33 protein-coding genes (1 of these 33 only partly in view) are annotated in these 57671 nt (G+C 42.3%); 16 read left to right on the top strand and 17 right to left on the bottom strand.

The window, feature by feature from the left end; genetic code table 11:
• The 3 genes from B0X70_RS05170 to B0X70_RS05160 form a co-directional block, all read left to right on the top strand.
• Nucleotides 1-171, top strand: partial view of a SpvB/TcaC N-terminal domain-containing protein gene (locus B0X70_RS05170; RefSeq protein WP_217471046.1) — the end only. It extends 4293 nt beyond the left edge of the window; only the last 171 of its 4464 coding nucleotides appear in the window; its start codon lies off the left edge, out of view; its stop codon occupies nucleotides 169-171.
• 52 nt (nucleotides 172-223) lie between these two features.
• A complete protein-coding gene (locus B0X70_RS05165) occupies nucleotides 224-544 on the top strand; it encodes a phage holin family protein (protein WP_105396218.1) in 321 nt (106 codons plus the stop codon).
• A gap of 144 nt (nucleotides 545-688) precedes the next feature.
• On the top strand, nucleotides 689-3586 hold the full coding sequence (locus B0X70_RS05160; protein WP_246593436.1) for an RHS repeat protein: 2898 nt from the start codon (nucleotides 689-691) through the stop codon (nucleotides 3584-3586).
• A 237-nt stretch (nucleotides 3587-3823) separates the two neighbouring features.
• On the opposite strand, the gene B0X70_RS05155 is transcribed toward B0X70_RS05160, so the two are convergent.
• The 6 genes from B0X70_RS05155 to B0X70_RS05130 all read right to left on the bottom strand — a co-directional run bounded on the left by B0X70_RS05155 (nucleotide 3824) and on the right by B0X70_RS05130 (nucleotide 10550).
• Nucleotides 3824-4735 carry a LysR family transcriptional regulator gene (locus B0X70_RS05155; RefSeq protein WP_036780738.1) on the bottom strand — a complete coding sequence of 304 codons (912 nt, stop codon included), beginning with the start codon at nucleotides 4733-4735 and terminating at the stop codon, nucleotides 3824-3826.
• Nucleotides 4736-5171: 436 nt separating this feature from the next.
• Nucleotides 5172-5951, bottom strand: a complete 780-nt coding sequence (locus tag B0X70_RS05150; RefSeq protein ID WP_217471045.1) for a DUF4123 domain-containing protein — start codon at nucleotides 5949-5951, stop codon at nucleotides 5172-5174.
• A gap of 291 nt (nucleotides 5952-6242) precedes the next feature.
• Complete coding sequence (locus B0X70_RS05145) at nucleotides 6243-6983, bottom strand: hypothetical protein (protein ID WP_246593435.1); 741 nt, start codon at nucleotides 6981-6983, stop codon at nucleotides 6243-6245.
• A 74-nt stretch (nucleotides 6984-7057) separates the two neighbouring features.
• A complete protein-coding gene (locus B0X70_RS05140; protein ID WP_217471043.1) occupies nucleotides 7058-7807 on the bottom strand; it encodes a hypothetical protein in 750 nt (249 codons plus the stop codon).
• Nucleotides 7808-7881: 74 nt separating this feature from the next.
• Entirely contained in the window at nucleotides 7882-8634 is a 753-nt protein-coding gene (locus tag B0X70_RS05135; RefSeq protein WP_217471042.1) for a hypothetical protein, read from the bottom strand.
• Complete coding sequence (locus tag B0X70_RS05130) at nucleotides 8631-10550, bottom strand: Tle2 family T6SS lipase effector (protein WP_217471041.1); 1920 nt, start codon at nucleotides 10548-10550, stop codon at nucleotides 8631-8633. The genes B0X70_RS05135 and B0X70_RS05130 overlap by 4 nt, the downstream gene beginning before the upstream one ends.
• Before the next feature lie 720 nt (nucleotides 10551-11270).
• Between B0X70_RS05130 and B0X70_RS05125 the strand changes: the two genes are divergently transcribed.
• The gene (locus tag B0X70_RS05125; protein ID WP_217471040.1) at nucleotides 11271-18449 is read left to right on the top strand and encodes a Tc toxin subunit A-related protein; all 7179 of its coding nucleotides are present in this window, start codon (nucleotides 11271-11273) and stop codon (nucleotides 18447-18449) included.
• A 142-nt stretch (nucleotides 18450-18591) separates the two neighbouring features.
• Nucleotides 18592-21402, top strand: coding sequence for an RHS repeat protein (locus B0X70_RS05120; protein WP_217471039.1), 2811 nt, complete (start codon nucleotides 18592-18594; stop codon nucleotides 21400-21402).
• Between the two features lie 225 nt (nucleotides 21403-21627).
• Here the strand turns inward: B0X70_RS05120 and B0X70_RS05115 are convergent, their stop codons facing one another.
• On the bottom strand, nucleotides 21628-22539 hold the full coding sequence (locus B0X70_RS05115) for a LysR family transcriptional regulator (protein WP_256448185.1): 912 nt from the start codon (nucleotides 22537-22539) through the stop codon (nucleotides 21628-21630).
• Nucleotides 22540-23232: 693 nt separating this feature from the next.
• On the opposite strand from B0X70_RS05115, the gene B0X70_RS05110 reads away from it, so the two are divergent.
• From B0X70_RS05110 to B0X70_RS05100, 3 genes are all read left to right on the top strand, one after another.
• Nucleotides 23233-30792, top strand: a complete 7560-nt coding sequence (locus B0X70_RS05110; protein ID WP_217471037.1) for a Tc toxin subunit A-related protein — start codon at nucleotides 23233-23235, stop codon at nucleotides 30790-30792.
• 49 nt (nucleotides 30793-30841) lie between these two features.
• Nucleotides 30842-35272 carry a SpvB/TcaC N-terminal domain-containing protein gene (locus tag B0X70_RS05105; protein ID WP_217471036.1) on the top strand — a complete coding sequence of 1477 codons (4431 nt, stop codon included), beginning with the start codon at nucleotides 30842-30844 and terminating at the stop codon, nucleotides 35270-35272.
• 238 nt (nucleotides 35273-35510) lie between these two features.
• Nucleotides 35511-35888: a VOC family protein gene (locus B0X70_RS05100; RefSeq protein WP_217471035.1), complete on the top strand. Its 378-nt coding sequence runs from the start codon at nucleotides 35511-35513 to the stop codon at nucleotides 35886-35888.
• A 472-nt stretch (nucleotides 35889-36360) separates the two neighbouring features.
• Here B0X70_RS05100 and B0X70_RS05095 read toward each other — a convergent pair whose 3' ends face one another.
• From B0X70_RS05095 to B0X70_RS05070, 6 genes are all read right to left on the bottom strand, one after another.
• Nucleotides 36361-37113 (bottom strand): hypothetical protein, encoded by a 753-nt coding sequence (locus B0X70_RS05095; RefSeq protein ID WP_217471034.1) that lies wholly within the window; start codon nucleotides 37111-37113, stop codon nucleotides 36361-36363.
• Between the two features lie 101 nt (nucleotides 37114-37214).
• Complete coding sequence (locus tag B0X70_RS05090; protein ID WP_217471033.1) at nucleotides 37215-37970, bottom strand: hypothetical protein; 756 nt, start codon at nucleotides 37968-37970, stop codon at nucleotides 37215-37217.
• Between the two features lie 101 nt (nucleotides 37971-38071).
• A complete protein-coding gene (locus tag B0X70_RS05085; RefSeq protein WP_217471032.1) occupies nucleotides 38072-38827 on the bottom strand; it encodes a hypothetical protein in 756 nt (251 codons plus the stop codon).
• A 101-nt stretch (nucleotides 38828-38928) separates the two neighbouring features.
• Nucleotides 38929-39678 carry a hypothetical protein gene (locus tag B0X70_RS05080; protein ID WP_217471031.1) on the bottom strand — a complete coding sequence of 250 codons (750 nt, stop codon included), beginning with the start codon at nucleotides 39676-39678 and terminating at the stop codon, nucleotides 38929-38931.
• A 101-nt stretch (nucleotides 39679-39779) separates the two neighbouring features.
• Entirely contained in the window at nucleotides 39780-40526 is a 747-nt protein-coding gene (locus tag B0X70_RS05075) for a hypothetical protein (protein WP_217471030.1), read from the bottom strand.
• Nucleotides 40523-42442, bottom strand: coding sequence for a Tle2 family T6SS lipase effector (locus B0X70_RS05070; protein WP_217471029.1), 1920 nt, complete (start codon nucleotides 42440-42442; stop codon nucleotides 40523-40525). Before B0X70_RS05070 ends, B0X70_RS05075 begins: the two co-directional genes overlap by 4 nt.
• A 1121-nt stretch (nucleotides 42443-43563) precedes the next feature.
• Here B0X70_RS05070 and B0X70_RS05065 point away from each other — a divergent pair.
• The 3 genes from B0X70_RS05065 to B0X70_RS05055 all read left to right on the top strand — a co-directional run bounded on the left by B0X70_RS05065 (nucleotide 43564) and on the right by B0X70_RS05055 (nucleotide 47602).
• Complete coding sequence (locus tag B0X70_RS05065; protein ID WP_217471028.1) at nucleotides 43564-46311, top strand: RHS repeat protein; 2748 nt, start codon at nucleotides 43564-43566, stop codon at nucleotides 46309-46311.
• 504 nt (nucleotides 46312-46815) lie between these two features.
• Nucleotides 46816-47112, top strand: a complete 297-nt coding sequence (locus B0X70_RS05060) for a type II toxin-antitoxin system TacA family antitoxin (protein WP_036808074.1) — start codon at nucleotides 46816-46818, stop codon at nucleotides 47110-47112.
• Nucleotides 47090-47602, top strand: coding sequence for a GNAT family N-acetyltransferase (locus tag B0X70_RS05055; protein WP_036808078.1), 513 nt, complete (start codon nucleotides 47090-47092; stop codon nucleotides 47600-47602). Before B0X70_RS05060 ends, B0X70_RS05055 begins: the two co-directional genes overlap by 23 nt.
• Nucleotides 47603-47669: 67 nt before the next feature.
• Here the strand turns inward: B0X70_RS05055 and fbaA are convergent, their stop codons facing one another.
• From fbaA to epd, 3 genes are all read right to left on the bottom strand, one after another.
• A complete protein-coding gene (fbaA, locus tag B0X70_RS05050) occupies nucleotides 47670-48746 on the bottom strand; it encodes a class II fructose-bisphosphate aldolase (RefSeq protein WP_036808081.1) in 1077 nt (358 codons plus the stop codon).
• Between the two features lie 62 nt (nucleotides 48747-48808).
• Nucleotides 48809-49972: a phosphoglycerate kinase gene (pgk, locus tag B0X70_RS05045; protein WP_217471027.1), complete on the bottom strand. Its 1164-nt coding sequence runs from the start codon at nucleotides 49970-49972 to the stop codon at nucleotides 48809-48811.
• A gap of 81 nt (nucleotides 49973-50053) precedes the next feature.
• The gene (gene epd / locus B0X70_RS05040) at nucleotides 50054-51073 is read right to left on the bottom strand and encodes an erythrose-4-phosphate dehydrogenase (protein ID WP_040153422.1); all 1020 of its coding nucleotides are present in this window, start codon (nucleotides 51071-51073) and stop codon (nucleotides 50054-50056) included.
• 387 nt (nucleotides 51074-51460) lie between these two features.
• Here epd and B0X70_RS05035 point away from each other — a divergent pair, with 387 nt between their 5' ends.
• Together B0X70_RS05035 and B0X70_RS05030 are read left to right on the top strand one after the other, a co-directional pair.
• A complete protein-coding gene (locus tag B0X70_RS05035) occupies nucleotides 51461-51982 on the top strand; it encodes a MarR family winged helix-turn-helix transcriptional regulator (protein ID WP_051560803.1) in 522 nt (173 codons plus the stop codon).
• 157 nt (nucleotides 51983-52139) lie between these two features.
• On the top strand, nucleotides 52140-52511 hold the full coding sequence (locus B0X70_RS05030) for an antibiotic biosynthesis monooxygenase family protein (protein ID WP_036780450.1): 372 nt from the start codon (nucleotides 52140-52142) through the stop codon (nucleotides 52509-52511).
• Nucleotides 52512-52616: 105 nt separating this feature from the next.
• Here B0X70_RS05030 and tkt read toward each other — a convergent pair whose 3' ends face one another.
• Nucleotides 52617-54611 (bottom strand): transketolase, encoded by a 1995-nt coding sequence (gene tkt / locus B0X70_RS05025; RefSeq protein ID WP_217471026.1) that lies wholly within the window; start codon nucleotides 54609-54611, stop codon nucleotides 52617-52619.
• 641 nt (nucleotides 54612-55252) lie between these two features.
• Here tkt and B0X70_RS05020 point away from each other — a divergent pair.
• The 3 genes from B0X70_RS05020 to B0X70_RS05010 are packed head-to-tail and all read left to right on the top strand — an operon-like array spanning nucleotide 55253 to nucleotide 57372.
• Entirely contained in the window at nucleotides 55253-55942 is a 690-nt protein-coding gene (locus B0X70_RS05020; RefSeq protein WP_036808100.1) for a PAS domain-containing protein, read from the top strand.
• Nucleotides 55943-56002: 60 nt separating this feature from the next.
• The gene (locus B0X70_RS05015; protein ID WP_246593433.1) at nucleotides 56003-56686 is read left to right on the top strand and encodes a helix-turn-helix transcriptional regulator; all 684 of its coding nucleotides are present in this window, start codon (nucleotides 56003-56005) and stop codon (nucleotides 56684-56686) included.
• A 17-nt stretch (nucleotides 56687-56703) separates the two neighbouring features.
• Entirely contained in the window at nucleotides 56704-57372 is a 669-nt protein-coding gene (locus B0X70_RS05010; RefSeq protein WP_036808107.1) for a helix-turn-helix transcriptional regulator, read from the top strand.
• Nucleotides 57373-57671 lie beyond the last annotated feature (299 nt).

The raw sequence follows: 57671 nt of genomic DNA, 5'->3' as shown, positions 1-57671 counted from the left end.
CGGCAGGAAAAAGAAGCTTATGCAGATACCCATGTCTATGATCCCATAGGTCGAGAAATCAAGGTTATCACCGCAAAAGGTTGGTTCCGTCGAACCTTGTTCACTCCCTGGTTTACTGTCAATGAAGATGAAAATGACACAGCCGCTGAGGTGAAGAAGGTAAAGATGTAACGTGATCAATCCCGCCTGGCTGACAGGCGGGAAACATAGATAGAGGTGAAAGGTGTTGCTCATAATACCGTCAGACACTCAACTTATTATCTGGTTGATCATTGGTTTTATTGCGGCCTGGGGCGGACTCGTAAGGTACCTCATTGATATGCAAAACAAACAATATAAATGGAGTTGGATCAACGTATTCTGTCAACTCATCATCTCCTGTTTTACCGGTGTACTGGGAGGATTGCTGAGTTTTGAAAGTGGCGGCGGCATCTATATGACTTTTGCGATTGCAGGTCTATTCGGCACAACAGGCAGTACCGGATTGAACTGGCTTTGGCGCCGCCTCATTACGCATCATCAAGATCATGGAGGAAAGCAATAAAGCATTCCCATTGCCACAACAAACCATCTGTCTCCAGTTAAACTGGAAAATTATCCACTACACTATCGTAAGAAAACTAATATGCAGACAAAAATTGTGATTGCAGAAAGGATTACACACAACAACCCAACAACGAGGTAACTCATGAAAAACATTGATCCCAAACTTTATCAAAAAACCCCTACTGTCAGCGTTTACGATAACCGTGGTCTGATAATCCGTAACATCGATTTTCATCGTACTACCGCAAATGGTGATCCCGATACCCGTATTACCCGCCATCAATACGATATTCACGGATACCTAAATCAAAGCATCGATCCGCGCCTATATGAGGCCAAGAAAACCAACAATACGATCAAACCCAATTTTCTTTGGCAGTATGATTTGACCGGTAATCCCCTATGTACAGAGAGCATTGATGCAGGTCGCACTGTCACCTTGAATGATATTGAAGGCCGTCCGCTACTAACGGTGACTGCAACAGGGGTTATACAAACTCGACAATATGAAACTTCTTCCCTGCCCGGCCGTCTGTTATCTGTTACCGAACAAACACCCGAGGAAAAAACATCGCGTATCACCGAACGCCTGATTTGGGCTGGCAATACCGAAGCAGAGAAAAACCATAACCTTGCCGGCCAGTGCGTGCGTCACTATGACACGGCGGGAGTTACCCGGTTAGAGAGTTTATCACTGACCGGTACTGTTTTATCTCAATCCAGCCAACTATTGATCGACACCCAAGAAGCTAACTGGACAGGTGATAACGAAACCGTCTGGCAAAACATGCTGGCTGATGATATCTACACAACCCTGAGCACCTTCGATGCCACCGGCGCTTTACTGACTCAGACCGATGCCAAAGGAAACATTCAGAGGCTAGCTTACGATGTGGCCGGGCAGCTAAACGGGAGCTGGCTAACACTCAAAGGCCAGACGGAACAAGTGATTATCAAATCCCTGACCTACTCCGCCGCCGGACAAAAATTACTCGAAGAACACGGCAATGGTGTTATCACCGAATATAGTTATGAACCGGAAACCCAACGGCTGATCGGTATCAAAACCCGCCGTTCGTCAGATGCCAATCCGTCAGACACTAAAGTGCTGCAAGATCTGCGCTATGAATATGACCCGGTAGGCAATGTCATCAGTATCCGTAACGATGCGGAAGCTACCCGCTTTTGGCACAATCAGAAAGTGGCGCCGGAAAACACTTATACCTACGACTCCCTGTATCAGCTTATCAGCGCCACCGGGCGCGAAATGGCGAATATAGGTCAACAAAGTCACCAATTTCCCTCACCCGCTCTACCTTCTGATAACAACACCTATACCAACTATACCCGTACTTATACTTATGACCGTGGCGGCAATCTGACCAAAATCCAGCACAGTTCACCGGCTACGCAAAACAACTACACCACCAATATCACGGTTTCAAATCGCAGTAACCGCGCAGTACTCAGCACATTGACCGAAGATCCGGCACAAGTAGATGCTTTGTTTGATGCAGGCGGGCACCAGAACACTTTGATACCAGGACAAAACCTGAACTGGAATACACGCGGTGAGCTACAACAAGTAACATTGGTGAAACGGGACAAGAGCGCCAATGATGATCGGGAATGGTATCGTTATAGTGGCGACGGGAAACGGATATTAAAAGTCAATGAACAGCGGGCCAGCAACAACGTTCAAATACAGAGAATAACTTATTTGCCGAGCCTGGAACTCCGTTTAACACAAAACAACACGACCACAACCGAAGATTTGCAAGTTATCACCGTAGGAGAAGCAGGCCGGGCACAGGTACGAGTATTACATTGGGAGAGCGGTAAACCGGAAGATATCGACAATAACCAGTTGCGTTACAGCTACGATAATCTTATCGGTTCCAGTCAACTTGAATTAGATAGCGAAGGGCAGATTATCAGTGAAGAAGAGTACTATCCTTATGGCGGCACGGCATTATGGGCAGCCAGGAACAAAACAGAAGCCAGTTATAAAACCATCCGTTATTCCGGCAAAGAGCAGGATGCCACCGGGCTATATTACTACGGCTATCGGTATTACCAACCGTGGATAGGACGATGGTTAAGCTCCGATCCCGCGGGAACAATCGATGGGCTGAATTTATATCGAATGGTGAGGAATAATCCAGTTACCCTGCTTGATCCTGATGGATTAATGCCAACAATTGCAGAACGCATAGCAGCACTAAAAAAAAATAAAGTAACAGACTCAGCGCCTTCGCCAGCAAATGCCACAAACGTAGCGATAAACATCCGCCCGCCTGTAGCACCAAAACCTAGCTTACCGAAAGCATCAACGAGTAGCCAACCAACCACACACCCTATCGGAGCTGCAAACATAAAACCAACGACGTCTGGGTCATCTATTGTTGCTCCATTGAGTCCAGTAGGAAATAAATCTACTTCTGAAATCTCTCTGCCAGAAAGCGCTCAAAGCAGTTCTTCAAGCACTACCTCGACAAATCTACAGAAAAAATCATTTACTTTATATAGAGCAGATAACAGATCCTTTGAAGAAATGCAAAGTAAATTCCCTGAAGGATTTAAAGCCTGGACTCCTCTAGACACTAAGATGGCAAGGCAATTTGCTAGTATCTTTATTGGTCAGAAAGATACATCTAATTTACCTAAAGAAACAGTCAAGAACATAAGCACATGGGGAGCAAAGCCAAAACTAAAAGATCTCTCAAATTACATAAAATATACCAAGGACAAATCTACAGTATGGGTTTCTACTGCAATTAATACTGAAGCAGGTGGACAAAGCTCAGGGGCTCCACTCCATAAAATTGATATGGATCTCTACGAGTTTGCCATTGATGGACAAAAACTAAATCCACTACCGGAGGGTAGAACTAAAAACATGGTACCTTCCCTTTTACTCGACACCCCACAAATAGAGACATCATCCATCATTGCACTTAATCATGGACCGGTAAATGATGCAGAAATTTCATTTCTGACAACAATTCCGCTTAAAAATGTAAAACCTCATAAGAGATAACGAAAATTTAATATTCTTTATCTATTTTTAATCTCCCCCCTTGAATTTACATTCAAGGGGGAAAACTAATAAGAAACCATCTTTAATAATAAGCCATAAGAAAATATTTATCTCATGGCTTATTTATTTTTTATATCACATTTGAAAATATTAAGACATTTTAATTTTAGTGTTAATGTAAAACAATCAAGATCATATTTTATCAAAAACATATAACCCATTAATTTACATCCAACTCTAAAATATCAAATCAGAAATTAATGAATTTAATGGCTCTTTATATTTATTTCTGAGCGCATAAGCACAATACCTTACCGATGGTGCTGGACGTGATTCAAAATTCAGAAACGCTATACTTTTATCAATATGGGCAGAATAGCGCATTTCATTAGGTGTCATTAAACTTATCGCAATACCCGCTTTTACCAAATCCAATCTATTAGTAAAATCAGGGACCGTCAGTAATGCTAAATTCTGGTATTCAGGCAGATAATTCAATGGCATGAAATTATCGCACTGTTTTAAAAAGGCACTATTATGCTGAACCAAAGGAAAACTATATATTACTTCATCCGCATGACTTTCTGCTTCCAAAATATCATTGGATACGGCAAGAGACAGCTTTTGATAAGCACCATCTATCCTGATAATATCATCATTATCTGGATAACATTCCGTAGTCACATAAACCGTTATATCCCCTTTTATTAAGGAAGAAAATACCGCGTCTTGCCTTATTAAATCATCAATGAGAAAATTGTTGATTATACAAATATCGCGGTAATGATAGCGTTGCACCGCTCTTTTTACGACTGTAGATATCTTATTAACATATTCTCCACTTGTACCAATAACCAGTTTGTCTCTGTTTGATAATTTATAATTTCGACGACAATTCCAGTTATCTTCAACTTTCTGAATCCTTTCATAACATGGCAACAACTCCTGATATAATGCCTTACCCTCTTCTGTGAGCTTGGTTTTTCCCGGTAATCGCTCAAATAATTGGCAACCTACACGCTGTTCCAGTTGATATACGAGCCTGCTAAGCGGAGAGGGGGTAATACAAAGCGTATCCGCTGCTAACGTGAATGACTCTTTCTTAGCTGACTCCATAAAATATTTTAGTTGCTTTGAACAAAATATCATCACATACCCTCTTGTTTTCATTCCAGAAATAGAATATTAACCATAGAACATGACAACTATGTTTCTACTTTGCATTCTTTTACATTAGGACATGCGTTAATTGACATTGGATTTCACCACTTTAATTCTTAATATTTATTTAATAATTACATTATATTTATAAAATAAATATAATTTACCACTATGTTGGAATAATGATTTTAATGAAAACCAAGATCATTTCATTGAATATAAATATATCTTATCATGATTCATATTTTATATTTCAATTTATTACAAAAATATTTCCATTAAACAAACCAAAATATAACATCAAATAATTTACATCAACCACAACTTATTAATATTTCACAAGAAGAAACTAACCACATTTCTTCTTGTTTAAAATCGCCATAATGATAGGTTTATAAATTCGTAAAATATTGACTATTACTCGCTAATTAATGCCCGTATATTGTTCATCGAGCGTCTGTAAATAATCCGCACTGGTCAGGTGACTAATATTACATCCACTTTCTAAACGCGATTTCAGCCAATCAATAATCCGCTCCTGTAATTTCCCTGCTGGCTCATCCAGCTTATCAGCCAATTCACCGTGGTTTTCCCATAAATCGCTAATAAGTGCGAATACCTGACCTTGAAAAGCATAATCAGAATGTAACCAAGCCTCAATTAAATGGTCGCCCAAGACAAAGGTTTGTTCACTCCCACCGTGACCACAATTTTCAGGCCGATAATAAATCTGCGGCTCGGGCATATCGATCATCAGCTCACTTACCGGTGTCAAAAATGCCGACCAATCGCTGACGATCATTGCCGGTAATAACTGACCGAGGATACGCGCATCCATACTGCGTAAGAGCACCTGTTTCTCCTGTAATATCACCTGCTGGCGTGAACGCCAATGATTAAGCTGTCGCGCCCATAAATCCTCACTGCGATAAGCCCAACCCCAACTGTTATCGCTCAGAGTTTGGCTATCAAGCAGATGACCGATTACTGACAGACCACCTGACTTAGGCTGAATCAGCCAGGGACTTTGCGCCAGCAGGTGATCCATTGGTGTATTGCTGTATAGCGGAAAAGCCTGCTCTACCCAGTCATTACGATAAAAAAGCTCCACCGGGTTAGGTTCCGCCAGTGAATTGAGCATAAAGAAAACAGGTGGCTTATTAGGCGTAGTCAGCCATTGTTTCCAGTTCATAGAAGTGTTCATACATCCTCCTGGTTATCGATAATCAAGTTAGCTTCCAATTGAGCCTGCACAGCACAAAGCGGTCTGGCAGGATACTTAAGGCGCGACGCCTTACCGTGATCAACTATTTCTCCTCGTCAGGTGAAAAAGGAAAAAGCCTGTCAAAAAGAGTGTCGCCAAACGCCCAGTAAATAAAATAGAGAAATAATAAGGACAGCGTGATTTTCAATATTTTCATACGGACAGTTCCTTTTAATAACAGTATTCTCATGTTGGCATTTAGATAAACTGGTGACACAACCTTATAGAACGTTACTTTATGTAACGGGTATCTATCATTCGGGTATTGATTTCAATGTGCCCGTCAGGATATTCAACCCATTCACTTTTCCTAGTTACTATGACCTTTGGCATTTTGGTTTCATCCAGCTTAGGTTTAAAAATAATTTTCCATTTTGCTCCCGGTGTTAACTTCAACCTAAAGGGATACAATTCAACTTCACCTTGTAAGGATACACTTTTCGGAAATCCTTCAACCATTTCTAAAACAGGGTAAAGAACCGGATTAAAATCAATCGTATTCGATGCAGGGATTTCGCTAATATTCGTCTGGACAGCATCATTGATAAAGGCGGTTAAACTGGTTCCCGTATACGGCACAGCATCTTTCACAAGATGTCGGACATCGGTATACCCCACGGCCACAGAGGCTTGATTGATTTTCCATTTACACCATCCTCCACCATTGAAAGGCAATTTCGCCTGAAAGTAACCGGTTTGTGGATCTGACTTCACATCCAGACGTAATTTATAATAAGTCGGCACTTGATAAGGCGACATACCTGCATCAAGTTGATATCTAAGGCAGTCTTTTGAGATATACTGCGCGGACACATACGGTTTTGTGTATTTCGGCACGACACCCTCCACCGTAATCAACTGTTTCTTCTCGTCAGGCGAAAAAGGAAAAAGCCGGTCAAAAAAGGTGTCGCCAAACGCCCAGTAAATAAAATAGAGAAATAATAAGGCCAGCGTTATCTTCAATATTTTCACACAGATAGTTCCTTTTAATAACAGTATTCTCATATTGGCATTTAGATAAACTGGTGACACAATCTTATAGAACGTTACTTTATGTAACGGGTATCTACCATTTGGGTATTGATTTCAATGTGCCCACTGGGGTATTCAACCCATTCACCTTTCTTAGTTACTATAACCTTCGGCATTTTAGTTTCATCCAGTTTAGGTTTAAAGGTAATTTTCCATTCCGCTCCTGGAATTAATTTCAGTCGAAAAGGAAATAAATCCACCTTGCCTTGTAAGGAAACTCTGTTTGGACGTCCCTCAACCATTTTCAAAACAGGGTAAATAACCGGGCTGAAATTTATCGTATTCAATGCACGAGTTTCAGAGGCTTCAGAATAATTTGTTCGCGCGGCGTCGTTGATAAAGGCAGCTAATCCTGGCCCCGAAGAAGGTACAGCATCTTTCACTAAGTGACTAACATCGGTATAACCCACCGCCACAAACGCTTGATTGATTTTCCATTTACACCATCCTCCACCATTGAAAGGCAATTTCGCCTCAAAGTAACCGGTTTGGGGATCAGCTTTTACATCCAAATCCAATCCATAATAGGTCGGCACTTGATAAAGCGACATACCTGCATCAAACTGATATCTAAGACAGTCTTTTGAGATATACTGCGCGGATACATACGGTTTTGTGTATTTCGGTACGACACCTTCCACCGTAATTAACTGTTTCTTCTCATCAGGCGAAAAAGGAAATAGCCTGTCAAAAAAGATGTCGCCAAACGCCCAGTAAATAAAATAGAGAAATAAGAAGGACAGCGTTATCTTCAATATTTTCATACGGACAGTTCCTTTTAATAACAGTATTCTCATGTTGGCATTTAGATAAACTGGTGACACAATCTTATAGAACGTTACTTTATGTAACGGGTATCTACCATTTGGGTATTGATTTCAATGTGCCCGTCAGGATATTCAATCCATTCTCCCCTTCCGTTAGTGATAGTAATTTTCGGCATTTTAGTTTCATCCAGTTTAGGCTTAAAGGTGATTTTCCATTCCGCTCCTGGAGTTAACCTCAATCTAAAAAATCGTTGTGCTACTTCACCTTGCAAGAGTACTCTTTTAGGAAGTCCCTCAGACATTTCTAAAACCGGATAAATGGTGGGATGGTAATCCAGGATATTCAATATCGCAGTTTCGCTATTATTAACCTGGGTTACATCATTAATAAATGCGGTTAAACCAGTCCCTTCTGCCCCTTCAGATATAACAGCATCTTTCACCAAATGGTGTACATCGGTATACCCCACCGTAACAGAAGCCCAGTTAATTTTCCATTTACACCATCCCTCGCCATTAAAAGGTAATTTCGCCTGAAAGTAACCGGTTTGCGGATCAGCTTTTACATCCAAATCCAATCCATAATAAGTCGGCACTTGATAAGGCGACATACCTGCATCAAGCTGATATCTAAGGCAGTCTTTTGAGATATACTGCGCAGATACATACGGTTTTGTGTATTTCGGCACGACACCTTCCACCGTAATCAACTGTTTCTTCTCGTCAGGTGAAAAAGGAAAAAGCCTGTCAAGAAAGGCGTCTCCAAACGCCCAGTAAATAAAATAGAGAAATAATAAGGACAGCGTTATCTTCAATATTTTCATACGGACAGTTCCTGTTTATCACAGTAATGCTGTAAGGCCAGTTCCCCTTGTTCTTCCTGCTGACTGACCGTCAGTGATTTTATTAACTGCTTATCCATATCCAGAAAATAGAGATTTCGGTAGTAAACATTGTCAGGAATAAGCATCTTATAACTGTCCATTTTCGCCTTAAACTGACGCTGACTGTCCTGACAGACCGTAATCTTATCCGGCTCACATAACTCTCTGAGGCGCTTGTCAATATAACCCGCATATTTATACGAGCTATGGTTAGAAAAACCGAATCCGCCTTTCAAATCAGCACTTCTGTTTTCAACAAACAGTTTGTCTTTTTCTTGTTGACTGAGCTGATTAAACAACGCGTTTTGCCGCTCACCGGCCAGTGAAAAATCCTTTTCTGTTTCCTGATTTAACTCAGGAATTAAGTAGAGTTTTGTGGTGTTATCCAATATTTTTTCAGCAACACCCGTTATAAGAGAGGCATTCCGGGCGGAAATCAGCCATTCCGGGCAACTGTTGGCTTGAAAAAAATGGACAACTTTACCATGATGCAAATAGATTTCTTTACTGGCTGTCGCCTGTTTAATTGACTGCATAATCGGTGACGGTGACAACAACTTCATCACTGCCCAGTCATACCCCGCCGGCGCCCAATAATTGAAAAAAACATTATCCATATCCTGCTCAAATGGCACAGCAGGGATGACATCATCTTCATTGACATGGCGATAGTGGATAATAGAAGACAATTCCTCTACCGCACTGCGGGTTAATGTTCGCGGCATCCCGTAACTGTAGAGACAAGGATTATGTTCTTTCAGTTGTGCGCTGTGCAATAATGCCAGTGCGCCTCCCAGACTATGGCCGCAAATAAATAATCGTTTGTTTTTAACTAAGTTAATGATATCACCGAATACCTTTTTATTTTTATCACTGGGGACTATTAACTCTCCAACCAAATTAAATGCCTCCCAAAACCCTTTATGCACTTTACCATGATGAATAAACTCACTGCACAACGCTTTGTCATCATCGCAACTTAAAGCCAATGGCTGGAAAGTGGCATCAGTCAGATAATTATCCAGGCTAGCGGTTCCCCGCCAACTAACAATCACATCTTTCTCACTGGCAACATAAAACAGTTTGGTATCACCCTGCTTATTGTCTCCTGCTTGTGAATCAATAAATTCCACTCGCTTATAACGTTTACTAAACGGCACATCGTAAACCACAGGTGTTGCCGATAATGCTTCCACTTTATAGGGCAATTTTGAAACATCCACCATTTGCCGGTTAAAAAAGTGTTTCACAGAACCTTCAATATCAACATCCCCATCGGCATAGGCCAGCACACTCATCAAACATTGGTTATAAGCATTCACAATGGAATACTCCTTCTGATGATGTAGCAGTAAAACCCAGGCCCGAAAAGGACAGACTTCCAATACATAGCGTCGATTTAACGGATGAACCTGATAGCCTTTTGGTTCCGGGTCTGGGAAATGATAGGGAGGTGGAATTTTTTTGGGATCATTCCAATCATCCAGCGCTGGCAACCCATCACTAATCTGCCCGATAGTCACATAGCGATATTGATGGCCTTCGGTTTCTGCTTTTGGTTTCACCACTGAAAATTCTTCTCCCCGTTTTTCCCGCAACGGACGCTGCTCCATTTCGTCGGCCAGTGGTTGGGCGCTGATATACAACGTTACCGGATGAGGCAACAGATCCTCTTCTCTGAGCACACCGAAACCGTCGGTTGTCCCCTGGCGTACATAACCTGGGGTTCCGCGACTGATCAGGCGATAAGGCATGTTGACCAGCGGTTTTCCCTGTTCATCCACCAACTGAAATTCCACCCAGTTTTTCAAAAACCGTTTACAATCAAGACACAAGCGTGGATCTGATATACCCATTAGTTTTACTTCCTTCTTTTAACGTTACATATGTAAGCACGTAGACCCCACGTCATGCGTTGAAAGTCTCACAAGATTTCCCCGCCCGGCTATCAATCACCTTCATCAGCATCAATATCCTGTCAGGAATAGCCGTGATTGATTGCGTCACCAAAGAAACAAGACAGTAAAAATCCCATTACCACAGATAAGAAACACCGCTTATACCGTGAGTAATAGCAAGTTGAACGACAGGAAGACGAAATGTATCCCCATCGATTAATCCCTTTGAATAAGGGAACAGGAGTTGAAAGTTCCGTCATATTGTCCATATGACGGAACTCAAGTTATGATTATTAAACCAGCACCAAATAGCAAGAAAAATTTTCATTTTTTTAAATTTACAAAAAGTAGATTTTGTAACAAAGTGTTACAAATTCAAAAAAAGATTAAGTTATTGTAAATATAATGGCGGGTGCAATGACCAAAATACCCCATTGCCAAAAGAAGCAGTCCACGATATATAAAAAAATCTAGCCTTTACTGATTTTCCACATCCAGTTTTGAGCAAAAAACAATTGCAAATTTTGCGGCTGCTTTTTTTGCAACAGCTATTTCAAGAAAACAGTGACATAGTGATTACCCTCATCTTCCTGTAGAACGGAATCACTCTCTTATTGTATTGATGATACAGAGAACACACGGATGTTTCATTTACCTTATGATTTAAAAGGAATAAACATGAACTCATACGTGAAAGAGATACCTGATGTATTACAAAGTCAATATGGTATTAATTGTCTGACAGATATTTGCCACTATTCTTTTAATGAATTTTGTCAGCAAGTCTCTGATCATCTCTCCTGGTCAGAGACCAACCGCTTATATCGTGATGCACAACAGGAACAAAAAGAGAATCAATTATATGAAGCACATATTCTTAAACGCGCTAACCCGCAGTTGCAAAATGCAGTGCACCTCGGTATTACCCTCCCTCATGCTGAATTGCGAGGCTATAATAATGAATTCGGTGGCCGAGCCAGCCAATATGTGGCGCCGGGTTCAGTTTCCTCTATGTTCTCCCCCGCGGCTTATTTAACTGAACTTTATCGTGAAGCACGTAATTTACATGCCAGCGACTCCGTTTATCATCTGGATGAACGCCGTCCAGATCTCCAATCAATGGATCTAAGCCAGCAAAATATGGATACCGAACTTTCCACTCTTTCTCTGTCCAATGAAATTTTGTTGAAAGGAATTAAAGCTAATCAAACTAATCTGGACAGTGATACTAAAGTGATGGAAATGTTATCCACTTTCCGTCCTTCCGGCACAATACCTTATCATGATGCTTACGAAAATGTACGTAAAGCTATCCAATTACAAGATCCTAAGCTTGAACAATTTCAGAAATCACCGGCGGTCGCTAGATTAATGCATCAAGCTTCACTACTAGGAATTAATAACTCTATCTCACCAGAGCTGCTTAATATTCTGACAGAAGAGATTACCGAAGTTAATGCAGAGACAATTTATAAACAGAATTTTGGCGATATTGACCCTGCCTGGCTGGCAATGCCAGAATATCTGAAAAGTTATTATAATTTTAGTGATGAAGAACTCAGCCAATTTATTCACAAATATCCAAATAATGAACTAAATACTCAGAAAATACATTTACTAAAAATCAATAAAATTATTTTATTATCGCAAGCCGTGAATCTGCCGTTTTTAAAGTTAGATGAAATTATTCCAGAACAGAACATTACCCCAACAGTATTAGGAAAAATATTTCTAGTTAAATATTATATGCAGAAATACAATATTGATACGGAAACTGCCTTAATACTATGTAATGATTCCATTTCACAATATTCCTATAGTAATCAACCTAGTCAATTTGATCGCCTATTTAATACCCCGCCACTCAACGGGCAATATTTTACTACTGGAAATATCGATATTGACTTAAGTTTGAACAGTGCCGATAATTGGCACAAAGCAGTACTTAAACGTGCTTTTAATGTCGATGATATTTCTCTTTATCGTTTGCTCCATATTGCCAATCATGCAAATACGGATGGAAAAATTGTTAATAATATAAAAAATCTTTCTAATCTTTATATGACCAAGCTACTGGCAGATATTCATCAATTAACGATTGATGAGCTGTATTTACTACTGATGACTATCGGTGAAGATAAGAGAGATCTCTATACAATTGATGATGAAAACTTACAGGGACTGATTAACAAACTCGATACTCTAAGCGATTGGCTGCGTACACAAAAGTGGAGTGTCTATCAGTTATTTTTAATGACTACTACCAACTATGACAAAACGCTAACGCCTGAAATTCAAAACTTACTAAACACGGTCTACAATGGTTTGCAGAATTTTGATAAAGAGAAAACAGATCTTCTGGCTGCCATAGCACCTTATATTGCGGCAGCTCTACAATTACCATCTGAAAATATTGCACACTCTATTCTTCTCTGGGCTGATAAGATAAAACCAAGCGAAGATAAAATAACAGCAGAAAAATTTTGGATCTGGTTACAAAATAGAGATACTACAGAATTATCAAAACCGCCAGAAATGCAGGAACAAATTATCCAGTACTGTCACTGCCTGGCACAATTGACAATGATTTATCGTTCTTCCGGCATTAATGAAAACGCTTTCCGTCTATTTATCGAAAAGCCAACTATTTTTGGCATCCCTGATGAACCAAATAAAGCGACACCAGCCCATAACGCACCAACATTAATCACCCTAACCCGCTTTGCCAATTGGGTTAATTCTCTAGGTGAAAAAGCCTCCCCTATTCTAACGGCTTTTGAAAATAAAACCTTAACCGCGGAAAAATTAGCTAACGCCATGAATCTTGATGCTAATTTACTGGAACAAGCCAGTATTCAGGCACAAAATTATGAGCAGGTTACTAAAGAAAATACATTCTCCAATTGGCAATCCATCGATATTATTCTGCAATGGACCAATATAGCCAGTAATTTAAATATCTCCCCACAAGGTATTTGCCCCCTGATAGCATTAGATTATATAAAACCGGCTCAAAAAACACCGACTTATTCCCAATGGGAGAATGCAGCTATGGCATTAACTGCCGGGTTAGACACTCAGCAAACTAATACTCTACACGCATTTCTGGAAGAATCTCGCAGTACCGCATTAAGCAACTATTATATTGGCAAGGTTGCTAATCGGGCAGCATCAATTAAAAGCCGTGACGATTTATACCAATACTTACTGATTGATAATCAAGTTTCCGCTGAAATAAAAACTACACGTATTGCCGAAGCCATTGCCAGTATCCAATTGTATGTCAACCGAGCGCTGGAAAATGTAGGAACCCATGCCGTTTCTGATGTTATTACCCGTCAATTTTTTATCGATTGGGACAAATATAATAAACGTTACAGTACTTGGGCTGGCGTTTCACAATTAGTTTACTATCCCGAAAATTATATCGACCCGACGATGCGTATCGGACAAACGAAAATGATGGATACGCTATTGCAATCCGTCAGCCAGAGCCAATTAAATGCCGATACGGTAGAAGATGCATTTAAATCTTACCTGACCTCGTTTGAGCAAGTCGCTAATTTGGAAGTTATTAGTGCTTATCATGACAATGTTAATAATGATCAAGGGCTGACCTATTTTATCGGGCACAGTAAAACAGAAGTTAATCAATATTACTGGCGCAGCGTCGATCATAGTAAATTCAACGACGGTAAATTTGCTGCTAATGCCTGGAGTGAATGGAATAAAATTGATTGCGCAATTAATCCCTACCAAAGCACCATCCGACCAGTTATCTACAAATCCCGCTTATATCTAATTTGGTTAGAACAAAAAGAAACAGCTAGACAAAAGGAGGATAATAAAGTCGTTACTGACTATCACTATGAATTAAAATTGGCTCATATTCGTTATGATGGCACCTGGAATGTGCCAATCACTTTTGATGTAAATGAAAAAATCTTAGCTTTAAAACTGACAAAATCTCAAGCTCCCGGGCTTTATTGCTCAGGTTATCAAGGGGAAGACACCTTGTTAGTCATGTTTTATAGCAAAAAAGATAAATTGGATGATTATAAAACTGATCCAATGCAAGGATTATATATCTTCTCCGATATGTCTTCCAAAGATATGACCAATGAACAATGTGACTCTTATCGAAATAACGGTTATACACATTTCGATACTAATAGCGTTATAAGAATAAACAACCGCTATGCAGAGGATTATGAAATTCCTTCATTGATCAATCATAGCAATAGCCATGATTGGGGGGAATATAATCTCAGCCAAGTATATGGCGGTAATATAGTTATCAACTATGAAGTTGCATCAAGTGATTTAAAAGTCTATATTTCACCAAAGTTAAGAATAATTCATGATGGAAAAGAAGGTCGAGAGCGTATTCAGTGTAATTTAATAAAGAAATACGGAAAATTGGGTGATAAATTCATTATTTATACCAGTTTGGGAATCAATCCGAATAATTCATCAAATAGATTCATGTTTTACCCAGTCTATCAATATAATGGAAACACTAGCGACCTTGCTCAAGGGAGACTACTATTCCACCGAGACACAAGTTATTCATCTAAAGTAGCGGCTTGGATTCCTGGGGCAGGACGTTCTTTAATCAATGAAAATGCTAACATCGGTGATGATTGTGCTGAAGACTCTGTGAATAAACCGGATGATCTTAAGCAATACATCTTTATGACTGACAGTAGAGGGACTGCTACCGATGTTTCCGGGCCAGTAGATATCAATACTGCAATTTCTCCTGAAAAGGTTAAAGTCACAATTAAAGCTGGCAAAGAATACTCTCTTACAGCGAATAAAGATGTCTCCGTTCAGCCATCATCCAGTTTTGAAGAAATGTGTTACCAATTTAATACTCTCGAAATAGAGGGTTCTAATTTGAAATTTATTAATAATTTAGCCAATATTGATGTCACTTTTACCGCATTGGCAGAAGATGGACGTAAACTGGGTTATGAAAGTTTCAGTATCCCAGTTACCCGAAAGGTTAAAACCGATAACGCGCTAACTCTTTTTCATAATGAAAATGGCGCTCAATATATGCAATGGGGAGCTTATCGTATTCGTCTTAATACCCTATTTGCTCGCCAATTAATTGAACGCGCCACTACCGGTATTGACACAATTCTAAGTATGGAAACTCAGAATATTCAGGAACCATCGTTAGGAAAAGGATTCTTTGTTAAATTCACTCTTCCTAAATACGATCAAAACACACATGGCAATGAGTGCTGGTTTAAAATTCATATAGGGAATATTGATGGTGATACTGCAATGCGGCCATATTACCAAGGGGTATTAATAAACACCGAAACCAGTGTCGTTCTTTTTGTTCCTTATGATAAACAATCTTATACCAATGAAGGTGTTAGATTAGGGGTTGAATACAAGAAAATATTCTATCAAGGCAACTGGGAACCCGCATTCTTCTATTTCAATGACACTCAACAGAAATTTACTCTGATTAATGATGCCGATTATGACTCAGCAATGACTCAATCAGGCGAAAGAAAAGGAGTTAAAAAATATAAAGGCTTCTTTGATGTTTCTATTCTATCCCATTATGCGGAACCAATGGACTTTAGCGGCGCTAATAGTCTCTACTTCTGGGAACTGTTCTACTATACCCCGATGCTGGTTGCCCAACGTTTGTTACATGAACAAAACTTTGATGAAGCCAACCGTTGGCTGAAATATGTCTGGAGCCCATCTGGCTATATTATTCATGGTCAAATTAAAAACTATCGCTGGAATGTGCGCCCGTTACTAGAAAATACCAGTTGGAACAGCGATCCTTTGGATTCCATCGATCCTGACGCAGTGGCGCAGCACGATCCAATGCACTACAAAGTAGCCACCTTTATGCGCACTCTCGATCTACTAATGGCACGCGGCGATCATGCCTATCGCCAACTGGAGCGGGATACACTGAACGAAGCCAAAATGTGGTATATGCAGGCACTACACCTGCTCGGTAACAAACCTTATCTGCCACTGAGTTCTGTATGGAATGATCCACGTCTGGACAATGCCGCAGACACGACCACACAAAAAGCGCACGCCTACGCAATAACCGCTCTGCGGCAAGGCATGCAAACACCAGCATTATCATTGCGCTCCGCTAACACCTTGACCGATCTTTTCCTACCACAAATCAACGATGTCATGTTGAGCTACTGGAACAAACTGGAACTACGCCTGTATAACTTGCGTCATAACCTTTCTATCGATGGTCAACCGCTCCACCTGCCAATTTATGCCACACCAACCGATCCGAAAGCGTTACTCAGCGCCGCCGTTGCCACTTCTCAAAGTGGGAGCAAACTGCCAGCGTCATTTATGTCACTGTGGCGCTTCCCACATATGCTAGAAAATGCCCGTAGCATGGTCACTCAGCTAATACAGTTCGGCTCCACGTTGCAAAATATTATTGAACGCCAAGATGCCGAAGCCTTAAATGCTCTGCTGCAAAATCAAGCCAAAGAGTTGATGTTGACGACACTCAGCATTCAAGACAAAACCCTTGAAGAAATAGATGCTGAAAAAACTGTGCTGGAAAAATCCAAAGCCGGAGCAAAATCGCGCTTTGATAACTACAACAAATTATACGACGAAGATGTCAACGCCGGTGAACGTCAAGCGCTGGATATGCGAATAGCTTCCCAAAGTATTACCTCAGGATTGAAAGGCTTGCACATGGCTGCCGCCGCACTGGAGATGGTGCCCAATATCTACGGCTTTGCCGTCGGGGGAACGCGCTTTGGGGCGATTGCCAATGCTATTGCTATTGGTGGTGGTATCGCCGCAGAAGGTTTGTTAATTGAAGCGGAGAAAGTCTCGCAATCTGAAATATGGCGCCGTCGCCGTCAAGAGTGGGAAATCCAGCGTAATAATGCCGACACAGAGATGAAACAAATCGATGCTCAACTTAAATCACTAACGGTACGCCGTGAAGCGGCGGTATTACAGAAAACCAACCTAAAAACTCAACAGGAACAAACTCAAGCGCAGCTAGCTTTCCTGCAACGAAAATTCAGCAATCAAGCGCTGTACAACTGGTTACGTGGTCGGTTGGCAGCCATTTACTTCCAATTTTACGATTTAGTCGTCGCCCGTTGTTTAATGGCAGAACAAGCTTACCGTTGGGAAACTAATGATAACTCCGCACGCTTTATTAAACCGGGAGCCTGGCAGGGAACCTATGCCGGCTTGCTCGCCGGAGAAACCCTAATGTTGAATCTGGCGCAAATGGAAGACGCGCACCTGAAACAGGAACAACGAGCACTGGAAGTGGAACGCACGGTTTCTCTGGCGCAGATGTACCAATCCTTAGGGGAGAAAAGCTTTGCATTAAAAGATAAGATTGAAGCGTTGCTACAAGGAGGTAAAGAGACTTCCGCCGGTAACGACGGCAATCAATTGAAATTAACCAACAATACGCTATCGGCGACGCTAACCCTGCAAGACCTGAAACTCAAAGATGACTACCCGGAAGAGATGCAGTTAGGTAAAACACGCCGTATTAAACAAATTAGCGTCTCCTTACCGGCACTGCTAGGACCATATCAAGATGTACAGGCAGTTCTGTCTTATGGTGGCGGCGCCGCTGGATTAGCTAAAGGTTGCAAAGCCTTGGCGGTCTCCCACGGCCTGAATGACAACGGTCAGTTCCAACTCGACTTTAACGATGGCAAATTCCTGCCGTTTGAAGGGATCGATATTAATGACAAGGGAACATTTACGCTAAGCTTCCCCAATGCCACCAGTAAACAAAAATCAATATTACAGATGCTGAACGATATTATTCTGCACATTCGTTACACCATTCTCGAATAACTATCACCCGTAACAGGTCCTAATCAGGGCCTGTTATTAAAATTCATCTTACATGCCAATGTTATTTCAAGTACCTGAATAGAAAAATTATCCCTATTATGTAAAAGGACTGAATGCAATTAACATAACAAAGGAAGTAAATATGGAAAACATTGACCCAAAACTTTATCACCATACGCCTACCGTCAGTGTTCGCGATAACCGTGGACTAGCTATCCGTAATATTAGTTTTCACCGCACTACCGCAGAAGCAAATACCGATACCCGTATTACCCGCCATCAATATAATGTCGGTGGATATTTGAACCAAAGCATTGATCCTCGCCTGTATGACGCCAAACAGACTAACAACGCTGTACAACCGAATTTTATCTGGCGACATAATTTGACCGGCAATATCCTGCGAACAGAGAGCGTCGATGCCGGTCGGACGATTACCCTCAACGATATTGAAGGCCGTCCGGTGTTGACCATCAATGCAGCCGGTGTCCGGCAAAACCATCGCTACGAAGATAACACTCTGCCCGGTCGCCTGCTCGCTATCAGCGAACAAGGACAGGCAGAAGAGAAAACGACCGAGCGCCTTATCTGGGCCGGCAATACGCCGCAAGAAAAAGACCACAACCTTGCTGGTCAGTGTGTCCGCCATTACGATACCGCAGGACTCACTCAACTCAACAGCCTTGCCCTGACCGGCGCCGTTCTATCACAATTTCAACAACTGCTTACCGATAACCAGGATGCCGACTGGACAGGTGAAGACCAGAGCCTCTGGCAACAAAAACTGAGTAGTGATGTCTATATCACCCAAAGTAACACTGATGCCACCGGGGCTTTACTGACCCAGACCGATGCCAAAGGCAACATTCAGCGGCTGGCCTATGATGTGGCCGGGCAGCTAAAAGGGAGTTGGTTAACACTCAAAGGTCAGGCGGAACAGGTGATTATCAAATCGCTAACCTACTCCGCCGCCGGGCAAAAATTACGTGAAGAGCACGGTAACGGGATTGTCACTGAATACAGCTACGAACCGGAAACTCAACGGCTCATTGGTATCACCACCCGCCGTCTGTCAGATGCCAAAGTATTGCAAGATTTACGTTATGAATATGACCCGGTAGGCAATGTCATTAGTATCCGTAATGATGCGGAAGCCACCCGCTTTTGGCGCAATCAGAAAGTGGTCCCGGAGAATAGCTATACCTACGATTCTCTGTATCAGCTTATCAGCGCCGCCGGGCGCGAGATGGCGAATATAGGTCAGCAAAGCAGCCAACTCCCCTCCCCGGCGCTACCTTCCGATAACAATACCTACACCAACTATACTCGCACTTATACTTATGACCGTGGCGGCAATTTGACGAAAATTCAGCATAGTTCACCGGCCACACAAAATAACTACACGACGAATATAACGGTTTCAAATCGCAGCAACCGCGCGGTACTCAGCACATTGACCACAGATCCAACTCAAGTCGATGCCTTATTTGACGCGGGAGGCCATCAAACCAGCTTGCTATCCGGTCAAGCTTTAATATGGACACCGCGAGGCGAATTGAAACAAGCCAACAATAGCGCAGGAAATGAATGGTATCGCTACGATAGTAACGGCATACGACAGCTAAAAGTGAATGAACAACAAAATATCCCGCAACAACAAAGGGTAACTTATCTACCGGGGCTGGAACTACGTACAACCCAGAACAACGCCACAACAATAGAAGAGTTATACGTTGTCACACTCGGTAAAGCCGGTCGCGCACAGGTCCGAGTATTGCATTGGGAGAGCGGTAAACCAGCAGATATTAATAACAATCAGCTTCGTTACAGCTACGATAATCTTATTGGCTCCAGCCAACTTGAATTAGATAGCGACGGACAAATTATCAGTGAAGAAGAATATTATCCATTTGGTGGTACAGCGCTGTGGGCGGCAAGGAATCAAACCGAAGCCAGCTATAAAACCATTCGTTATTCAGGTAAAGAGCGGGATGCTACCGGGCTGTATTATTACGGCTACCGTTATTATCAACCGTGGGCGGGCAGATGGTTAAGTGCAGACCCGGCTGGAACCATTGATGGGCTGAATTTATATCGCATGGTAAGAAATAATCCGGTGACGCAATTTGATGTTCAGGGATTAGCACCGGCCAACAGAACAGAAGAAGCGATAATAAAACAGGGTTCCTTTACAGGAATGGAAGAAGCGGTTTATAAAAAAATGGCAAAACCTCAAACTTTCAGACGTCAAAGGGCTATTGCTGCCCAAACAGAGCAAGAATCCCATGAATTATTGACGAGCAAACCCGATGTCAATACCAGCCTAATTAAAGATTACACCACGGATAGCTCGCAAATTAATACCGCGATAAGGGAAAACCATATTACTACGGCAGTACAAAACTTAGATTCCACATTATCTGCCCTGCAAGATAGACAAACGCGTGTAACTTATCGGGTGATGACCTATGTGGATAATTCCACTCCCTCACCCTGGCATTCCCCACAGGAAGGAAATAGCATCAACGTTGGTGATATTGTTTCAGATAATGCTTATCTATCAACATCGGCCCATCGTGGTTTTATGAGTTTTACTCACCCAAAAGAAAACAGTGAAACTCGATACGTCAAAATGGCATTTTTAACGAATGCAGGTGTCAATGTGGCAGCAAAATCTAGATATAATAACGAAAGTGGGGAGCAAGTATTTAAAATGGATTTAGATGATTCGAGGAAAGGCTTCGTTGAAAAATTGAAAATAAGAGCCAGTGGACCAGAAGCGGGGCAAGCGGAAATACTATTCCCCAGAGAAACACCGTTCGAAGTTGTTTCAATGAAACATCAAGGCAGAGATACCTATGTATTATTGCAAGATATTAATCCATCAGCTATCGCTCATAGAAATGTACGTAACACTTACACCGGCAATTTCAAATCATCCAGTGCAAATTAAATTGGGAAAATAGTGATTAATTAATATAACAACAAACAATCCCCTGAACGACTATTCAGGGGATTTAACAATCCACCATCTTTAAGTATTTAACCTCAAACCATAAGAAGAAATTTATTTCACCATTTTCTCATTTCTCTTATTGTATTAAACACCATTAACATTTCATTAATTTAGATCCGTCATTTAATTAACCTAATAATAAATAACTATTCAAGATAACTTTCAAACAATCAAATCGGAAATCAATAAATTCAATGGCTCTTTATATTTACGTCTGAGAGTATAAGCACAATATCTCACTGACGGCGTTGGACACGATTTAAAATTCAAAAAGGTAATCCCTTGATGAAGGTGAGCAGAACAGAGCACTTCATTCGGTGTCATTAAACTTATCGCCACCCCCGATCTCACTAAATCCAACCGATGAGTAAAATCAGGGACAGTTAGCAAAGTTAAATTTCGGTACTCAGGCAGATAATTCAGCGAAATAAAATTGTCACATTGTTTAAAGAAAGCACTATTATGTTGAGCCAAAGGCAGTGTATATATAATATCATCAGCATGACTTTCCGCGGCTAAAATATCATTCGCGATAGCAAGACGCAGAATCTGATAAGCTCCGTCTATTCTGATAATGTCATCGTTATCAGGATAATGTTCAGTGGTTACATAGATGGTTATCTCGCCTTTCATTAAAGCAGAAAATATTGTCTCTTTTCTTGCCGAATCATCAATAATGAAATTATTTTTTATGTAAATATCGCGATAATGATAACGTTGAACCGCCCTTTTTATCACTTCCGGGATTTTATTAATATATTCTCCACTAGTTCCAATAACCAGTTTTCCTGCGGTTGCTAATTTCTCACTTCTACGATAATGCCAATTATCCTCAACTCGTTGAATTCTCTCATAACACGGCAATAGCTCCTGATATAAGGCCATCCCTTCCTCAGTCAATTTCGTCCTTCCCGGCAACCTTTCAAACAGTTGACAGCCCACACGTTGTTCCAATTGATATATGATCCTACTTAGGGGGGAAGGAGTAATACAAAGCGTATCCGCTGCTAAAGTGAATGACTCTTTTTTCGCTGATTCCATAAAATACTTCAAGTGCTTTGAACAAAATAGCATCATATATCCTTCTATTCTAATTAATTGTTCCATCCAAAATAGAATGGAATATTAACAATGAAACATTACAACAACTTTTCTTCTTTGCATTATTTAACATTGAAGTGTGTATTAACTGAGATTGAGTTTTATCATCTTTATTCTTAGCAGTTATCAAACATTTTTTATTATTGTTGCAAAATAAACGTAATTCACCCTTAAATCACAATAATAACTCTAAATAAATGTCACATGTTATTATTAAGAAAAAACAGGCAACATTAACCATTTAATTAGATATTTCAATTGGTTGACAAAACATCCATAATGTTCAATATAAAATAATCACAGATTTAACATCAAGTAAATTATACAATCTATATTCACCATCACTGAACTTTACCCTGCTCTCACAGTTCATTATGTGAACAACAAAGTGCCATTTCCATTCAACGCTTATTAGAAAGTCAGTTGCAAATTTTGCAGCTGCTTTTTTTGCAACAGCTATTTAAACAAAACAATGAGATAGTGATTCTCTGAGAGATCAAGATTAGGTTTATCTGTTACTCGCAAACTATTTCATATCTCAGCGATTTCTCAAAACCTATCTTTGATTATCCCTTCTTCCGATGGAACGGAATCACTCTCTTATTGATCCATGATGTAAAAGCAACAAGGCTGTTTCATTTACTTTATGATTTACAAGGAATAAATATGAACGAGTCTGTAAAAGAGATACCTGATGTATTAAAAAGCCAGTGTGGTTTTAATTGTCTGACAGATATTAGCCACAGCTCTTTTAACGAATTTCGCCAGCAAGTATCCGAGCACCTCTCTTGGTCCGAAACACACGACTTATATCATGACGCACAACAGGCACAAAAGGATAATCGCCTGTACGAAGCTCGTATTCTCAAACGCGCCAATCCCCAATTACAAAATGCGGTGCATCTTGCCATTCTCGCTCCCAATGCTGAATTGATAGGCTATAACAGTCAATTTGGCAACAGAGCCAGTCAATATGTTGCGCCGGGTACCGTTTCTTCCATGTTCTCCCCTGCCGCTTATTTGACTGAACTCTATCGTGAAGCACGCAATTTACACGCCAGCGACTCCATTTATTATCTGGATACCCGCCGCCCAGATCTCAAATCAATGGCGCTCAGTCAGCAAAATATGGATACAGAATTATCCACCCTCTCTTTGTCCAATGAGCTGTTATTGGAAAACATTAAAACTGAATCTAAGCTAGAAAATTATACTAAAGTGATGGAAATGCTCTCCACTTTCCGTCCTTCCGGCGCTACGCCTTATCATGATGCTTATGAAAATGTGCGTAAAGTTATTCAGCTACAAGATCCCGGACTTGAGCAATTCAATGCGTCACCGGCAATTGCCGGGCTGATGCATCAAGCTTCCCTACTAGGTATTAACGCTTCAATCTCACCTGAATTGTTTAATATTTTGACGGAGGAGATTACCGAAGGTAACGCAGAGGAACTTTATAAGAAAAACTTCGGTAATATCGAACCAGCCTCACTGGCTATGCCGGAATATCTTAAGCGTTATTACAATTTAAGTGATGAAGAACTCAGCCAGTTTATTGGTAAAGCCAGCAATTTTGGTCAACAGGAATATAGTAATAACCAACTTATTATTCCGGTAGTCAACAGCAGTGATGGCACGGTTAAGGTATATCGGATTACTCGGGAATATATGATAAATCCCTATCAGCTAAATGAAGTTAGCTTATTCCCCCTAGGTGGTGAGAATTACAAATTAAACTATAATTTTAAAACATCTAAAGATGATGCTATTTACCTGAAGATTGAATTAAAAGACGGTAAAGAGCTTGCTAAAATAGATATAACTCCCCAAATAAACACCGAATACACAATTGGTATAACGTTAACGCCAACTGATATTAGTCAACCTTTTGAAATCGGTCTACAACGAGTATCTAAGGGAGGAGGCTATCATTATGCTACCGCAAAATTTACCGTTGAAGAATATAACCAATACTCTTTTCTGCTAAAACTTAACAAGGCTATTCGTCTATCCCGTGCGACAGAATTGTCACCTACTATTCTGGAAGGCATTGTGCGCAGTGTTAATCCACAACTGGATATCAACACAGAAGTATTAGGTAAAGTTTTTCTGACTAAATATTATATGCAACGTTATGCTATTAATGCTGAAACTGCCTTAATACTATGCAATGCACCTATTTCACAACGTTCATATGATAATCAACCTAGCCAATTTGATCGCCTGTTTAATACGCCATTACTGAGCGGCCAATATTTTTCCATCGGAGATGAAGAGATTGATTTAAATCCCGGTAGCACCGGTGATTGGCGTAAAACTGTACTTAAGCGTGCATTTAATATCGATGATGTCTCACTCTACCGCCTGCTTAAAATTACCGACCATGATAATAAAGACGGAAAAATTAAAAATAACCTAAAGAATCTTTCCAATTTATATATTGGTAAATTACTGGCAGATATTCATCAATTAACCATTGATGAACTAGATTTATTACTGGTTGCCGTAGGTGAAGGAAAAACTAATTTATCCGCTATCAGTGATAAACAGTTGGCTACCCTGCTCAGAAAACTCAATACTATTACCAGCTGGTTACATACACAGAAGTGGAGCGTGTTCCAATTATTTGTCATGACCTCCACCAGCTATAACAAAACGCTAACGCCTGAAATTAAGAATCTACTGGATACCGTCTACCACGGTTTACAAGGTTTTGATAAAGACAAAGCAGATTTGCTCCATGTCATGGCGCCCTATATTGCGGCCACCTTGCAATTATCATCGGAAAATGTCGCCCACTCGGTGCTACTTTGGGCAGATAAGTTACAACCCGGCGACGGCGCAATGACAGCGGAAAAATTCTGGGACTGGTTGAATACTAAGTATACGCCGGGTTCATCGGAAGCCGTAGAAACGCAGGAACAGATCGTTCAGTATTGTCAGGCTCTGGCACAATTGGAAATGGTTTACCATGCCACCGGTATCAACGAAAACGCCTTCCGTCTGTTTGTGACAAAATCAGAGATGTTTGGCGCTTCAACTGGCGCGGCGCCTGCGCATGACGCCCTTTCATTGATCATGCTGACGCGTTTTGCAGATTGGGTGAACGCACTAGGTGAAAAAGCCTCCTCGGTGTTGGCGGCATTTGAAGCTAACACATTAACGGCGGAACAACTGGCTGATGCCATGAATCTTGACGCTAATTTGCTGTTGCAAGCCAGTACTCAAGCACAAAACCATCAACATCTTCCTCCCGTGACGCAAGAAAATGCGTTCTCCTGTTGGACATCTATCGATACTATCCTGCAATGGGTTAATGTCGCACAACAATTGAATGTCGCCCCGCAGGGCGTTTCCGCTTTGGTCGGGCTGGATTATATTCAATCAATGAAAGAGACACCGACCTACGCCCAGTGGGAAAACGCGGCAGGCGTATTAACCGCCGGGTTGAATTCACAACAGGCTAATACATTACACGCTTTTCTGGATGAATCTCGCAGTGCCGCGTTAAGCACCTACTATATCCGTCAAGTCGCCAAGCCAGCGGCGGCTATTAAAAGCCGTGATGACTTGTATCAATACTTACTGATTGATAATCAGGTTTCCGCCGCGATAAAAACCACCTGGATCGCCGAAGCCATTGCCAGTATTCAACTGTACGTCAACCGGGCATTGGAAAATGTAGAAGAAAATGCCAATTCAGGAATTATCAGCCGCCAATTCTTTATTGACTGGGACAAATACAATAAACGTTACAGCACTTGGGCGGGTGTTTCTCAATTAGTTTACTACCCGGAAAACTATATTGATCCGACCATGCGCATCGGGCAAACCAAAATGATGGACGCATTACTGCAATCCGTCAGCCAAAGCCAATTAAACGCCGATACTGTCGAAGACGCCTTTATGTCTTATCTGACATCATTTGAACAGGTGGCTAATCTTAAAGTTGTTAGCGCATATCACGATAATATTAACAACGATCAAGGACTGACCTATTTTATCGGACTCAGTGAAACTGACGCCGGTGAATATTATTGGCGCAGTGTCGATCACAGTAAATTCAGCGACGGTAAATTTGCCGCTAACGCCTGGAGCGAGTGGCATAAAATTGATTGTCCAATTAATCCTTATAAAAGCACTATCCGCCCGGTGATATATAAATCGCGCCTGTATCTACTTTGGTTGGAACAAAAAGAGATCACCAAACAGACAGGAAATAGCAAAGACGGCTATCAAACCGCGACGGATTATCGTTATGAACTGAAATTGGCGCATATCCGTTATGACGGTACCTGGAATACGCCAATCACCTTTGATGTCAATGAAAAAATATCCGAACTAAAACTAGAAAAAAATAGAACGCCAGGGCTCTATTGTGCCGGTTATCAGGGTGAAGATACGTTGCTGGTGATGTTTTATAACCAACAAGATACACTCGATAGTTATAAAACTGCTTCAATGCAAGGGCTATATATCTTTGCCGATATGGCATCCAAAGATATGACCTTAGAACAGAGCAATGTTTATCGGGATAATAGCTATCAACAATTTGATACTAATAGTGTCAGAAGAGTGAATAACCGCTACGCTGAGAATTATGAAATCCCTTCATCGGTAAATAGCCGTAAAGACTATGGTTGGGGAGATTATTACCTCAGCATGGTATATAACGGAGATATTCCAACTATCAGTTACAAAGCCGCATCAAGTGATTTAAAAATCTATATCTCACCAAAATTAAGAATTATTCATAATGGATATGAAGGTCAGAAACGCAATCAATGCAACCTGATGAATAAATATGGCAAATTGGGTGATAAATTTATTGTTTATACTAGCTTGGGAGTCAATCCAAATAACTCGTCAAATAAGTTCATGTTTTATCCCGTCTATCAATATAGCGGAAACACCAGTGGACTCAATCAAGGGAGACTACTATTCCACCGTGACACCACTTATCCATCTAAAGTAGAAGCTTGGATTCCTGGAGCAAAACGTTCTCTAACCAACCAAAATGCCGCCATTGGTGATGATTATGCTACAGACTCTCTGAATAAACCGGATGATCTTAAGCAATACATCTTTATGACTGATAGTAAAGGGACTGCTACTGATGTCTCAGGCCCAGTAGAAATCAATACTGCCATTTCTCCAGCAAAAGTTCAGATAATAGTCAAAGCGGGTGGCAAGGAGAAAACTTTTACCGCGGATAAAGATGTCTCCATTCAGCCATCACCTAGCTTTGATGAAATGAATTATCCATTTAATGCCCTCGAAATAGATGGTTCTGGCCTGAATTTTATTAACAATTCAGCCAGTATTGATGTCACCTTTACCGCATTTGCGGAGGATGGCCGCAAACTGGGTTATGAAAGTTTCAGTATTCCTGTTACCCGCAAGGTAAGTACCGATAATGCCCTGACCCTGCACCATAATGAAAATGGTGCGCAATATATGCAATGGCAAGCCTATCGTATTCGCCTGAATACTCTATTCGCCCGTCAGTTGATTGCACGCGCCACCACCGGAATCGATACAATTCTGAGTATAGAAACTCAGAATATTCAGGAATCTATGATGGGAATTGGGGCTTACGTGGAATTAGTTATGGATAAATATGATCCAGAAATCCACGGCGCCAATAAATCCTTCACACTCCTCAATTACGATATTTTTAAATCTGATGATAAGTTCCCTATTTATCAAGGGACATTAAGCGATACCGCGTCGACAAAAATCCAATTATTCTTACCTCGCTTTGATGACTCTTATGGAAATAAAGACAATCTCTATGTTTATGCGGTTTATCAAAAACAGGAAACAAACGCTATCCGCTTTGTTAAAAAGGATAATGATGAACTCGCTACATTCGACACGACCTATAAGAATGGGACTTTCCCGGGACTTGCATCAGCCAGAGTCGTACCTGCTTTCACAGAACCAATGGATTTCAGCGGCGCTAACAGTCTCTATTTCTGGGAACTGTTCTACTACACCCCAATGCTGGTTGCTCAACGTTTGCTGCATGAACAGAACTTCGATGAAGCCAACCGCTGGCTGAAATATGTCTGGAGTCCATCCGGTTATATTGTCCACGGCCAGATTCAGAACTACCAGTGGAACGTCCGCCCGTTACTGGAAGACACCGGTTGGAACAGTGATCCTTTAGATTCTGTCGACCCTGACGCGGTAGCACAACACGATCCAATGCACTACAAAGTTTCAACTTTTATGCGCACCCTTGATCTGTTGATAGCACGCGGCGACCATGCTTATCGCCAACTGGAACGAGATACACTTAACGAAGCGAAGATGTGGTATATGCAAGCGCTGCATCTATTAGGCGACAAACCTTATCTACCGCTGAGTACGACATGGAGTGATCCACGGTTGGACAGAGCCGCGGATATGACTACCCAAAATGCTCACGACAGCGCGATAGTCGCTCTGCGGCAGAGTACACCTATACCGGAAGCTTTATCATTGCGCAGCGCCAATACCCTGACTGATCTCTTCCTGCCGCAAATCAATGAAGTGATGATGAATTACTGGCAGACATTAGCTCAGAGAGTATACAACCTGCGTCATAACCTCTCTCTCGACGGCCAACCGTTATATCTGCCAATCTATGCCACACCGGCGGACCCGAAAGCGTTACTCAGCGCCGCCGTCGCCACTTCTCAAGGTGGAGGCAAGCTACCGGAATCATTTATGTCCCTGTGGCGTTTCCCGCACATGCTGGAAAATGCACGCGGCATGGTTAGTCAGCTCACCCAATTCGGCTCCACGTTACAAAATATTATCGAACGTCAGGACGCGGAAGCGCTCAATGCGTTATTACAAAATCAGGCCGCCGAGCTGATATTGACTAACCTGAGCATTCAGGACAAAACCATTGAAGAATTGGATGCCGAGAAAACGGTGTTGGAAAAATCCAAAGCGGGGGCACAATCGCGCTTTGATAGCTACAGCAAACTATATGATGAGAATATCAACGCCGGTGAAAACCAAGCCATGACACTTCGAGCGTCCGCCGCCGGGCTTACCACGGCGGTTCAGGCATCCCGTCTGGCCGGTGCGGCGGCTGATCTGGTGCCTAACATCTTCGGCTTTGCCGGTGGTGGCAGCCGTTGGGGAGCCATCGCTGAGGCGACAGGTTATGTGATGGAATTCTCCGCTAATGTCATGAACACCGAAGCAGATAAAATTAGCCAATCTGAAACCTACCGTCGCCGCCGTCAGGAGTGGGAGATCCAGCGTAATAACGCCGAAGCGGAATTGAAGCAAATCGACGCTCAACTTAAATCGCTGACAGTACGCCGTGAAGCCGCCGTATTGCAGAAAACCAGTCTGAAAACCCAACAAGAACAGACCCAATCTCAACTTGCTTTCCTGCAACGTAAGTTCAGCAATCAGGCGTTGTACAACTGGCTGCGTGGTCGACTGGCGGCGATTTACTTCCAGTTCTACGATTTGGCCGTTGCGCGTTGCCTGATGGCAGAACAAGCTTACCGTTGGGAACTCAATGATGATTCCGCCCGCTTCATTAAACCGGGCGCCTGGCAAGGAACCTATGCCGGTCTGCTTGCCGGTGAAACCTTGATGCTAAGTCTGGCGCAAATGGAAGACGCTCATCTGAAACGCGATAAACGCGCGTTAGAGGTTGAACGCACAGTGTCGCTGGCCGAAGTTTACACAGGATTACCGCAAGATAAAGGTCCATTCTCTCTGACTCAGGAAATTGACAAGCTGATAAGTAAAGGTTCAGGCAGTACCGGCAGTGGCAATAATAATTTGGCGTTCGGCGCCGGCACGGACACTAAAACCTCTTTGCAGGCATCCGTCTCATTAGCTGATTTGAACATTCGTGAAGATTACCCGGCATCACTTGGCAAAATTCGGCGTATCAAACAGATCAGCGTCACCCTGCCCGCGCTACTGGGACCTTATCAGGATGTACAGGCAATATTGTCTTACAGCGATAAAGCCGGATTAGCTAACGGCTGTGAAGCGCTGGCAGTTTCTCACGGTATGAATGACAGCGGCCAGTTCCAGCTCGATTTCAACGATGGCAAATTCCTGCCATTCGAAGGCGTCGCCATTGATCAAGGCACGCTGACCCTGAGCTTCCCAAATGCATCAATGCCGGAAAAAGGTAAACAAGCCACTATGTTAAAAACCCTGAACGATATCATTTTGCATATTCGCTACACCATTAGATAACCATCCAATACTAAAACAGGCCCCGAACCGGGGCTTGTAAGGAGTTTTTATGCAGAATTCACAAACATTCAGTGTTACCGAGCTGTCATTACCCAAAGGCGGCGGCGCCATTACCGGCATGGGTGAAACATTAACACCAGCCGGGCCGGATGGTATGGCCGCCTTATCCCTGCCATTGCCCATTTCCGCCGGGCGTGGTTACGCACCCTCGCTCACTCTGAATTACAACAGTGGAACCGGTAACAGCCCGTTTGGTCTCGGTTGGGACTGCGGCGTCATGGCAATTCGTCGTCGCACCAGTACCGGCGTACCGAATTACGATGAAACCGATACTTTTCTGGGGCCGGAAGGCGAAGTGTTGGTCGTCGCATTAAATGAGGCAGGTCAAGCGGATATCCGCAGTGAATCCTCATTGCAAGGCGTCAATTTAGGGACAACTTTCACTGTTACCGGTTATCGCTCCCGCCTGGAAAGCCACTTTAGCCGGTTGGAATACTGGCAACCCCAAACAACCGGCGCAACCGATTTCTGGCTGATATACAGCCCCGACGGACAGGTCCATTTACTGGGCAAAAATTCTCAGGCACGTATCAGCAATCCACTCAATGTTAACCAAACAGCGCAATGGCTGTTGGAAGCCTCAGTATCATCCCACGGTGAACAGATTTATTATCAATATCGCGCCGAAGATGAAGCAAATTGCGAAACTGACGAGCTGGCAGCCCACCCCAGCGCAACCGTTCAACGCTACCTGCAAACGGTACATTACGGGAACCTGACCGCCAGCGACGTTTTTCCCACGCTAAACGGAGATGACCCACTTAAATCTGGCTGGTTGTTCTGTTTAGTATTTGATTACGGTGAACGCAAAAACAACTTATCTGAAATGCCGCTGTTTAAAGCCACAGACAATTGGCTTTGCCGAAAAGACCGTTTTTCCCGTTATGAGTACGGTTTTGAATTGCGTACTCACCGCTTATGCCGTCAAATACTGATGTTTCACCGTCTACAAACTCTGTCTGGTCAGGCAAAGGGGGATGATGAACCTGCGCTAGTGTCGCGTCTGATACTGGATTATGACGAAAACGCGATGGTCAGTACGCTCGTTTCTGTCCGCCGGGTAGGCCATGAGGACAACAGCACCGTCACTGCGCTGCCACCACTGGAACTGGCCTATCAGCCTTTTGAGCCGGAACAAACCGCACTCTGGCAATCAATGGATGTACTGGCAAATTTCAACACCATTCAGCGCTGGCAACTGCTTGACCTGAAAGGAGAAGGCGTACCCGGCATTCTCTATCAGGATAAAAATGGCTGGTGGTATCGATCCGCCCAACGTCAGGCCGGGGAAGAGATGAATGCGGTCACTTGGGGGAAAATGCAACTTCTTCCCATCACACCGGCTGTGCAGGATAACGCCTCACTGATGGATATTAACGGTGACGGACAACTGGACTGGGTTATCACCGGGCCGGGACTAAGGGGCTACTACAGTCAACGCCCGGATGGTAGCTGGACACGTTTTACGCCACTCAACGCTCTGCCGGTGGAATATACCCATCCACGCGCCCAACTGGCGGATTTAATGGGGGCCGGACTGTCCGATTTAGTACTGATTGGTCCCAAAAGTGTACGCTTGTATGTGAATAACCGTGATGGTTTTATCAAAGGGCGGGACGTGGTGCAATCCGGTGATATCACCCTGCCGTTACCGGGCGCCGATGCCCGTAAGTTAGTGGCGTTTAGTGATGTACTGGGTTCAGGCCAAGCACATCTGGTTGAAGTGAGTGCGACTCAAGTCACTTGCTGGCCAAATCTGGGACATGGCCGTTTTGGTCAGCCAATCGTATTGCCGGGATTCAGCCAATCTGCCGCTAGTTTTAATCCTGACCGGATTCATCTGGCCGATTTGGATGGTAGCGGTCCAGCCGATTTGATTTATGTTCATGCTGACGGTCTGGATATTTTTAGAAATGAAAGTGGTAACGGTTTTGCAAAACCATTCACACTCCACTTTCCTGACGGCCTGCGTTTTGATGACACCTGCCAGTTACAGGTAGCCGATGTACAAGGGTTAGGCGTTGTCAGCTTGATCCTGAGCGTACCGCATATGGCGCCACATCATTGGCGCTGCGATCTGACCAACGCGAAACCGTGGTTACTCAGTAAAATGAACAACAATATGGGGGCCAATCACACCTTGCATTACCGTAGCTCTGTCCAGTTCTGGCTGGATGAAAAAGCCGCGGCATTGGCTACCGGGCAAACACCGGTCTGTTACCTGCCTTTCCCGGTCCATACCCTTTGGCAAACAGAAACAGAGGACGAAATCAGCGGCAATAAGTTAGTGACTACTTTACGTTACGCTCACGGCGCCTGGGATGGACGTGAGCGGGAATTTCGTGGCTTTGGTTATGTTGAGCAGACAGACAGCCATCAACTCGCTCAAGGCAATGCGCCGGAACGTACACCACCGGCACTCACCAAAAGCTGGTATGCCACCGGATTACCTGCGGTGGATAATGCGTTATCCGCCGGGTATTGGCGTGGCGATAAGCAAGCTTTCACCGGTTTTACGCCACGCTTTACTCTCTGGAAAGAGGGCAAAGATGTTCCATTAACACCGGAAGATGACCATAATCTGTACTGGTTAAACCGAGCGTTAAAAGGTCAGCCACTGCGTAGTGAACTCTACGGGCTGGATGGCAGCGCACAGCAACAGATCCCCTATACAGTGACTGAATCCCGTCCACAGGTGCGCCAATTACAAGATGGCGCCACCGTTTCCCCGGTGCTCTGGGCCTCAGTCGTGGAAAGCCGTAGCTATCACTATGAACGTATTATCAGTGATCCCCTGTGCAATCAGGATATCACGCTGTCCAGCGACCTATTCGGGCAACCACTAAAACAGGTTTCCGTACAATATCCCCGCCGCAATAAACCAACAACCAATCCGTATCCCGATACCCTACCGGATACGCTGTTTGCCAGCAGTTATGACGATCAACAACAGCTATTGCGATTAACCTGCCGACAATCCAGTTGGCACCATCTTATTGGTAATGAACTCAGAGTGTTGGGATTACCGGATGGCACACGCAGTGATGCCTTCACTTACGACGCCAAACAGGTACCGGTTGATGGCTTAAATCTGGAAGCCCTGTGTGCTGAAAATAGTCTGATTGCCGATGATAAACCACGCGAATACCTCAATCAGCAACGAACATTCTATACCGACGGGAAAAACCAAACACCACTGGAAACGCCGACACGACAAGCGTTAATCGCCTTTACCGAAACGGCGGTATTAACGGAATCTCTGTTATCTGCATTTGATGGCGGCATTACGCCAGACGAATTACCGGGAATTCTGACACAGGCCGGATACCAACAACAACCTTATCTGTTTCCTCGCACCGGCGAAAACAACGTCTGGGTAGCGCGTCAAGGCTATACCGATTACGGGACGGAAGCACAATTTTGGCGTCCTGTCGCACAACGTAACACCCTGTTAACCGGGAAAATGACGCTAAAATGGGACACCCACTATTGTGTCATCACCCAAACCCAAGATGCTGCCGGCTTCACCGTCTCAGCCAATTATGACTGGCGTTTTCTCACACCAACGCAACTGACTGACATCAACGATAATATGCATCTCATCACCTTGGATGCACTGGGACGCCCTGTCACGCAACGTTTCTGGGGAATCGAAAGCGGTGTGAAAACAGGTTACTCTTCACCAGAAGAGAAACCATTCTCTCCGCCAATCGATGTCAATACTGCCATTGATCTGACCGGACCACTCCCTGTCGCTCTGTGTCTGGTCTATGCACCGGACAGTTGGATGCCGGTATTCAGTCAAGAAACCTTCAACACATTAACGCCGGAAGAGCGGAAGACTCTGCGTGATTCGCGGATTATCACGGAAGATTGGCGTATTTGCGCACTGGCTCGCCGCCGTTGGGTACAAAGTCAAAAGATCAGTACACCATTGGTTAAGCTGTTAACCAACAGCATCGGTTTACCTCCCCATAACCTTACGTTGACTACGGATCGTTATGACCGCGATGCTGAACAGCAAATTCGCCAACAAGTCGCATTCAGTGATGGTTTTGGCCGCCTGCTGCAAGCGTCTGTACGGCATGAGGCAGGCGAAGCCTGGCAACGTAACCAAGACGGTTCTCTGGTGACAAAAATGGCGGATACTAAAACGCGTTGGGCGGTCACGGGACGCACCGAATATGATAATAAAGGGCAAACGATACGCACTTATCAGCCCTATTTCCTCAACGACTGGCGATATGTCAGTGATGACAGCGCCAGAAAAGAAGCCTATGCGGATACTCATATTTATGATCCGATTGGGCGAGAAATCCGGGTTATTACTGCAAAAGGCTGGCTGCGCCAGAGCCAATATTTCCCGTGGTTTACCGTGAGTGAAGATGAGAATGATACAGCCGCTGATGCGCTAGTGTAATTGAATCAATATTCGCTCGTTTAATGTTAACGAGCGGATATAATAAATAAATTTAATCTGGCACAATCAGAACAAAGTTCAATTGCGACATTTATGATACTTGACCAAAGCACTTTATCATTTTCGAGGATGTGTTAAAGTGGGTTAGAAGATACTAAATCATTCGCTATATCTTTGTTTATCAGAAGACTTGGTTATAAATTCTGACGTTTTAGATCCCTCAAGAAGGAGACGTAATATGCTAACTAACATTCTTACTGATAATTTAATAAGTACACGGAATTTATTTGTCAACCTCTTGAATTTTAATATTGAATACGAATCTAACTGGTTTATTTCAATGTCTTCTGAAAAACATGGACAAGTTTCTGCTTTTTTAAGAACGAGTGAATTTATCCCAGACATATATCAGAAGACTTGCCAGGGAATTATTATCACTTGTATTGTAGAAGATGTTGAACCTTATTATTTGAAAGCACAGAAACTTGGATTCAATATCGTTGAACCACCACGTGATTTGCCCTATGGTCAACGTCGCCTTCTGATTAAAGATGAAAGTGGCGCTTTGCTGGATATATCAGCACCAACTACGTTACTTGATCCCAGTTATAGATAATCCGGTCAATCTTATTCTAAAACATTAATAAAAAATGGTATTATCTATGAAAACATTTAGTCAGTATAGAATAGGACAAAATTTAATGACGGATTGGTTTTCAAAGCTAGTAGATAAATATCGCACACGCATTGCATCAGTTTCTAAAACAAAATAATTTACCTATGATTAGTTTTGGTTGTCTAGCTTCTCCTCTTCGAGAAGCTGGACTTGAACATCATGATATTTGTATTTTGCAAGCCGATAATAATGACATTTCTGTTTCCAGAGGCGAATTTCTTTACTCTACCTTTATATTCCAATGCATCAGCTATTATTAAATTCATACTGCCACCCTAAAACCAAAATCTAAACAATGTCCTGGGTGAATCTTTGGGAAAACGAGATATAGGTGCTATGATTGGCATAATTCAATCCGGTATTGCTTGATATTTATCATGGTAAGTTTTCCTCAATTCCCACAGAGAGGGCATTATTTTATTTTCCAGTAGTCTATTGTTTGGCGATGAAGGTCAATTCGCCCATCAGGATATTCAACCCATTCTCCCCTTCCGTTAGTGACAGTAATTTTTGGCATCTTGGTTTCATCCAGTTTAGGCTTAAAGATAATTTTCCATTCCGCTCCTGGAATTAATTTCAGCCGAAAAGGAAACGAACTCACCACACCTTGTAAGTATATACGTTTCGGAAATCCTTCAGTTAAATCTAAAACAGGGTAAATAACTGGTCTGTAATCTATAGTATTCAATGCACGAGTCTCAGAGGCTTCAGAGTAATTTTCTCGTTCAGCATCGTTAATAAAAGCGGTTAAACCTGTCCCCGAATAGGGAACAGCATCTTTCACCAAATGGCTGACATCGGTATAATTAACCGATACATAAGCCCGCTCAATTTTCCATTTACACCAGCCTCCGCCACTAAAAGGCAATTTCGTCTGAAAATAACCGGTTCGCGCATCAGCTTTTACATCCAAACCTAGGCTATGATAAGTCGGTACTTTAAAAGGCGACATACCCGCATCAAATTGATATTTTAAGCAATCTTTTGACTTATATATAGCTGCTACATATGGCTCAGTGTGCTTCGGAGCCACTCCTTCTACCGTAATCAACTGCCCCTTTCCGACAGATGAAAAGGGAAGCAGCCAGTTAAAAAAGGTGGCGCCAAACGCCCAGTAAATAAAATAGAGAAATAATAAGGACAGCGTTATCTTCAATATTTTCATACGGACAGTTCCTGTTTATCACAGTAATTCTGTAAGGCCAGTATTCCTTATTCTTCCTACTGGCCAACGGTCAATGGTTTTTACTGGAAACTCTGTTAGCACTACTTTATTTTCCAGTAATCAATAGAATCTCTGTCTAAATCAACTCTGCCATCAGGATATTCAACTCTTGAAGGTTCTTTACCTGGTGGAATAATAATTTTAGGCATTTTGGTTTCATCTAACTTAGGTTTATAGGTAATTTTCCACTCCACTCCTGGCGTTAACATAAACCTGAATGGACGCATTGCTTTCTCACCTCGCAAGTATATTCTTTTTGGAAATTTGTTAACTATTTCCAAAACAGGATAAATAACTGGGTGGTAATCTATAACATTCAATGTTGCAGTTTCGTTAAGATATGTCCGAACCGCATCGTTAATAAATGCAGTTAAACCTGTTCCTTCCGCGCCTTCATCCTGAACCGCATCTTTTACCAAATGGCTGACATCGGTATAACCTACCGTCACAGAAGCTTGATTGATTTTCCATTTACACCATCCTCTACCATTGAAAGGCAATTTCGCCTGAAAGTAACCAGTTTGCGGATCAGCTTTTACATCCAAATCCAACCCATAATAAGTCGGCACTTGATAAGGCGACATACCTGCATCAAGCTGATATCTAAGACAGTCTTTTGAAATATACTGCGCGGACACATACGGTTTTGTGTATTTCGGCGCGACACCTTCCACCGTAATCAACTGTTTCTTCTCGTCAGGTGAAAAAGGAAAAAGCCAGTTAAAAAAGGTGTCGCCAAACGCCCAGTAAATAAAATAGAGAAATAATAAGGACAGCGTTATCTTCAATATTTTCATACGGACAGTTCCTGTTTATCACAGTAATTCTGTAAGGCCAGTATTCCTTATTCTTCCTACTGGCCCACGGTCAATGGTTTTTACTGGAAACTCTGTTAGCACTACTTTATTTTCCAGTAATCAATAGAATCTCTGTTTAAATCAATTCTTCCATCAGGGTATTCAACTCTTGAAGGTTCTTTACCCGATGGGATAATAATTTTAGGCATTTTGGTTTCATCTAACTTAGGTTTATAGGTAATTTTCCATTCCGCTCCTGGAATTAATTTCAGTCGAAAAGGAAATAAATCCACCACCCCCTGTAAGGAAACTCTGTTTGGACGTCCCTCAACCATTTTCAAAACAGGGTAAATAACCGGGCTGAAATTTATCGTATTCAATGCACGAGTCTCAGAGGCTTCAGAATAATTTGTTCGTGCGGCGTCGTTGATAAAGGCAGCTAATCCTGGTCCCGAAGAAGGTACAGCATCTTTCACCAGATGGCTAACATCGGTATAACCCACCGCCACAAACGCTTGATTGATTTTCCATTTACACCATCCTCCACCATTGAAAGGCAATTTCGCCTGAAAGTAACCGGTTTGCGGATCAGCTTTTACATCCAAATCCAATCCATAATAGGTCGGCACTTGATAAGGCGACATACCTGCATCAAGCTGATATCTAAGGCAGTCTTTTGAGATATATTGCGCGGACACATACGGTTTTGTGTATTTCGGCACGACACCTTCCACCGTAATCAACTGTTTCTTCTCGTCAGGTGAAAAAGGAAAAAGCCGGTCAAAAAAGGTGTCGCCAAACGCCCAGTAAATAAAATAGAGAAATAATAAGGACAGCGTTATCTTCAATATTTTCATACGGACAGTTCCTGTTTATCACAGTAATGCTGTAAGGCCAGTATTCCTTATTCTTCCTACTGGCCCACGGTCAATGGTTTTTACTGGAAACTCTGTTAGCACTACTTTATTTTCCAGTAGTCTATCGTTTGGCGATTAAGGTCGATTCGCCCGTCAGGATATTCAACCCATTCCTTCCCCTTAGTTATAGTAATTTTTGGCATCTTGGTTTCATCTAATTTAGGTTTAAAGGTAATTTTCCATTCCGCTCCTGGAACTAATTTCAGCCGAAAAGGAAATAAATCCACCACCCCCTGCAAGGAAACTCTGTTTGGACGTCCCTCAACCATTTTCAAAACAGGGTAAATAACCGGGCTGAAATTTATCGTATTCAATGCACGAGTTTCAGAGGCTTCAGAATAATTTGTTCGTGCGGCGTCGTTGATAAAGGCAGCTAATCCTGGTCCCGAAGAAGGTACAGCATCTTTCACTAAGTGACTAACATCGGTATAACCCACCGCTACAAACGCTTGATTGATTTTCCATTTACACCATCCTCCACCATTGAAAGGCAATTTCGCCTGAAAGTAACCAGTTTGTGGATCAGCTTTTACATCCAAATCCAGTCCATAATAGGTCGGCACTTGATAAGGCGACATACCTGCATCAAGCTGATATCTAAGGCAGTCTTTTGAGATATATTGCGCGGACACATACGGTTTTGTATATTTCGGCACGACACCTTCCACCGTAATTAACTGTTTCTTCTCGTCAGGTGAAAAAGGAAAAAGCCTGTCAAGAAAGGTGTCGCCAAACGCCCAGTAAATAAAATAGAGAAATAATAAGGACAGCGTTATTTTCAATATTTTCATACGGACAGTTCCTGTTTATCACAGTAATGTTGTAAGGCCAGTATTCCTTATTCTTCCTACTGGCCCACGGTCAATGGTTTTTACTGGAAACTCTGTTAGCACTACTTTATTTTCCAGTAATCAATAGAATCTCTGTCTAAATCAACTCTGCCATCAGGATATTCAACTCTTGAAGGTTCTTTACCTGGTGGGATAATAATTTTAGGCATTTTGGTTTCATCTAACTTAGGTTTATAGGTAATTTTCCATTCCGCTCTTGGAGTTAATTTCAACCGAAAAGGATACGTATCCACCACGCCCTGCAAGAAAATTCTATTTGGGCGCCCATCAACTATCTTTAATACAGGGTAAATAACCGGTCTGAAATCTATAGTATTCAATGCTGCAATTTCGCTAATATTTGTTTGAGCCGCGTCGTTGATAAATGCAGTTAATCCTGTTCCCTCGTACGGAACAGCATCTTTTACCAAATGACTGACATCGGTATAACTTACTGATACAAAGGCTCTATCAATCTTCCATTTACACCAACCTCCACCACTAAAAGGCAATTTTGCCTGAAAGTAACCAGTTTTCGCATCAGCTTTTACATCCAAACCTAGGCTATGATAAGTCGGTACTTTAAAAGGCGACATACCTGCATCAAATTGGTATTTTAAGCAATCTTTTGACTTATATATAGCTGCTACATATGGCTCAGTGTACTTCGGAGCCACTCCTTCTACCGTAATCAACTGCCCTTTTCCGGCAGATGAAAAGGGAAGCAGCCAGTTAAAAAAGGCGTCACCAAACGCCCAGTAAATAAAATAGAGAAATAATAAGGACAGCGTTACCTTCAATATTTTCATACAGACAGTTCCTGTTTATCACAGTAATGCTGTAAGGCCAGTTCCCCTTGTTCTTCCTGCTGGCTGACCGTCAGTGATTTTATTAACTGCTTATCCATATCCAGAAAATAGAGATTTCGGTAGTAAACATTGTCAGGGATAAGCATCTTATAACTGTCCATTTTCGCCTTAAATTGACGCTGACTGTCCTGATAGACCGTAATCTTATCCGGCTCACATAACTCTCTGAGGCGTTTATCAATATAGCCCGCATATTTATACGAGCTATGATTAGAGAAACCGAATCCGCCTTTCAAATCAGCACTTCTGTTTTCAACAAACAGTTTGTCTTTTTCTTGTTGACTGAGCTGATTAAACAACGCATTCTGCCGCTCACCGGCCAGCGAAAAATCCTTTTCTGTTTCCTGATTTAACTCAGGAATTAAGTAGAGTTTTGTGGTGTTATCCAATATTCTTTCAGCAACACCCGTTATAAGAGAGGCATTCCGGGCGGAAATCAGCCATTCCGGGCAACTGTTGGCTTGAAAAAAATGGACAACTTTACCATGATGCAAATAGATTTCTTTACTGGCTGTCGCCTGTTTAATTGCCTGAATAATCGGTGACGGCGATAACAACTTCATCACTGCCCAGTCGTACCCCGCCGGCGCCCAATAATTGAAAAACACATTATCCATATCCTGCTCAAATGGCACAGCAGGGATGACATCATCTTCATTAACATGACGATAGTGGATAATAGAAGACAATTCTTCTACCGCACTGCGAGTTAATGTTCGCGGCATCCCATAACTGTAGAGACAAGGGTTATGTTCTTTCAGTTGTGCGCTGTGCAATAATGCCAGCGCTCCTCCGAGACTGTGCCCACAAATAAATAACTTCCCTTTCTTAGCCAAATCCAAGATATCACTGAATACTTCTTTCTTTTTATCACTGGGGACTATTAACTCTCCAACCAAATTAAATGCCTCCCAGAACCCTTTGTGCACTTTACCACTGTGGATAAACCCATTACACAGAGATTTGTCATCATCGCAGCTTAAAGCCAACGGCTGGAAAGTGGCATCAGTCAGATAATTATCCAGACTAGCGGTTCCCCGCCAACTAACAATCACATCTTTCTTACTGGCGGCATAAAACAGTTTGGTATCACCCTGCTTGTTGTTCCCCGCTTGTGAATCAATAAACTCCACCCGGGCATAACGTTCACTAAACGGCACATCGTAAACGACAGGTGTTGCCGACAATGCTTCCACTTTATAGGGCAATTTTGAAACATCCACCATTTGCCGGTTAAAAAAGTGTTTCACAGAGCCTGCTACATTGACATCCCCGTCAGCATAGGCCAGTACGCTCATCAAACACTGATTATAAGCATTCACAATGGAATACTCTTTTTGATGGTGTAGCAGCAGAACCCAGGCCCGAAACGGACAGACTTCCAGAACATACCGTCGATTCACCGGATGGACCTGATAGCCTTTTGGCTCCGGGTCCGGGAAATGATAGGGAGGTGGAATTTTTTTGGGATCATTCCAATCATCTAGCGCCGGCAATCCATCACTGATCTGTCCGATAGTCACATAGCGATATTGATAGCCTTCGGCTTCCGCTTTTGGCTTCACCACTGAAAATTCTTCTCCCCGTTTTTCCCGCAACGGGCGCTGTTCCATTTCGTCGGCCAGTGGTTGGGCGCCGATATACAGAGTTACCGGATGGGAAGGCATATCTTCTTCCCGTAATAATCCATTGCCATCAGTAACGCCTTTACGTCCCAGCAGAGGATTTCCACGGATTTTCAAACGATAAGGCATATTGACCAAGGGTTTCCCCTGTTCATCCACCAACTGAAATTCTATCCAGTTTTTCAGCATATTTTTACAGTCAAGACAATCGAGTGGGCTTAATTTGCTCATTGATACTCTTTCCTTACAATTAAATTACAGATAGGCACGCAGCCTGAACATCATGTGGTGAAAATTCCACAAGATTTCCCCGCCTGGCTATCAATCACCTTCATCAGCATCAATATCCTGTCAGGAATAGCCGTGATTGATTGCGTCACTAAGGAAACAAGATAGTAAAAATCCTATTACCACAGATAAGAAACACCGCTTATACCGTGAGTAATAGCGAGTTGAACGACAGGAAGACGAAATGTATCCCTATCGATTAATCCCTTTGAAATAAGGGAACAGGAGTTGGAAGTTCCATCATATTGTCCATATGACGGAACTCAAATTATGATTATTAAATCATCACCAAATAGCAAGAAAAAATTTCTGCTTTTTTCATTTACAAAAAGTAAACTTTGTAACAAAGTGTTACAAATTCAACAAAAGATTAAGTTATTGTAAATATAATGGCGGATGCAGTGACAAAAATAACTCATCCCCAAAATAGCAGTCTACGATGTATGAAACCATTTGGCCTTTACTGATTTTCCACTCAATGATCATGACTCTAAACATTCAACATATTAATTTTTAATTAAAAATACCTTTATTACCATTTATCAAGCGACCAATAACATCATCTATTTGAAGGATTAGCCTCATCTGTGTTACATCACAGCCCGTTAGGTGTCTTATACCCAACAGGTGCAGAACCATGATAGAAGCGGTATGTTCTTATTATCATCTCCTGACTTCGCTGTATCGAATGTAGAACTCATAACATCCTCTGTTTTTAAAGTATTGTTTTTAAGGTATTGTTTTTAAGGCATTGTTTTTAAAGTATTGTGACTATCGCGGTTTAATAAATTTCTTTTATCTTTAACTATGATATACAAGTGATTCGTTATTAAGCATCATCGATATATCAAATCTGCCAACCACTTGTTTTTCTGATGGTTGATCAATCACACTCACTATCTGAAACTTTAATTCCTATTTATACAATCTCAAAAATTACCAAAGCGTTTGCATTAATAACATCACGATAAATCGCTTTCCTTGCCTGTTTAGTGATAAGGTCTTTTGGTTGTTGCCATAACTTAAATTTTCTTAACGATTAACACCATCTAAGGAGTTAAAATATGAGCAGTTACAATTCTGCAATTGACCAAAAGACCCCCTCGATTAAGGTATTAGATAACAGGAAATTAAATGTCCGTACTTTAGAATATCTACGCACTCAAGCCGACGAAAACAGTGATGAATTAATCACGTTCTATGAGTTCAATATTCCGGGATTTCAGGTAAAAAGCACCGATCCTCGTAAAAATAAAAACCAGAGCGGCCCAAATTTCATTCGCGTCTTTAATCTTGCTGGTCAAGTTTTACGTGAAGAAAGTGTTGATGCCGGTCGGACTATTACCCTCAATGATATTGAAGGTCGCCCGGTGTTGATCATCAATGCAACCGGTGTCCGCCAAAACCATCGTTATGAAGATAACACCCTTCCCGGTCGTCTGCTTACTATCACCGAACAAGGACAGGCAGAAGAGAAAACGACCGAGCGTCTTATCTGGGCCGGTAATACGCCGCAAGAAAAAGAGTACAACCTTGCTGGTCAGTGTGTCCGCCATTACGATACCGCAGGACTTACTCAACTCAACAGCCTTTCTCTGGCTGGCGTCGTGCTATCACAATCTCAACAACTGCTTGTCGATGATCAAAATGCTGACTGGACAGGGGAAGACCAAAGCCTCTGGCAGCAAAAACTGAGCAATGATGTCTATACCACCCAAAATAGCACTGATGCCACCGGGGCTTTATTGACCCAGACCGATGCCAAAGGCAACACCCAGCGTCTGGCCTACGACGTGGCTGGGCAGCTAAAAGGCTGTTGGTTGACGCTCAAAGGTCAGGCCGAACAAGCGATTATCAAATCGCTGACCTACTCCGCCGCCGGACAAAAATTACGCGAAGAGCACGGTAACGGCGTTATCACTGAATACAGCTATGAACCAGAAACCCAACGGCTGATCGGCATTACCACCCGCCGTCCGTCAGACGCCAAAGTGTTGCAAGACTTACGCTATCAATATGATCCGGTAGGCAATGTCATCAATATCCGTAACGATGCGGAAGCCACCCGCTTTTGGCACAATCAGAAAGTGGTCCCGGAGAATAACTATACCTACGATTCCCTGTATCAGCTTATCAGTGCCACCGGGCGTGAAATGGCTAATATAGGTCAGCAAAATAACCAACTACCCTCCCCTGCACTACCTTCTGACAGCAATACTTACACTAACTATACTCGCAGCTACAGCTATGATCACAGCGGTAATCTGACGCAAATTCGGCACAGCTCGCCAGCTACCCAGAACAACTACACCGTGGCTATCACCCTTTCAAACCGCAGCAATCGAGGTGTTCTCAGTACGCTGACCACCGATCCAAATCAAGTGGATACGTTGTTTGATGCCGGTGGTCGTCAAACCAGTTTATTACCCGGACAGACGCTTATCTGGACACCACGAGGAGAGTTAAAGCAGGTGAATAATGGCCCGGGAAATGAGTGGTACCGCTACGACAGCAACGGCATGAGACAACTGAAAGTGAGTGAACAGCCAACCCAGAATACTACGCAGCAACAGCGGGTAATCTATTTGCCGGGGCTGGAGCTACGCACAACCCAGAACAGCACCACAACAACAGAAGAGTTACACGTTATCACATTCGGTGAAGCCGGTCGTGCACAGGTACGGGTGTTGCATTGGGAGAGCGGTAAGCCAGAAGGTGTCAACAACAATCAACTACGTTACAGCTACGATAATCTGATCGGCTCCAGCCAACTTGAACTGGACAATCAAGGGCAGATTATCAGTGAGGAAGAGTATTATCCATTTGGCGGGACAGCGCTGTGGGCAGCGAACAGCCAAACAGAAGCCAGCTATAAAACGATTCGCTATTCCGGCAAAGAACGAGATGCCACCGGGCTGTATTATTACGGTTATCGTTATTACCAACCGTGGGCGGGCAGATGGTTAAGCGCGGACCCGGCAGGAACCATTGATGGGCTGAATCTATACCGAATGGTAAGAAATAATCCTGTGAGTTTACAGGATGAAAATGGATTAGCGCCAGAAAAAGGAAAATATACCAAAGAGGTGAATTTCCTTGATGAATTAAAATTTAAATTGGCCGCTAAAAATTCACATGTTGTTAAATGGAACGAGAAAGAGAGCAGTTATACAAAAAATAAATCATTAAAAGTGGTTCGTGTCGGTGATTCCGATCCATCGGGTTATTTGTTAAGCCATGAAGAACTTCTAAAAGGTATAGAAAAAAGCCAAATAATATATAGCCGGCTTGAAGAAAATAGCGCCCTTTCAGAAAAATCGAAGACCAATCTTTCTTTAGGATCTGAAATATCCGGTTATATGGCAAGAACCATACAAGATACGATATCAGAATATGCCGAAGAGCATAAATATAGAAGTAATCACCCTGATTTTTATTCAGAAACCGACTTCTTTGCTTTAATGGATAAAAGTGAAAAAAATGATTATTCCGGTGAAAGAAAAATTTATGCGGCAATGGAGGTTAAGATATATCATGATTTAAAAAATAAACAATCAGAATTACATGTCAACTATGCACTCGCTCACCCCTATACTCAATTGAGTAATGAAGAAAGAACGCAGCTACAAGCAACAGAACCCGATGTTGCAATCAATAGAGAATACAATTTCAAAGGCGTTGGCAAATTCCTGACAATGAAAGCAATTAAAAAATCATTGAAAGGGCAGAAGATTAATAGGATATCAACAGATGCTATTAATATTCGCTCTGCGGCTATCGCTGAAAATTTAGGAATGCGGAGAGCTTCATAAATTTGGTCACATACCCTATGGATTTCAAGATGCATCGCGACGGCAAGGGAGTGAATCCCCAGGAGCATAGCAAACTCTGTTACCGGGGTGAGCGAGTGCAGCCAACAAAGAGGCAACTTGAAAGATGACGGGTATAGAACTTTAAATAGAAACTAACTGTACTAGCTCAGACTAGAGCTAGTACAACTCAGGTGACTGCTTCCCGCCGTAAAGAGGGTTTACGGCGGTTTTTGCTAACAACTCTGCATACTCGGATTCACTTGCGTCCGAATTTTGATGATTTTTGTTCTATCTGACTATGGCTTGTTTAGTCTCACAACATGGTGTCACTTTGGCACATCCATTGAATTTTGTTAAAAACAATGCTAGACTAACCAATGAAACAAACTTAGCGTTTCACCAAATAATATGTTCCGCTAGCTCCAAATAAATAATGTAAACGAGTAGTGGATATCTATAGTGAACTAAAGAACTAATAACCGCAATGCGGTAGGAGTAAGGCTTATGGCCACATTAGCAAATGAAAGAATCACCACAAGGGTGAGTTCAGAGATCAAGGAGTTACTTGAAAGAGCGTTATCACTATCAGGGTATGCCAGTTTGAATAGCTTTATTGCCAATGCTGCTGTAGCAGAGGCAAAAAGACTCATTGAACAAAATATGCGTATTCAATTGTGTCAAGAAGATGCATTGGCGTTTGTTCATGCATTGGAAAAACCAATCAAGGTAAACGAACGTTTCCTTCGTGCTGCTCGTAGACATAAAGAAACAATAAAAAATGAAGATAGAACGTCTAGATAAAAACAAACACGATAGAAATAATTTTAACTGTGGTGAACCCGCACTAAACAACTACTTGAAGGCAGTATCGGGACAACATGATAAAAAGGACTTATCAAGAACATTCGTCCTTACAAGTAGTCAAAATGGATCTCAAATAAAGGGATACTATTCCCTAGCACTATGCACGGTAGAGCTAGACGAACTACCAGAGAAAATATCGAAAAAGTACCCTTCTACACTACATTGCGCACTTATTGGTCGCCTAGCTATAAGTAAGTCATTTCAACGCCAAGGGTTTGGTGAAATCTTGCTTATAGATGCAATTCGAAAAGCTATAGAGTCGTCACAATCTATTCCTACCCCGATGATTATCGTCGATGCAAAGAACGACATAGCCAAAAAACTGTATATGAACGTAGGGTTTGAGGAGTTTCCTCAGACAAAGAGCAAACTGTTCATGTCTATGGCTGTTGCAATGGAAATGATAAAAAGAGTAGATGCGATGTAACATCTCATTTACTGAATGCGGCTAACGTTCCCTCTGCATGAAAATTCAGAGGGAACTCTTTCACCAATTACAACACATCAATCGCGTTCAATTCTTTGAACGCTTGTTCCAGACGGGCAATCATAGAAACCTGACCGGCACGCAGCCATACCCGTGGATCGTAGAATTTCTTATTAGGTTTATCTGCGCCTTCTGGATTGCCTAACTGGCCTTGCAGATAGCCTTCGTTCTTTTTGTAATAATTCAGGATACCTTCCCAAGTCGCCCATTGGGTGTCAGTATCGATATTCATTTTAACAACGCCATAGCTGACTGCTTCTTTGATCTCTTCCGCGGTAGAACCAGAACCGCCGTGGAAAACAAAATCCAGGCTGTTATGCGGCAGATTGAATTTCTCAGAAACATAGTCTTGAGAGTTACGCAAAATTTTTGGCGTCAGTTTAACGTTACCCGGCTTATAAACACCATGAACATTACCGAAAGAAGCCGCAATAGTGAAACGTGGGCTGATAGCATTCAGTTTCTCATAAGCATAAGCCACATCTTCCGGTTGCGTGTACAACGCGGAGCTATCCATATGGCTGTTATCAACGCCATCTTCTTCCCCACCAGTACAGCCCAACTCGATTTCCAGCGTCATATCGATTTTTGCCATGCGAGCCAAATACTTGCCGCAAATCTCAATATTCTCTTCCAGAGACTCTTCTGACAGGTCGATCATATGAGAAGAGAATAACGGTTTACCCGTCGCTGCGTAATGCTTTTCTCCCGCATCTAACAAGCCATCAATCCACGGCAGCAATTTACGTGCGCAGTGGTCAGTATGCAGGATCACAGGAACACCATAATGTTCAGCCATCTGATGAACATGGCGAGCACCAGAAATTGAACCCAGAATAGCCGCTTGTTGACCTTCAACTTTCAAACCTTTACCGGCAATAAAAGCAGCACCGCCGTTAGAGAACTGAATGATCACAGGAGAACGAACTTTGGCAGCGGTTTCCAGTACGGCATTGATTGAATCAGTACCTACACAGTTGACCGCCGGCAAAGCAAAGTTGTTTTCTTTGGCTATAGCGAACACTTTTTGAACATCATCACCAGTGATGACACCCGGTTTTACGAAATCAAAAATTTTAGACATGTTACGTGGGTCCTGTTTAGAGCGGGTAGCCAACCAACCAGCCGCTACCCGTCATGACTTAATTACTGTTTTGCACGTTCTTCCAACATCACAACCGCAGGCAGTTTTTTCCCTTCCACAAACTCAAGGAAAGCGCCACCACCCGTAGAGATATAAGAAATTTTGTCAGCAATACCGAACAGGTCGATCGCTGCCAGCGTATCGCCGCCGCCGGCGATAGAGAAGGCATCACTATCAGCAATGGCGCGCGCGACAATTTCAGTCCCTTGACGGAAATTAGGGAATTCAAATACACCAACCGGGCCATTCCATAGGATCGTTTTAGCGTTTTTCAGGATATCAGCCAGCCGTTGAGCGGATTCATCTCCCAAATCGAGGATCTGCTCATCATCTTTAATATCACTGGAGGATTTCAAGGTTGCTTCGGCCGTTTCAGAGAATTCTGTTGCTACACGAACATCGGTTGGCACCGGAATATCACAGCTTATCAGCAATTTTTTCGCTTCCGGGATCAAATCATCTTCATAGAGAGAACGGCCAACATTGTGACCTTCCGCGGCAACAAACGTATTCGCAATACCACCACCAACAATCAGTTGGTCGGCAATTTTAGACAGCGTATCCAGAACGGTCAGCTTGGTTGAAACTTTAGAACCACCGACAATAGCCACCATTGGGCGAGCCGGATTATCCAACGCTTTGCCTAATGCTTCTAATTCCGCAGACAGCAAAGGACCGGCACAAGCAACAGGAGCAAACTTAGCCACGCCGTGAGTCGAAGCCTGAGCACGATGAGCGGTACCGAATGCATCCATGACATAAATATCACACAGGGAAGCGTATTTTTTAGCCAAGCTTTCGTCGTCTTTCTTCTCACCTTTATTAAAGCGAACGTTCTCCAGCACGACCAGCTCACCTTCTGATACTTCCACGCCTTCCAGATACTCTTTTTCCAGTCGAACGGAGGAGGATAATTTCTCTTTTAGATAGTCTACTACTGGTTTCAGCGAGAATTCTTCGTTGTATTCGCCTTCAATCGGGCGGCCAAGGTGAGAAGTGATCATGACCTTGGCGCCCTGTTTCAATGCTGCTTCGATGGTTGGCAAGGAGGCACGGATACGCGCATCAGAGGTGACTTTGCCATCTTTTACCGGAACGTTCAGGTCAGCGCGGATCAAAACACGCTTACCCGCCAGATCTAAATCGGTCATCTTAATTACAGACATGGTGAATCCTCTTATTGATTCTCTAAATTATTTAATCTTGCGCCGTGTGCAAATCTATTATGGCCGTCTATCAACAACAGATCATTTGAAACCCGTAGCAGCCATTGCTAACGTTGTATCTAACATTCGGTTAGCAAATCCCCACTCATTATCACACCAAACTAATGTCTTAATCAGGTGTTGCCCACTAACCCGCGTTTGTGTGCCATCAACAATCGCGCTGTGGGGATCGTGGTTAAAATCCGTTGAGACTAACGGCAATTCGGTATAATCAACTATACCACGAAATGAAGTAGCTGCTGATTTTTGCATTAATTCGTTGATTTTTTTAACAGTTACTGAAGATTTTACCGTAACGCTCAAATCGATAGCCGTAACGTTGATCGTTGGTACGCGCACGGAGATAGCTTCAAAACGGTCACAGAACTTTGGAAAAATCCGGGTTATCCCTGCGGCCAACTTGGTATCCACCGGAATGATAGATTGACTGGCTGCCCGAGTACGCCGTAAATCTTTGTGATAAGCATCAATCACCGGTTGGTCATTCATTGAGGCATGAATGGTTGTCACTGTGCCCGATTCAATCTCAAATTCATCATCCAATAATTTAATGACGGGAATAATGCAATTAGTGGTACAGGAAGCATTGGACACAATACGATCTTTTGCTGTCAATAAATGCTGATTTACACCATAGACCACCGTCGCATCTAAATCATTGCCCCCCGGATGAGCAAAAAGCACTTTTTTGGCGCCACTGGCAAGATGTGCCTCGCCATCAGCTCTGCTGCCATAAATCCCACTGCAATCAAGAACAATATCAACCCCCAGTTCTTGCCAAGGCAACGTCGATATATCAGGTTGATGAAACAGGCGAATATTATCATCACCAACTTGCAACAGATCATTATTCAGACGCACATCCCAGGCAAAACGACCGTGACTGGAGTCATATTTCAGCAAGTGAGCAATTCCTTCGGCATCTGCCAGCTCATTAACAGCAATAACCGCAATTTCAGCCCGGCGTCCAGATTCATAAAGAGCACGTAAAATACTGCGTCCTATTCTGCCAAAACCGTTTATTGCCACCTTGATTGTCATGTTACTCCCTGAATATAGTTATTACCACCCAACCGCTTAGAATAACCGACTCAATCACGGATGTACTGATTGCTTATCACAAAACTGTCAAAACCGTGCATAGAAAACCGCTTTAGATAACAAAATGAAACGATTCAGCTATAAATAATGAGATTACGGGAAAAGGAGGTTGATAGCAAGCAATAGTAAAAAGTGATCAACCTTCGAATTAAAGACTGTTGCTCATATTCATCGACCCCAAGCAAGCAGAAAGAAACAATCCCACCGTTATTTACTCACAACTGCGACATGGATCATCAATACCATTTGTTGGAATATTGACATTTAATCTCAATAAATGGAAACTGGTTGTCGTTTTTTGAGGAGCTAAGGAAAAGGAAGTAAATCGTGTCAACCGAGGAAACTTCGGCGTTTGAAGTATTCACTGAGATCACATTGGCGGTATTTCGGCTCAATGCCCTACTGCTCTCTAAAGGCGATCAGCTCGTTGCTCCGTTGGGAATCACGAGTGCGAGATGGCAAGTACTCGGTGCGATTGCGCATTCGCCACATCCACCTACCGCGCCTCAGATTGCCGCCGCAATGGGTATCACACGCCAAGGCGTGCAAAAGCAATTGAATCTCGGGCTAAGTTCAGGGATGGTGAGAACCCTCACTAATCCTCGCCATGAACGCTCACCACTCTATCAACTGACCGAGCTTGGTTGGCGTACTTTTGATGCGGCGATATCGCTGGAAGCTGAATGGGTCGAATCACTGATGCAATCCTCTGATCCTAACGAGCTAAAAGTGACATTAAACACCTTGATCAGCCTGGAGACGGAGCTGGGAGAGTCACCTGTGCCAAATACAAGACATAGCGCTCTGGATTCGTTCGTTAATAACGATAAAGAATTACCAAACAGTTAAACGAAATACAACGTGGAAACAGCATGTAATTGGTGGAACGCATTTGTCTCTACGTTGACATATTATTGCCGTCAAAAGCCGCGTAAATCACGCGACTCGCCTCGGCAGGATAGCAATACAAACATAAATATAAACACATAATTTTCAGGAGATAGAAATGGTCAAACTAGAAGAAATGGACACCCACGTAACCCTGCGGGAACAGTTATTTTCGAACACCGATGGCTCCATCGTGCTAGTGAACATATTTCATGTTGATCCTTCAATGGCTGACACCCTAATAGAAACTTGGAAGGAAGATGCAGAATATTTCCGGTCTAAGGTGGGCCTGATTTCAGCACAATTACATCGCGGAATCGCTGGCAGCGGCACATTCATGAACTATGCTGTTTGGGAGAGTCTGGAGCATTTCCGCGCCGCATTCACAGATCCTGAATTCAAGGAAAAACTCGCCAAATATCCTGATGGGATTGTCGGTTCGCCTCACGTGTTCCAAAAAGTAGCCGTTCCCGGAATTTGCGTGGCATAAACCGAGGAAAGCTGCCACGATCCATCTTCAATAACGATATCGTGCGGAAAAAGAGCGCACCCGCTCAACGTTTACCTCAGGTGCGCTCATTTATGAAGTGACTAATTATTTCAGCAGAGCTTTAGCCTTAGCGACCACATTCTCTACAGTGAAACCAAACGCTTTAAACAGTTGATCAGCAGGCGCTGACTCACCAAATGTATCCATACCAACGATAGCGCCATTTATACCGACATATTTAAACCAGTAATCGACGATACCCGCTTCGATTGCAACACGTGCCGAAACCGCAGCAGGCAGAACCGCTTCTCGGTATGCAGCATCTTGCTTATCAAAAGCATCAGTAGACGGCATCGAGACTACGCGTACCTGGCGACCTTCCTCAGTCAATTGGTTGTAAGCACTCACCGCCAATTCAATTTCTGAACCGGTTGCGATCAGAATCAGTTCTGGCTGCCCCTGACAATCTTTCAGGATGTAAGCCCCTTTCTCAATATTAGCCAACTGCTCGGCAGTACGTTCTTGCTGTGCCAAATTCTGGCGAGAGAAAATCAGCGCTGATGGGCCTGTTTTACGTTCGATAGCATATTTCCACGCCACCGCAGACTCAACCTGGTCACATGGACGCCATGTACTCAGATTTGGCGTCACACGCAAACTGGCAAGCTGTTCTACCGGCTGATGAGTCGGGCCATCTTCACCCAAACCGATTGAGTCATGGGTGTAAACAAAGATGCTGCGAATTTTCATCAATGCCGCCATACGCACTGCATTACGGGCATATTCAACGAACATCAGGAAAGTTGCGCCATAAGGCACAAAACCACCATGCAGAGCGATACCGTTCATAATGGCTGACATGCCAAACTCACGAACGCCGTAATGGATGTAGTTACCAGCCTGATCTTCGTTCAATGGCTTAGAACCTGACCACATCGTGAGGTTACTTGGCGCCAAATCAGCAGATCCGCCCATAAATTCAGGCAACACCTTGCCAAACGCTTCCAAAGCATTCTGGGATGCTTTACGGCTGGCAATATTGGCCGGATTTTTTTGCAACTGTTCGATAAATGCTTTGGATTCAGCTTCCCAGTCTGCCGGTAATTCGCCACTGGTACGACGTTTGAATTCAGCAGCTAATTCAGGATACGCTTTTTCATAAGCAGAGAATTTTTCATTCCAGGCGGCTTGTTTCACATTGCCAGCTTCTTTTGCATCCCACTCAGCATAGATGTCCGCTGGAATCTCAAATGCCGGATAATTCCAATCCAGAGCTTCACGAGTCGCGGCAATTTCCGCATCACCCAATGGCGCGCCATGAGAATCATGGGTACCTGCTTTGGTTGGCGCACCAAAACCGATAACTGTTTTGCACATTAACAGAGAAGGTTTATCAGCGACTTTACGTGCTTCTTCAATAGCAGCTTTAACTGAAGCTGCATTATGGCCATCAATACCGCGAATCACATGCCAGCCATAAGCTTCAAAACGGCTTGCCGTATCATCCGTAAACCAGCCTTCAACATGACCATCAATGGAAATGCCATTGTCATCATAGAAAGCAATCAACTTGCCTAACTTTAAGGTACCCGCCAGAGAGCAAACTTCATGAGAAATGCCCTCCATCATGCAACCATCACCCATAAAGGCATAAGTATTATGGTCAACGATCTCATGACTAGGACGGTTAAATTGCGCGGCCAGAGTGCGTTCAGCAATCGCAAAACCTACTGCGTTGGCAATCCCCTGCCCTAAAGGACCTGTCGTAGTTTCTACGCCTGGAGTATAACCATACTCAGGATGGCCTGGGGTTTTAGAGTGTAACTGACGGAAATTTTTCAGATCATCAACGGAAACATCATAACCGGTGAGATGCAACAGGCTATAAATCAGCATAGAACCATGACCGTTAGACAATACAAAGCGGTCACGATCAACCCAATGTGGATCAGCTGGGTTATGATTCAAATAATCACGCCATAAAACTTCAGCGATATCAGCCATTCCCATAGGCGCGCCAGGGTGCCCTGATTTTGCTTTCTGCACAGCATCCATGCTCAGGAAGCGAATAGCATTAGCAAGGGTTTTACGAGTGGTCATTTTCTACTCCAAGTGGGATAAAAACGTTTAGGGGGATAATTTTCTCAGCACAGCGTACAAACCGCAATCTTTAAAGCCAAATACCAGGAAACTATCTTAATTTCATCTGAACGACAATTCTTTGATTTACCTTATGGCTCTATATAAATTTCAGCATCATCAGAGTAATAAACAAACTCATTGCGCATATAAATGGGTAAATGAATTAAACACAGCTATTAGTTGCCAATCAAGAGATAAAATAACCCATTAAACAGAGACATATTCTTGATTTATGGCAATTTTCAGCGACTAGATTGATTGTTTATATTTATCCTAATTATATGCTAATGATCTCTTAATAATTTGATTTATTAACAGTGAATAGAGATAAAAGACACCAATCAAAAATCAATATTATTTTAATATCAATAACAAAATAAATAATTTACGATAAAATAATACTTATAGTTATATTTTCTTATATGATAATATTTTTACCCAAAATAATAAGTAATTTGATTAACAGATATAGATAAAATAAAAAATATTATTTTTTGACGAATTAATTATTGCAATCCATTATATAATCGGGTTATTTTAAATAGAACATATAAAATAGACACGCAGATGACTACTTAATTAACAACTAGGACATTCTCATGTCAAATATCAAAAACAGACCAAGTAATATCACTCCGCAATTAATTTACATGTGGGAAAAAAGTAATGAGCCTTGGGGCGCAAAAGATCGCCAATCAAGATTTATATATGCAAATCCTGCTTTTTACCAGCTGCTCAATCTGCCCGAAGATTTCGAGATTACAGGGCTTTCAACCGGGGAATTGCCCTCACCTATTGCAGAGTATACAGAAGAGTATTGTCGTCAAGATCAAAAAGTGATGCAAACCATGAAAACAGTCACTTCACTTGAGACTCATCTATTTGGGAAAAATAAAGTCAAGCAAACCTATCGCTGTAGTAAATATCCGCTTTGTGATGAAAATGGGGACTGTATCGGTATCACTTTTCATATGTCCAAAGTTCAAAATTTTTCCATTGCTTACTATCATAAAAAAATATCGCCAACAGCTCTGGAATTTACCCCTCCTAATGACATACTGACTCAAACTGAATGGGAAGTTCTTTTTTTGGCTCTTCGCTCACTGGACGAAGAGAGTATCAGCGAAGAATTAATGATAAGTACAGAAGAGGCCATTAACCATATTCAGTCAATTTACCAAAAATTTAATCTACCGCTGCATATAGAATTAGAGGATTTCTGCAAAGCAAATAAGTTTGATCTATACATTCCAGAAAGGTTCGTCGCTATTGGCAGCCAAGAGTTGTAAATTCCCATTAATTCAGATCTAAGACCTAAATATTTTTTCAATAACAATAGGAATTATGTTGTGAGCTATAAAAAATTAACCGTATCGCCCCAAATTATTAATCTAATGGAAACCAGTCATGAACCCTGGGGCATAAAAGATCAAAACTCCCGTTTTGTCTATGAAAACAAGGCAATGGCTATGTTGCGCGATCTTCCCCGCGGCTTTAATGTAGAAGGACGCCTAGACAATGATCTGCCTTGGGAAGGCGCCGCTTTTGCAGAACAATTTCAGATCCATGACAGAGCAGTAATGCAAGCGGAACAAAGAATATGCTCATTAGAAACCCATTTATATGGTAAAGAAAAATTACTTTCCTCCTATTTCTTCGAAAAGTTCCCATTTTATAATGAAGATAATCAATGTGTCGGCGTCATTTTCCATGCATGGAAAGCCGAAGCCTATTTTCTGACACGCTTTTTTTATGGCAAGCTTCCCGGCTCTATCATGTTCCAGCCCCCTTCTGGGCTATTTACTCAACGGGAATGGGATGTCATTTTTCTATTTTTACAGAAATACACCAGTAAACAGATCGGGCGAATACTGAATATCTCTTATCGCACGGTAGAAACGCACATGTTACGGATATACAAGAAAATTGGTATTAATTCTGGTCAACAACTGGATGAATACTGCCGCCTTAATGATTTTGATCTCTATGTCCCTGAGAGATTTTTAAAACCTGGTAGTAAAATGTTTATATAATGTGGTAAATAAAACAGATGAAAACGACGAGTAATATATCAGCACAGATAATAAACACCATAAAACATAGCCATGATCCTTGGGGCATTAAAGATAAAAGCACTTGCTTTATTTATGAAAATAAAGCAATGGCTATGCTACAAGATATTCCGCTTAATTTGAACGTCGAAGGGCGTTTTGATTGTGAATTACCTTGGGCAGGAGCAATCTTTGAAGAACAATTTCAACGACATGACAGAACAGTCATGCGTTTAGAAAAAAATATATGCTCATTAGAAACACATAGATTTGGCAAAGAAAAACGCCTTTGTTCCTATTTCTTCGAGAAATCTCCATTTTATAGTGAAGATAATGAATGTATTGGCATTATTTTTCATGGGCGGAAAGCGGAAGCGCTTTCTTTGAAGGAGTTTTTCAATGGAAAATTGCCACCTTCCGTTATGTTTTGTTCTCCCTCAGAACAATTTTCCCAACAAGAGTGGGAAATTATTTTCCTATTTCTAGCAAAACATAGCAGAAAGGAGATCAGTGAGAGACTTAATATTTCTTACCAATCGGTGAAAGATCAGATAGAAAAAACATACCAGAAACTAAAAGTGAGCTCTGACTCTCAATTTGAGGAGTATTGCCGTATCAATAATTTTAACCTTTATATACCAGAGCGATTTTTATTTCCTTATTTATAAATCTCACCTTTATATCCAAGTTATTATAAAAGGAAACAATATTATAAAAACCAAATATGAAACTATTAGACTGATTCTACCACGACTCAACCAGATGATATATGGAATAAAACCCCAGAGCCGTGGTTTGCAAAAAATAAGGAATTTCTCTGTATATATGTGAATGTAATATTCATTACCGTTAATAAATTGTCTGAAAAATAACAAAAAGTATTCATAAGAAACTATTAGTTATTTCAGTTATTAAACTGAGAATATTTTTCACAGATAATAATAATGATCTTTACATTAAGAAAAAA

Source organism: Photorhabdus akhurstii (assembly GCF_019090985.1).
Taxonomy (GTDB): domain Bacteria; phylum Pseudomonadota; class Gammaproteobacteria; order Enterobacterales; family Enterobacteriaceae; genus Photorhabdus; species Photorhabdus akhurstii.
The sequence above is the reverse complement of the archived record's forward strand: the minus strand, read 5'-3'. Positions and strand labels throughout refer to the sequence as shown.

Bases quoted from the DNA above. Each gene is read 5' to 3' on its own strand.
- B0X70_RS05075 (WP_217471030.1), bottom strand. From the start codon at position 40,526: ATGAAAATATTGAAGGTAACGCTGTCCTTATTATTTCTCTATTTTATT.
- B0X70_RS05030 (WP_036780450.1), top strand. From the start codon at position 52,140: ATGGTCAAACTAGAAGAAATGGACACCCACGTAACCCTGCGGGAACAG.
- B0X70_RS05055 (WP_036808078.1), top strand. From the start codon at position 47,090: ATGAAGATAGAACGTCTAGATAAAAACAAACACGATAGAAATAATTTT.
- B0X70_RS05140 (WP_217471043.1), bottom strand. From the start codon at position 7,807: ATGAAAATATTGAAGATAACGCTGTCCTTCTTATTTCTCTATTTTATT.
- B0X70_RS05160 (WP_246593436.1), top strand. From the start codon at position 689: ATGAAAAACATTGATCCCAAACTTTATCAAAAAACCCCTACTGTCAGC.
- pgk (WP_217471027.1), bottom strand. From the start codon at position 49,972: ATGTCTGTAATTAAGATGACCGATTTAGATCTGGCGGGTAAGCGTGTT.
- B0X70_RS05155 (WP_036780738.1), bottom strand. From the start codon at position 4,735: ATGATATTTTGTTCAAAGCAACTAAAATATTTTATGGAGTCAGCTAAG.
- B0X70_RS05080 (WP_217471031.1), bottom strand. From the start codon at position 39,678: ATGAAAATATTGAAAATAACGCTGTCCTTATTATTTCTCTATTTTATT.
- B0X70_RS05110 (WP_217471037.1), top strand. From the start codon at position 23,233: ATGAACGAGTCTGTAAAAGAGATACCTGATGTATTAAAAAGCCAGTGT.
- B0X70_RS05095 (WP_217471034.1), bottom strand. From the start codon at position 37,113: ATGAAAATATTGAAGATAACGCTGTCCTTATTATTTCTCTATTTTATT.
- B0X70_RS05070 (WP_217471029.1), bottom strand. From the start codon at position 42,442: ATGAGCAAATTAAGCCCACTCGATTGTCTTGACTGTAAAAATATGCTG.
- B0X70_RS05150 (WP_217471045.1), bottom strand. From the start codon at position 5,951: ATGAACACTTCTATGAACTGGAAACAATGGCTGACTACGCCTAATAAG.
- B0X70_RS05020 (WP_036808100.1), top strand. From the start codon at position 55,253: ATGTCAAATATCAAAAACAGACCAAGTAATATCACTCCGCAATTAATT.
- B0X70_RS05090 (WP_217471033.1), bottom strand. From the start codon at position 37,970: ATGAAAATATTGAAGATAACGCTGTCCTTATTATTTCTCTATTTTATT.
- B0X70_RS05120 (WP_217471039.1), top strand. From the start codon at position 18,592: ATGGAAAACATTGACCCAAAACTTTATCACCATACGCCTACCGTCAGT.
- B0X70_RS05065 (WP_217471028.1), top strand. From the start codon at position 43,564: ATGAGCAGTTACAATTCTGCAATTGACCAAAAGACCCCCTCGATTAAG.
- B0X70_RS05125 (WP_217471040.1), top strand. From the start codon at position 11,271: ATGAACTCATACGTGAAAGAGATACCTGATGTATTACAAAGTCAATAT.
- B0X70_RS05105 (WP_217471036.1), top strand. From the start codon at position 30,842: ATGCAGAATTCACAAACATTCAGTGTTACCGAGCTGTCATTACCCAAA.
- B0X70_RS05130 (WP_217471041.1), bottom strand. From the start codon at position 10,550: ATGGGTATATCAGATCCACGCTTGTGTCTTGATTGTAAACGGTTTTTG.
- B0X70_RS05100 (WP_217471035.1), top strand. From the start codon at position 35,511: ATGCTAACTAACATTCTTACTGATAATTTAATAAGTACACGGAATTTA.
- fbaA (WP_036808081.1), bottom strand. From the start codon at position 48,746: ATGTCTAAAATTTTTGATTTCGTAAAACCGGGTGTCATCACTGGTGAT.
- B0X70_RS05135 (WP_217471042.1), bottom strand. From the start codon at position 8,634: ATGAAAATATTGAAGATAACGCTGTCCTTATTATTTCTCTATTTTATT.
- B0X70_RS05060 (WP_036808074.1), top strand. From the start codon at position 46,816: ATGGCCACATTAGCAAATGAAAGAATCACCACAAGGGTGAGTTCAGAG.
- tkt (WP_217471026.1), bottom strand. From the start codon at position 54,611: ATGACCACTCGTAAAACCCTTGCTAATGCTATTCGCTTCCTGAGCATG.
- B0X70_RS05115 (WP_256448185.1), bottom strand. From the start codon at position 22,539: ATGCTATTTTGTTCAAAGCACTTGAAGTATTTTATGGAATCAGCGAAA.
- B0X70_RS05010 (WP_036808107.1), top strand. From the start codon at position 56,704: ATGAAAACGACGAGTAATATATCAGCACAGATAATAAACACCATAAAA.
- B0X70_RS05085 (WP_217471032.1), bottom strand. From the start codon at position 38,827: ATGAAAATATTGAAGATAACGCTGTCCTTATTATTTCTCTATTTTATT.
- epd (WP_040153422.1), bottom strand. From the start codon at position 51,073: ATGACAATCAAGGTGGCAATAAACGGTTTTGGCAGAATAGGACGCAGT.